51 protein-coding genes and 1 pseudogene (1 of these 52 running past the window's edge) are annotated in these 57,671 nt (G+C 61.3%); 22 read left to right on the forward strand and 30 right to left on the reverse strand.

All coding sequences use genetic code 11. The annotated features are described in order from the left end of the window. Positions 1-349: 349 nt before the first annotated feature. Entirely contained in the window at positions 350-2,419 is a 2,070-nt protein-coding gene (locus tag VGD45_RS27165; protein ID WP_331158531.1) for a hypothetical protein, read from the forward strand. Position 2,420: 1 nt separating this feature from the next. Here the strand turns inward: VGD45_RS27165 and VGD45_RS27170 are convergent, their stop codons facing one another. The 4 genes from VGD45_RS27170 to VGD45_RS27185 are packed head-to-tail and all read right to left on the reverse strand — an operon-like array spanning position 2,421 to position 6,424. Continuing rightward, positions 2,421-2,927, reverse strand: coding sequence for a carboxypeptidase-like regulatory domain-containing protein (locus VGD45_RS27170; protein ID WP_331158532.1), 507 nt, complete (start codon positions 2,925-2,927; stop codon positions 2,421-2,423). After that, positions 2,896-3,606, reverse strand: coding sequence for a DUF4198 domain-containing protein (locus VGD45_RS27175; protein ID WP_331158533.1), 711 nt, complete (start codon positions 3,604-3,606; stop codon positions 2,896-2,898). Before VGD45_RS27175 ends, VGD45_RS27170 begins: the two co-directional genes overlap by 32 nt. A 28-nt stretch (positions 3,607-3,634) precedes the next feature. Continuing rightward, positions 3,635-5,659 carry a TonB-dependent receptor gene (locus tag VGD45_RS27180; RefSeq protein ID WP_331158534.1) on the reverse strand — a complete coding sequence of 675 codons (2,025 nt, stop codon included), beginning with the start codon at positions 5,657-5,659 and terminating at the stop codon, positions 3,635-3,637. A gap of 27 nt (positions 5,660-5,686) precedes the next feature. After that, positions 5,687-6,424 (reverse strand): HupE/UreJ family protein, encoded by a 738-nt coding sequence (locus tag VGD45_RS27185; RefSeq protein ID WP_331158535.1) that lies wholly within the window; start codon positions 6,422-6,424, stop codon positions 5,687-5,689. 199 nt (positions 6,425-6,623) lie between these two features. Between VGD45_RS27185 and nikR the strand changes: the two genes are divergently transcribed. Together nikR and VGD45_RS27195 are read left to right on the forward strand one after the other, a co-directional pair. Next, on the forward strand, positions 6,624-7,082 hold the full coding sequence (nikR, locus tag VGD45_RS27190; RefSeq protein WP_331158536.1) for a nickel-responsive transcriptional regulator NikR: 459 nt from the start codon (positions 6,624-6,626) through the stop codon (positions 7,080-7,082). A gap of 75 nt (positions 7,083-7,157) precedes the next feature. After that, a complete protein-coding gene (locus VGD45_RS27195) occupies positions 7,158-8,270 on the forward strand; it encodes an NADH:flavin oxidoreductase/NADH oxidase (protein WP_331158537.1) in 1,113 nt (370 codons plus the stop codon). On the opposite strand, the gene VGD45_RS27200 is transcribed toward VGD45_RS27195, so the two are convergent. After that, complete coding sequence (locus VGD45_RS27200; protein ID WP_331158538.1) at positions 8,267-11,035, reverse strand: serine/threonine-protein kinase; 2,769 nt, start codon at positions 11,033-11,035, stop codon at positions 8,267-8,269. The two genes, VGD45_RS27195 and VGD45_RS27200, sit on opposite strands and share 4 nt — an antisense overlap. Positions 11,036-11,307: 272 nt before the next feature. On the opposite strand from VGD45_RS27200, the gene VGD45_RS27205 reads away from it, so the two are divergent. Further along, positions 11,308-11,775 (forward strand): hypothetical protein, encoded by a 468-nt coding sequence (locus tag VGD45_RS27205; protein ID WP_331158539.1) that lies wholly within the window; start codon positions 11,308-11,310, stop codon positions 11,773-11,775. Positions 11,776-11,799: 24 nt separating this feature from the next. Further along, on the forward strand, positions 11,800-11,979 hold the full coding sequence (locus VGD45_RS27210) for a hypothetical protein (RefSeq protein ID WP_331158540.1): 180 nt from the start codon (positions 11,800-11,802) through the stop codon (positions 11,977-11,979). 168 nt (positions 11,980-12,147) lie between these two features. Here VGD45_RS27210 and VGD45_RS27215 read toward each other — a convergent pair whose 3' ends face one another. From VGD45_RS27215 to VGD45_RS27230, 4 genes are all read right to left on the reverse strand, one after another. Beyond that, positions 12,148-12,585, reverse strand: coding sequence for a YciI family protein (locus VGD45_RS27215; RefSeq protein ID WP_331158541.1), 438 nt, complete (start codon positions 12,583-12,585; stop codon positions 12,148-12,150). A 90-nt stretch (positions 12,586-12,675) separates the two neighbouring features. After that, positions 12,676-14,337 (reverse strand): methyl-accepting chemotaxis protein, encoded by a 1,662-nt coding sequence (locus tag VGD45_RS27220; RefSeq protein WP_331158542.1) that lies wholly within the window; start codon positions 14,335-14,337, stop codon positions 12,676-12,678. 70 nt (positions 14,338-14,407) lie between these two features. Then, entirely contained in the window at positions 14,408-14,830 is a 423-nt protein-coding gene (locus tag VGD45_RS27225; protein WP_331158543.1) for a hypothetical protein, read from the reverse strand. Positions 14,831-14,842: 12 nt separating this feature from the next. Continuing rightward, on the reverse strand, positions 14,843-16,063 hold the full coding sequence (locus VGD45_RS27230) for a hypothetical protein (protein WP_331158544.1): 1,221 nt from the start codon (positions 16,061-16,063) through the stop codon (positions 14,843-14,845). A 324-nt stretch (positions 16,064-16,387) separates the two neighbouring features. Between VGD45_RS27230 and VGD45_RS27235 the strand changes: the two genes are divergently transcribed. Next, a complete protein-coding gene (locus VGD45_RS27235; RefSeq protein WP_331158545.1) occupies positions 16,388-17,935 on the forward strand; it encodes a catalase in 1,548 nt (515 codons plus the stop codon). 214 nt (positions 17,936-18,149) lie between these two features. After that, positions 18,150-18,959 carry a 3-oxoadipate enol-lactonase gene (gene pcaD / locus VGD45_RS27240; protein WP_331158546.1) on the forward strand — a complete coding sequence of 270 codons (810 nt, stop codon included), beginning with the start codon at positions 18,150-18,152 and terminating at the stop codon, positions 18,957-18,959. A 2-nt stretch (positions 18,960-18,961) separates the two neighbouring features. Here the strand turns inward: pcaD and VGD45_RS27245 are convergent, their stop codons facing one another. The 5 genes from VGD45_RS27245 to VGD45_RS27265 all read right to left on the reverse strand — a co-directional run bounded on the left by VGD45_RS27245 (position 18,962) and on the right by VGD45_RS27265 (position 25,629). Next, the gene (locus tag VGD45_RS27245; RefSeq protein WP_331158547.1) at positions 18,962-19,501 is read right to left on the reverse strand and encodes a TetR/AcrR family transcriptional regulator; all 540 of its coding nucleotides are present in this window, start codon (positions 19,499-19,501) and stop codon (positions 18,962-18,964) included. Positions 19,502-19,598: 97 nt separating this feature from the next. Next, a complete protein-coding gene (locus VGD45_RS27250; RefSeq protein ID WP_331158548.1) occupies positions 19,599-22,682 on the reverse strand; it encodes an efflux RND transporter permease subunit in 3,084 nt (1,027 codons plus the stop codon). A 57-nt stretch (positions 22,683-22,739) separates the two neighbouring features. After that, complete coding sequence (locus tag VGD45_RS27255; protein WP_331158549.1) at positions 22,740-23,870, reverse strand: efflux RND transporter periplasmic adaptor subunit; 1,131 nt, start codon at positions 23,868-23,870, stop codon at positions 22,740-22,742. Positions 23,871-24,072: 202 nt separating this feature from the next. Further along, positions 24,073-24,924, reverse strand: a complete 852-nt coding sequence (locus VGD45_RS27260; protein WP_331158862.1) for a CHAD domain-containing protein — start codon at positions 24,922-24,924, stop codon at positions 24,073-24,075. Between the two features lie 129 nt (positions 24,925-25,053). Beyond that, positions 25,054-25,629 carry an inorganic diphosphatase gene (locus VGD45_RS27265; RefSeq protein ID WP_331158550.1) on the reverse strand — a complete coding sequence of 192 codons (576 nt, stop codon included), beginning with the start codon at positions 25,627-25,629 and terminating at the stop codon, positions 25,054-25,056. A gap of 169 nt (positions 25,630-25,798) precedes the next feature. Here VGD45_RS27265 and VGD45_RS27270 point away from each other — a divergent pair. Continuing rightward, positions 25,799-26,455 (forward strand): annotated as a pseudogene (locus tag VGD45_RS27270) (MFS transporter); the annotation flags it as partial. Between the two features lie 53 nt (positions 26,456-26,508). Here VGD45_RS27270 and VGD45_RS27275 read toward each other — a convergent pair. The 3 genes from VGD45_RS27275 to VGD45_RS27285 all read right to left on the reverse strand — a co-directional run bounded on the left by VGD45_RS27275 (position 26,509) and on the right by VGD45_RS27285 (position 29,656). Next, complete coding sequence (locus tag VGD45_RS27275; RefSeq protein ID WP_331158552.1) at positions 26,509-27,402, reverse strand: LysR substrate-binding domain-containing protein; 894 nt, start codon at positions 27,400-27,402, stop codon at positions 26,509-26,511. A gap of 19 nt (positions 27,403-27,421) precedes the next feature. Further along, positions 27,422-28,378: a 5-dehydro-4-deoxyglucarate dehydratase gene (gene kdgD, locus VGD45_RS27280; RefSeq protein ID WP_331158553.1), complete on the reverse strand. Its 957-nt coding sequence runs from the start codon at positions 28,376-28,378 to the stop codon at positions 27,422-27,424. A 96-nt stretch (positions 28,379-28,474) separates the two neighbouring features. Next, a complete protein-coding gene (locus VGD45_RS27285) occupies positions 28,475-29,656 on the reverse strand; it encodes a hypothetical protein (RefSeq protein ID WP_331158554.1) in 1,182 nt (393 codons plus the stop codon). Between the two features lie 136 nt (positions 29,657-29,792). Between VGD45_RS27285 and VGD45_RS27290 the strand changes: the two genes are divergently transcribed. After that, the gene (locus VGD45_RS27290) at positions 29,793-30,389 is read left to right on the forward strand and encodes an outer membrane beta-barrel protein (RefSeq protein WP_331158555.1); all 597 of its coding nucleotides are present in this window, start codon (positions 29,793-29,795) and stop codon (positions 30,387-30,389) included. A 48-nt stretch (positions 30,390-30,437) separates the two neighbouring features. Here VGD45_RS27290 and VGD45_RS27295 read toward each other — a convergent pair whose 3' ends face one another. From VGD45_RS27295 to VGD45_RS27315, 5 genes are all read right to left on the reverse strand, one after another. Continuing rightward, positions 30,438-31,316 (reverse strand): hypothetical protein, encoded by an 879-nt coding sequence (locus tag VGD45_RS27295; RefSeq protein ID WP_331158556.1) that lies wholly within the window; start codon positions 31,314-31,316, stop codon positions 30,438-30,440. Between the two features lie 230 nt (positions 31,317-31,546). After that, a complete protein-coding gene (gene ychF, locus VGD45_RS27300; RefSeq protein ID WP_331158557.1) occupies positions 31,547-32,638 on the reverse strand; it encodes a redox-regulated ATPase YchF in 1,092 nt (363 codons plus the stop codon). A gap of 8 nt (positions 32,639-32,646) precedes the next feature. Further along, a complete protein-coding gene (gene pth / locus VGD45_RS27305; RefSeq protein ID WP_331158558.1) occupies positions 32,647-33,228 on the reverse strand; it encodes an aminoacyl-tRNA hydrolase in 582 nt (193 codons plus the stop codon). A gap of 102 nt (positions 33,229-33,330) precedes the next feature. Further along, positions 33,331-34,065: a 50S ribosomal protein L25/general stress protein Ctc gene (locus tag VGD45_RS27310; protein WP_331158559.1), complete on the reverse strand. Its 735-nt coding sequence runs from the start codon at positions 34,063-34,065 to the stop codon at positions 33,331-33,333. A gap of 212 nt (positions 34,066-34,277) precedes the next feature. Then, the gene (locus VGD45_RS27315; protein ID WP_331158863.1) at positions 34,278-35,216 is read right to left on the reverse strand and encodes a ribose-phosphate diphosphokinase; all 939 of its coding nucleotides are present in this window, start codon (positions 35,214-35,216) and stop codon (positions 34,278-34,280) included. A gap of 382 nt (positions 35,217-35,598) precedes the next feature. Here VGD45_RS27315 and VGD45_RS27320 point away from each other — a divergent pair, with 382 nt between their 5' ends. The 4 genes from VGD45_RS27320 to VGD45_RS27335 all read left to right on the forward strand — a co-directional run bounded on the left by VGD45_RS27320 (position 35,599) and on the right by VGD45_RS27335 (position 38,801). Beyond that, on the forward strand, positions 35,599-36,825 hold the full coding sequence (locus VGD45_RS27320; RefSeq protein WP_331158560.1) for a Fic family protein: 1,227 nt from the start codon (positions 35,599-35,601) through the stop codon (positions 36,823-36,825). A 324-nt stretch (positions 36,826-37,149) separates the two neighbouring features. Then, entirely contained in the window at positions 37,150-37,797 is a 648-nt protein-coding gene (locus VGD45_RS27325) for a hypothetical protein (RefSeq protein WP_331158561.1), read from the forward strand. Between the two features lie 59 nt (positions 37,798-37,856). After that, complete coding sequence (locus VGD45_RS27330) at positions 37,857-38,072, forward strand: hypothetical protein (RefSeq protein ID WP_331158562.1); 216 nt, start codon at positions 37,857-37,859, stop codon at positions 38,070-38,072. Between the two features lie 189 nt (positions 38,073-38,261). Continuing rightward, positions 38,262-38,801 (forward strand): hypothetical protein, encoded by a 540-nt coding sequence (locus VGD45_RS27335; RefSeq protein ID WP_331158563.1) that lies wholly within the window; start codon positions 38,262-38,264, stop codon positions 38,799-38,801. A gap of 31 nt (positions 38,802-38,832) precedes the next feature. Here the strand turns inward: VGD45_RS27335 and VGD45_RS27340 are convergent, their stop codons facing one another. The 4 genes from VGD45_RS27340 to VGD45_RS27355 all read right to left on the reverse strand — a co-directional run bounded on the left by VGD45_RS27340 (position 38,833) and on the right by VGD45_RS27355 (position 45,616). Next, positions 38,833-40,830 carry an amidohydrolase family protein gene (locus tag VGD45_RS27340; RefSeq protein WP_331158564.1) on the reverse strand — a complete coding sequence of 666 codons (1,998 nt, stop codon included), beginning with the start codon at positions 40,828-40,830 and terminating at the stop codon, positions 38,833-38,835. Further along, entirely contained in the window at positions 40,827-43,010 is a 2,184-nt protein-coding gene (locus VGD45_RS27345; RefSeq protein ID WP_331158565.1) for a hypothetical protein, read from the reverse strand. The genes VGD45_RS27340 and VGD45_RS27345 overlap by 4 nt, the downstream gene beginning before the upstream one ends. 504 nt (positions 43,011-43,514) lie before the next feature. Continuing rightward, positions 43,515-44,384: a mechanosensitive ion channel family protein gene (locus VGD45_RS27350; RefSeq protein ID WP_331158566.1), complete on the reverse strand. Its 870-nt coding sequence runs from the start codon at positions 44,382-44,384 to the stop codon at positions 43,515-43,517. Positions 44,385-45,199: 815 nt separating this feature from the next. Continuing rightward, a complete protein-coding gene (locus VGD45_RS27355) occupies positions 45,200-45,616 on the reverse strand; it encodes a helix-turn-helix domain-containing protein (RefSeq protein WP_331158567.1) in 417 nt (138 codons plus the stop codon). Between the two features lie 84 nt (positions 45,617-45,700). Here VGD45_RS27355 and VGD45_RS27360 point away from each other — a divergent pair, with 84 nt between their 5' ends. Both VGD45_RS27360 and VGD45_RS27365 read left to right on the forward strand, forming a co-directional pair. Beyond that, positions 45,701-45,967 (forward strand): nitroreductase family protein, encoded by a 267-nt coding sequence (locus VGD45_RS27360; RefSeq protein WP_331158568.1) that lies wholly within the window; start codon positions 45,701-45,703, stop codon positions 45,965-45,967. Continuing rightward, a complete protein-coding gene (locus VGD45_RS27365; RefSeq protein WP_331158569.1) occupies positions 45,934-46,290 on the forward strand; it encodes a malonic semialdehyde reductase in 357 nt (118 codons plus the stop codon). Before VGD45_RS27360 ends, VGD45_RS27365 begins: the two co-directional genes overlap by 34 nt. Positions 46,291-46,312: 22 nt before the next feature. Here the strand turns inward: VGD45_RS27365 and VGD45_RS27370 are convergent, their stop codons facing one another. From VGD45_RS27370 to VGD45_RS27385, 4 genes are all read right to left on the reverse strand, one after another. Beyond that, positions 46,313-47,287 carry a glutathione S-transferase family protein gene (locus tag VGD45_RS27370; protein ID WP_331158570.1) on the reverse strand — a complete coding sequence of 325 codons (975 nt, stop codon included), beginning with the start codon at positions 47,285-47,287 and terminating at the stop codon, positions 46,313-46,315. A gap of 3 nt (positions 47,288-47,290) precedes the next feature. After that, complete coding sequence (locus VGD45_RS27375) at positions 47,291-48,538, reverse strand: MFS transporter (protein WP_331158571.1); 1,248 nt, start codon at positions 48,536-48,538, stop codon at positions 47,291-47,293. Between the two features lie 7 nt (positions 48,539-48,545). Continuing rightward, positions 48,546-50,627, reverse strand: coding sequence for a TonB-dependent receptor (locus tag VGD45_RS27380; RefSeq protein ID WP_331158572.1), 2,082 nt, complete (start codon positions 50,625-50,627; stop codon positions 48,546-48,548). A 366-nt stretch (positions 50,628-50,993) separates the two neighbouring features. Continuing rightward, the gene (locus tag VGD45_RS27385; protein WP_331158573.1) at positions 50,994-52,211 is read right to left on the reverse strand and encodes an alpha-hydroxy acid oxidase; all 1,218 of its coding nucleotides are present in this window, start codon (positions 52,209-52,211) and stop codon (positions 50,994-50,996) included. A gap of 59 nt (positions 52,212-52,270) precedes the next feature. Between VGD45_RS27385 and VGD45_RS27390 the strand changes: the two genes are divergently transcribed. The 7 genes from VGD45_RS27390 to VGD45_RS27420 all read left to right on the forward strand — a co-directional run. Next, positions 52,271-52,903 carry a TetR/AcrR family transcriptional regulator gene (locus VGD45_RS27390; RefSeq protein WP_331158574.1) on the forward strand — a complete coding sequence of 211 codons (633 nt, stop codon included), beginning with the start codon at positions 52,271-52,273 and terminating at the stop codon, positions 52,901-52,903. An 84-nt stretch (positions 52,904-52,987) separates the two neighbouring features. After that, positions 52,988-54,079 (forward strand): hypothetical protein, encoded by a 1,092-nt coding sequence (locus VGD45_RS27395; protein WP_331158575.1) that lies wholly within the window; start codon positions 52,988-52,990, stop codon positions 54,077-54,079. Continuing rightward, complete coding sequence (locus tag VGD45_RS27400; RefSeq protein WP_331158576.1) at positions 54,076-54,483, forward strand: RidA family protein; 408 nt, start codon at positions 54,076-54,078, stop codon at positions 54,481-54,483. Before VGD45_RS27395 ends, VGD45_RS27400 begins: the two co-directional genes overlap by 4 nt. Before the next feature lie 3 nt (positions 54,484-54,486). Then, positions 54,487-55,329 (forward strand): alpha/beta hydrolase, encoded by an 843-nt coding sequence (locus tag VGD45_RS27405; protein ID WP_331158577.1) that lies wholly within the window; start codon positions 54,487-54,489, stop codon positions 55,327-55,329. A gap of 34 nt (positions 55,330-55,363) precedes the next feature. Continuing rightward, positions 55,364-55,789, forward strand: coding sequence for a GlcG/HbpS family heme-binding protein (locus tag VGD45_RS27410; RefSeq protein WP_331158578.1), 426 nt, complete (start codon positions 55,364-55,366; stop codon positions 55,787-55,789). Positions 55,790-55,803: 14 nt separating this feature from the next. After that, complete coding sequence (locus VGD45_RS27415; RefSeq protein WP_331158579.1) at positions 55,804-57,528, forward strand: GMC family oxidoreductase; 1,725 nt, start codon at positions 55,804-55,806, stop codon at positions 57,526-57,528. 23 nt (positions 57,529-57,551) lie between these two features. Next, on the forward strand, positions 57,552-57,671 hold the beginning of the coding sequence (locus VGD45_RS27420) for a CocE/NonD family hydrolase (RefSeq protein WP_331158580.1). Its footprint extends 1,626 nt past the window's final position; 120 of the gene's 1,746 nt are visible here — the first part of the coding sequence; it begins with the start codon at positions 57,552-57,554; its stop codon lies beyond the right edge, outside the window.

A 57,671-nucleotide genomic window follows, 5' to 3' on the forward strand; every position in this document is an offset into this window, starting at 1 on the left:
GCACGAACTTGCATCGTTGATCCATCGCATCGGTCTCGTTCCAGGCCATGGCAAAACCTCCTCGGTTCGCCAAGCGTGAACTACACCGGTGTAAACGATGAACCTGGACTGATGTGTAAAGGATGAACCTGGACCATACCGACCAGAAGACCCACCCCCTAACCCCCTCCCGTGAACGGGAGGGGGAACTAGATTTTTAATTTTTTCTATAACGGAGATTGAGAGAGAACACGCCGGCTTGTGTCCGCTGGCGAGGCTTTTGGCAACTCGGCTCTGAAAAAATTGCAGACTCAACGTTGCGACTCACGCGGCCTTGGAACGAGGCAATCGCGAGTGATACCTTGGAGCCATGGCTCGCATCGCATTCTTCATCGGCTGCCTGGCCGCCATCATCGCGTTGGCTGGCTGCGCGGGGATGAAACAAACGCCGGCGGCGCCGCCGGCCATGCGCTTTGAGATAGAAGAAGGTCTGAACATCAACAGCTTTGTGCGCGAAGGATCGGTCGCGGCACATCTGTTGTTGAGAGCGGGCACTGACCCGCGCATTCTCGTGGCGTTTCCTGCTGGCAACAGCGGCGTGGGCGTGTGGTTTAACAAGACTTCCGAGCCCGTCGCGTGGACATTTACTCGTGAGCCAACGCCGCTCAGCGAGAACGACGCGCAAGGGCGGCCTTTGCACGGCATCGAAACAGAAGTCGTCATCAACACGGACAGGCTCGACATCCGTGAAGCGGTGTTGTCGTCCGTGCGCGTGCTGCGCGATTATCAAGCGCTGGGCACCACGCCGGCGGATGTGAAGGTAGCGCCTACCGTCACCGGCAATCGCATCGTCTGGGCGCGATCACGACTGGATGGCGCTCCGGGTTATCGGCTCTCCATCGAAGCGCTCGATGGCGCCCGGGTTTCGAACCAGGCGATCACGGGCGACAAGAAAGGCCGTTTGCATCTGAAGATCGTGGCTCTGACCGGCGAAACACCGCTGACACCCATCGACGGCACCTCACTTTTGACAGCTGCCGCCGCACGCGACACGCGTGCGCGTGACATGCTCACATTCCTGAGCTATCGCGAGAAATACCTCGCTGGCTCCTGGCGCTTCGATACCTACTTCGGGCGCGACACGCTGATGTCACTCACATTGCTTGCGCCGGTGCTGCAGCACCTCGCGATCGAAAGCGGTATCGGCTCCGTGCTCTCGCGCCTCGCACCGAATGGGGAGGTCGCGCACGAAGAGGATATCGGCGAGTTCGCGGTGTTACGAAACGCCAAAGAGGGCCGTGGCTCGATCGACACGCCCATCTACGACTACGGGATGGTCGACGACGATTTCATGCTCGCGCCGGTCACCGCCAACTGGCTGCTCGACAACGAAGGACGCGTTCGCGCGCCAAAATTCCTGGACACTCCTAACGCAGCCGGGCAGCGAAATGGCGATGCACTCGTGCGTAACCTGCTTTGGGTCGTGGAACGCACGGCGGCGTTCGCGAACGATCCGCGACCGGCGAACCTCGTCGGCATCAAGGAAGGTCGCATGACGGGACAGTGGCGCGACAGCGAGGAAGGTCTAGGTCGCGGTCGATACGCCTATGATGTCAACGCGGTGTTCGTGCCCGCCGCGCTCGGCGCCGTCGACCGGTTGCTCGGGAGCGGCCTGCTCGATTCTTATCTCAACAACTCGCAGAAACGCACGTTGCAACAGGCCAGCACGCAGCGGCGCGTGTGGTCGAGCAAGGCGCCGCCGCTGTTCGTCGTCAAATTGCCGCCTGAGCAGGCTCGATCCAAAATCGCTGCGTATGCAGCCGCGATCGGCGTGGACGCCAGCAAACCTCTGTCAGCACTCGACGCGAGCTTGCGCGACGACTCACTAACGTTCAATGCGCTCTCGCTCGATGCCGCTGGCAAACCCACACCGGTCATGCATTCCGATGACGGCTTCGCGCTGCTGCTTACCTCGCCGACAGCAGCACAACTGGAGCGATCGATCGACGCCATCATTCGCCCGTTTCCCGCAGGCTTGTTGACCCCCATCGGTCTGCTGGTCGCCAACCCCGCCTTTGCAGATCGCGAAACCCAAGCGCGCTTCGGCAGAGACGCGTATCACGGCACGGTTGTTTGGTCGTGGCAGCAGGCAGTGCTCGCGGCCGGGCTCAGTCGGCAATTAGCGCGGAACGATCTGCCGGCGGATCTTCGGACGCGTTTACAAAGCGCACGCTCACAACTCTGGGCTTCCATAGAAGCGACCAACACACTGCGCACTTCGGAATTGTGGACGTGGTCATTCGAGAACGGCCGTTATCGGGCCGAGCCCTTCGGACAACACAACACCCACGCGGATGAGTCTAACGCCGCGCAACTCTGGAGCACGGTGTTCCTGTCCTTTCAACAGGCGGATTGGTCAGGCGCAGAACGCGCCGAATGATTCAGGAGTTGGCGGCATTGCGCCGGCGTGCGATCACGACCGGCACAATGGAAGCGAGGAGTAACAAGCCGATGACAGCCCAAGCTGGCGGCAACCACGATTGCTCTTCAGCCGCCGCTGCGTCGGTCTCGATGAGACGCGGGCGCGCGTCCGCGACAGCCTCGATCTCGATGTCCACACCATGACCTTCGGCTGCATACGCCGAGACGCGATAACGATGACCCGAGGCGACGGGAAAGCTGAACTTGCCGTTATCGTCGGTCTCACCAGCCACTGCCGTCGCATTTGGCGTCGAGAGATCCATCAGCTCGACGGATTCGCGCACCGCCAACTCGCCGTTGGAGTAATAAACGGTTCCTTCGATGCGATCGCCGACATGCTTGGCGTCGAGCAGCAGGCCGTGCGCGAACGCGAGACAAGGCAGCAGCAGGACCAGACAAGCGAGCCAGCGCGACGGGCCGATGTAGCGCATGCTGTTACTTCGCGTCGAAGCCAAAGGAATATTCATAGCTCAGCTCGGTATATTTCGGATTGTCCTTGACGGGAATGCGCTTGCCCGCCCACAGGCGGTTGAAACCAGCCTTGGGTACGAACGCCGCCACGCCGTCGGCATCGGTCACTGGATCGGCCGCCGTGCCCTCCTCGCCGTGCCCGAGTTTCACACCTGCCACCGGCTTGCCGTCCTGGAGCACGCGAATGCGAAACGGCTGACCGGCGGCCGGTTGTTTGGCAGTCAGCGGAACGACCTCGAAGGGCTGCCCGATGACTTTGGTGACCAGCGGCGACCAGGCCACCACCGTCTTGTGATATTTGACCGCATAGGTTGCACGCGTCGCGCCGGGCACTTCGTTCATGGGCTTCTCCACACTCGGCCCAGTCGCTGGTCTGCTGTGAATGCCGTTATCGAAATGCATGGCGATCATAGCTGGCGCGCCATCCACATGCAGACGCACGCCGTCGGCGACGACATTGCGGTTCACTGCCAGCGCCTTGCCTTGTTTATCCATCGCGTCGATCTGCTTCAGCTTCTCGGGCTGGTAGCTTTCGAGCTTGCCGGCGTGGCCACCGAATCGGACCTGAAAGTCCGTCCCGCTGACAGACTCCAGCCACACGGTATGAGCGAATACGGTGGTGCTGCCACAGGCAAGAACCGCAGCGAGGATCAGCCGTCGTGACTTTGCAAACATACTACACATCCATCAGGAAAGAGGCCTATCAAAAATCGAACTGAATACCAGCGCGCAGCGAGCGCGGCATGCCGGGAGCGAACAGCAATTGGCCGCCGATGACAGAAACGGAAGTCGCATACTTCTCATCGGTGACATTGTCGAGCCGGGCATACACGCGATAGCCACGCTCGCCTGGACGAGTGTATGAAACTCCGATATCGAGCAAATCGTAGCTGTCGGCTTGCAGCGTATTGAGCGCGTCCACCTCGTACTCACCCACGTAGCGCCAAGCCGCGTTGATGCTCCAGTCGGCGAACGGCCGGAACGTGACATCGACACTGCCGGAATTCTCGGGCACGCCAGCGACTGACAGACCCAACAACCTCGTATCGGCGTTCTGTTCTACTTCGGTATCCGTAAGGCCATACACAGCCGCGAGCTCGAAGCTCTCCATCGGGCGCCACCTCGCGCTCGCTTCCACTCCCTCGCGCAGCGTCGCACCGAAGTTCTCGTACACACCGGGCGAAACCGTACGGACCTCACCGGTCGACTTCAGCCGATAGCCGACGAGATCGAATTCGAACGCATCGTTCGCGACGAAGCGCGCGCCGATCTCCGTCTGACGGAATATGTTTTCATCCAGCGGCTGGCCGCCAATCGCGTACTTCACGAAGCCGTTGGGCAACGCAAAACCTTCCGCCCAGCTGGCGCGCAGCTGCAGCCAGTCGGTGACTTGCGAATGCAGCCCAACTTTCGGACTCACGTGCTCTGCCTGATTCAGCGCCCCGCAAGGATCCGTGCCCGTCTCAGAGCCCTGCAACTCACAACCGCCAGTGAACCGATCCGCGCGCAGCCCCACAGACAGCTGCGCCAGCGGATGTACGTTCGCCCGCACCTCGGTGAACGCCGAAATGCTGTTGAGATCGGTCTCGCGATCCGACTGCGCCGGCTGAATACGACGGCGACGATCCAAACCATCGAAGAACTTGTATTCGGTCGACTCGCGAAATGTCTCGATGCCCGCGATATAGCTGACCGGCACAGATGCGAGCGCGGTCACGCCATTGAGGCTCGTGCCCGCGCCGAACACGCTGCGATCGTAGGTCTCTTCGCGCTGACGCCAGGTTGTCGCGTTCACCGGGCGCGAGAACCAACGGGTGAAATCCTGCTGCGTGGTGTACGCGAACGTCAGCAACTTGAGATCGCCCGTGATCTCGTAGTTCACATCGCCCCGAACCGTCAGGAACTCCTTGTCCGCGCCATCGTTCTGAACTCTCGAATCGATCCCGCGGCGGTCGCTCTGAAACTGTTCCTGAGTCAAATACGAGGCGGAATCGCTTTCCGATTGCAGATAGCGCGACGACAACGCCACCTGCAACGCTGGCGTTACTTCCGCCGACCAGCGCCCGGAGAACGTGCCGCGTTGAGTCTCGCTTTGCGGCCGATAACTGTCCGTTCGAAATAACTGGCCCGCCAGATTGATCTGCTGAGTTTCGCCCAACGTCGTACCGTACGCGCCTTGCAGATCGACCGTGTCGTAAGAGCCCAACGACAAATCGGTCTGCGCGTACTCGCCGCTCTTGCGTGTTTGAATATCCACCAGGCCGCCGCGGTTGTAATTGCCATACAACGCCGACACCGGCCCTTTGAAAACCGTGAACGATTCGATCTCGAGTGGCACGACCGCGTTGAGATCGACGTAGCCATCGGCGTGTGACATCGCTTCGTTGAGCGGAATGCCGTCGATCACCGCGCCCAGGTCGCCGCCGTGTCCGCCGCTGCCGAAACCGCGAATGACGATGTTGCTCGCCACGGAACCGAGCTGCAGATCGCGCACGACCATGCCCGGCACGAGCCTGAACAACTCATCCACGTCGGCGTAGGCTTGCTCTCGAATTGCTTCCGTGCTCAGCACAGTGGCGCTGAACGCCGAATCTTCGGCGCGCAGTAGCTGCCCCTTAACGACGACTTCATCGATGGCGGCATCGGTCGACGCCGTCTCCGCCGAAGCGCCGAGCGACATCGATGCGAGCGCGACCGCTACAGCCCATCGCACTACGCTATTCGACATGTACACCGGCACGATAGGTCTCCGCTATCAAGAGATGGTTTGGACGCCGTGCATGGCAGCCTCGACATCCTCCCCGGATGTGAAATAGCCATGCACTTGCAGCGCCAGCAAAACGGCGCTCGCAGCGATCAGCGCGCCGTTGGTGACACGTGTGATCAATGGAAAACTGGTGCTCGTGCGCCACACTTTGACGACCGCGGTCATCGCGGTGAGCGCGGCGATCTGACCGAGCTCGACGCCGACATTGAAAGCAAAGATCTTCGTCACCAGCTCGGGGTCCTTCGCCAACGTCATCTGCTGCAGGCGGGTGGACAAACCGAAGCCGTGAATCAGGCCGAAAATGAACACCATGGCCAGCAGATTCGGCGCGGGCCTGCCAAACAAGCGGCGAAAGCCGTCGAGGTTCTCGATCGCCTTATAGGTCACCGTCAATGCAATGACTGCATCCACGAGATAAGGATTCGCGGTGATGCCCGTCAGGGTCGCAAACAGCAACGTGATGGTGTGGCCGGCCGTGAACGCCGTGATGAACACCACGATCTGGCTGAAGCGCGTGAGAAACAACATCACGCCGAGCAGGAACAGCAAGTGATCGTAGCCGGTGAGCATGTGCTCCGCGCCGATCCACGCGACATCGAAGAATCCGCCGATCAGCATGCGCTGCTGCGCCTGTTCGCTGACCGAATGAGCCATCGCGGCCGTGGCGAGCAGCAGGCTCGCCACGGCAAACACTGCTCCCAATATCGATGGAAATCGACGCTTCACCGTCGCCCACGCCCCTTCTAGTGTTATTCGCGTTCGAACCAGCCGAGGCGCGATCACGGTGTATGATGATTTCAGAATATTTCATACTTGTTTCAAAGCGACAACTTTTTCATCGCTTCCATGTCACTCGCGAATGACTGCATTCGTTTGAGTTATGCTGCGGCCTGCGTCATTCCAGGATATTCGACAAGAGTGCGCCATGCGACGACTGACCATTTCCATCGACGACGATCTCGCCGACACTTTCGACCGGTTCATGCAGGACAAGGGTTATCAGAACCGCTCGGAAGCGTTTCGCGATCTGCTGCGTGGTGAGCTGGATCGCGACAGTGTCGATCACGGCGGCGCGCGACATTGCGTGGCTGCGTTGAGCTACGTGTACAACCATCACGAGCGCCAGCTCGCAGGACGGCTCGCCCAGCTGCAGCACGATCATCACGACGTCACTGTCTCGACGATGCACGCACACCTGGATCACGACAATTGCATCGAGACCATGATCCTCCGCGGACACACACAGGAAGTCGTGCAATTCGCGCAAGCGCTGATCGCCGAGAAAGGCGTGCGTCATGGAAAGTGCAGCGTCATTCCGGTGGAGTCGGACACCAACGGACACGCCCATCACCACCGACACGTTCACCTACGACCGCACCGGTAAACACGCACTTATCCTCGATGCGTTGTCACCGGGGCTCTCCCGATGGAGAATCGGCAGCCAGATCCGGAGACGACCATGCGCACCAAACTGTTCACGCCCGCCCAAGTTGGGCCGATCACGCTCGCCAATCGCATCGTGATCGCGCCCATGTGCCAGTACTCGGCCAAGGACGGCTGCATGACGGACTGGCACCAGATGCATCTGGGACAACTGGCGCTCTCCGGCGCCGGGTTGCTCACTATCGAAGCGACCGCGGTCAAACCCGAAGGCCGGATCACCTATGCGGATGTAGGTTTGTATTCCGACGCATGCGAGCAGGCGATGCGTCGCGTGCTCGAATCGGTGCGGCGCTGGTCAGACATGCCCATTGCCATCCAGCTGGGGCATGCGGGCCGCAAGGCTTCTACCGAAGTGCCATGGAAAGGTAGCGCACACCTGCCGGTCGATCATGCGAATGGCTGGCGCACCGAAGCGCCGTCCGCCATGGGTTTCCACGACAGTGATGCCGCACCGATGGCTTTGGATCGCGAAGGTCTCGCTCGCGTGCGAGATGCATTCGTCGACGCCTCGCGGCGTTCGGTTCGCCTCGGGCTGGATGCGATTCAGCTGCACTCGGCGCATGGTTATCTGCTGCATCAGTTCCTGTCGCCGTTGTCGAATCGCCGCGACGATGAATACGGCGGCTCGCTGGAAAACCGCATGCGTTTCCCGCTGGAAGTATTCGAAGCCGTGCGCGCCGTCGTTCCTGCCAATGTGGCGGTGAGTATCAGAGTCTCCGGCACCGACTGGGCGCCGAACGGCTGGGACGTGGAGCAGACAGTCGAGTACGCCCGTGCGCTCGAAGCCCGTGGCTGCAATGCCATTCACGTTTCGAGCGGCGGGCTGACGCCCACACAGCAGATCCCGGTCGGCCCCGGCTACCAGGTTCCGCTCGCGCGAGCGGTGAAAGCCGCGGTGAAAATGCCGGTGGTCGCAGTGGGTCTGATCTCGGACTTCGAGCACGCCGAGTCCGTGCTCGTTGCAGGCGATGCGGACTTCATCGCGCTTGCCCGCGCCATGCTCTACAACCCTCGCTGGCCGTGGCATGCCGCCGCTCACTTCGGCGCGCGTGTGAAAGCGCCCTCTCAATATCTGCGTTCGCAGCCCGCACGTTTTCGCGGGTTGTTCGACTTGCGCGCAGACGACTAAATCTTAGGCTTGGAGTCGTCGGCCTGGGCCGGCTTGCCCTGATAGCCGGGCCGCGGGCCGATCACCATAGCGTCGAGCTTGTTGCGCTGATTGGTGTCGGTATAGAAACGTGACATGCGATCGCGAGCTCGCTCCACCGTTTCGCGATCGACGCCGTTGGCGGCCGTGATGATTTGCAAGCTGTTGAACAGATACCGCTCCGCTTCCTGATTGCGGCCTTCGCGATGGAGCACCTCGCCCAGCGCATTCGCGGAGCGCGCCGAACGCCATTCGGGCGCATCGGTGCGCTTCCAACGATTCATGGCAGCGGTGAACAGCGCCTCGGCGTCACCGAGCTTGCCCATACCGGCGAGCGCTTCACCCAAGTAGTGCTCCGCCGATGCAACGTACTCGTGATCGGGCGGCAGGCTCTTGGCGAACAAGTCGAGCGTGCTGCGAAGAATCTCCTCCGCCTCGCCAAACTTCGATTGCTTGAGCAGCACCGTGCCCAGCATGGTTTGCAGATAACCGATTTTGCCGTACGCCGTGCTGCCTGAATCGCGATGGGCGGCGAGCGCCTCCCGAACGAAACCTTCGGCGGCATTGGGATCGCCTTGCGCCGAGCGCACCTGCGCCAACGAAGCCAACGTATCCGCGACCTTGCTGTTCGATTTGTACAGCAGGCGCTGCGCAGTCAACGTGCGCTCGAAGATAGGCGCAGCTTCGGCGATGCGCCCCTGGTACAACAGAATCTCGGCGAGGTGATAGTCGGCCTTGATGCGGTCGGGATGCAGCTCCGCCACTTCGCGATAGATATCGACTGCTTCTCGCGCCGCCGCTTCGGCGCCCGCCAGATCGTCCGACCAGGCCAGGATGTTGGCGAGCTCGCTCAAGATGCTGCCGACTTCGGGATCGCGCGGGCCGCGCGCAATGCGCATCAGTTCCAGCGCCTTGGTGAAGGAGGCATGCGCCTGCGCGGTGTTACTGCGCAGGTTCTCGAGCCGGCCATTCTCCACCAGCAGCTTGGCCGTCACTTGCGGATCGCTCTCGCCGGACAGCTGGATCATGTGCTGGGCTTCGCTGAACAGCTGATCCGATTCCTTGAACTGCCCCGCCTCGCGCTTGGCAATCGCAAGCTCGATCATCAGAGAGGCGGTGCGCGGATTCTCGCCGGGCTGCAGCTGCCGTTGCAGGCGCAAGGCATTTTCCAGCTGCGGCAAGGCCCGATCGGGCAAGCCCATGCGGCGATAGGCGATGCCGATGGTTTCCAACAACGGCGCGCGCACTTCCGGCTGCACTTCCAGATCGGTCTCGATCGAACGGCTGGCTTGGTCCAGCACGTCGCGGGCGGTCTGCTCGCGGCCGAAATTCACGAACGGATCGGCGGCCGCGAACATGTTACGCATGAAGCCCGAAACCTTTTCGGCTCGCTCCTTCTCCTGCGTGGCCAGTTCGAGCGCGGCCTGAGTCTCCGAGCGCTGATACGACATCACCGCCGACACGCCGATGAGAAACATCACGAAGCTGGCGCTGGCGGCCACCGCCAGCCGGTTACGGCGGACGAACCGATTCGTGTAGTAGACCCAGTTGCCCTGCCGCGCCTGGACCGGCTCGCTGGTCAGATAGCGACGGATGTCGGCGATCAGCTGTTCGACCGAGCTGTAACGCAGCTCCGGCTCTTTGCGCAGGGCGCGCATGACGATGGCGTCGAGATCGCCGAGCAGGCTGCGTTCCAGCTTTTCCGGCGTCGAACCGCGAGCCGACGCCAAAGAGAAAATCGAAAGGTCGTCCTCTTTCGGCGTCGTGCCCAGAGCCCCGTGCACGGCGGCGCTCGGGCGCATGGGATCGGTGACGCAGATGGCGCGCTCCAGCTCCAGCTGGCTGGCCGCCGAATGGGACAACGTGTACGGACGCAATCCGGTCAGCAGCTGATAGAGCACGACGCCGAGCGAATAAACATCGCTCGCGGTGGTCACCGGCTTGCCAAGGATTTGTTCGGGGCTCGCATACTCGGGCGTGAGCAGGCGATCGTTCATGCGCGTCAGGTCGGACGGCTTGGTCAGGTCGCTCGCGTCCAGCAGCTTGGCGATGCCGAAGTCGAGCAGCTTGGGCTCGCCCTCGCCGGTCACCAGAATGTTGGCCGGCTTGATGTCACGATGGACGATCAGGTTCTGGTGCGCGTACTGCACCGCCCCGCACACTTCTAGAAACAATTCGAGCCGCGCTCGCAGGTCCAGCTGCTTCCGGTCGCAATACTGGTCCACGGTTTCGCCGTGGACGTATTCCATCACCAGATACGGCTGATGCTCTTCGGTTTCGCCGGCGTCGAGCAGTCGGGCGATGTTGGGATGGTTGAGGCTCGCGAGGATCTGCCGCTCGGCACGGAAGCGCGGGCCGAACGCGGCGGCGGCGCTCTCATCGATGATCTTGAGCGCGACCCGGCCGGAATATTGCTGGTCGGCTCGTTCGCCGAGATAGACGGTTCCGGAACCGCCGCGGCCGAGCACCGAAACGATCTGGTATTGGCCGATGACCCGGCCCAGCAACGAACGGCCGGCGGGCTGGGCCGAGCTGTGGAATGCATGACCGATGGCGCGGGAAATCGGCCCGGTGCCGTGCTGGGTCATGGCGAAGGTCACCAGGTCCAGCAGCTCCTGCAATTCCTCGGGATTCGAGGCGTGCTCGCGCACGAATGACTCTCGCTCGGCGCGCTGCAGTTTCGTCGCTTTGGCGAACAGATCTTCTATTCGCTTCCAGCGTTGTTCCGGCGCACTCGGGGGGGTCATGACTCCATCGGTGACTTCGTTCGTTTCAGGCCGCAGCGCAACGCTCGACACCCAGGCATTCCATCGAAAAACACGCGAACAAATGAGTTACGGGGCCTCATTTTTGAAACGACGAGATATGTGAAATCCACGTAGAGCGAGGCCCAGGTGAGATTCAGGGTTCCCCTGAATATCCATTTTGTGACGTATGTTCCACTATCTGTGTGACGGACGTCACATGACTTCCCGCCGAGATGTCGAGCGACCTACTTATGTTATCTGGAGAGTTTGTCATGCGTAGTGCCCCGATCGCCGCGTTGTTTGCAGCCGTGAGTTCGATTCTGGCCAATCCTGTTCTGGCCGATGACACCGGCGGCGCCAAGCGCCCCCTGTTCCAGCTCACCGACGATACCGGCGGTGGCAAGCGCCCCCTGTTTGCCGATGATACCGGCGGCGCCAAGCGTCCCCTGTTTGCCGATGACACCGGCGGCGCCAAGCGCCCCTTGTTCCAGCTCGCCGACGATACCGGCGGCGCGAAGCGTCCTCTGTTTGCCGATGACACTGGCGGCGCCAAGCGTCCCCTGTTCCAACTGACCGATGACACCGGCGGCGCCAAGCGGCCTCTGCTCGTCGATGACACTGGCGGCGCGAAGCGTCCGCTGTTCCAGCTCACCGACGACACCGGCGGCGCCAAGCGTCCCCTGCTCCAGCTCGCCGACGATACCGGCGGTGCGAAGCGTCCCCTGCTGGCGGCGGGTTAATCGGTCAAATCAAGGAGCACAGTCATGAAAAAGCTTTTCGTTCTTGCCCTCGGCATCCTGGCTCTGGTCCCGGTCGTCTCCGGCACGATGGTTCCGGCTGACGCGAGCGCCACTTCGATGGCCCAGACTACGGATCTCACCCCGGAACTGGCGCAGGCTCTGCAGGCTCAGGCTTCGTCCGGTTCTCTGTCCCGCCCGTTGTGATATGCGCACCGGGTGGACAAGCGGGCGGTCCAGCACGGTCTAGATAACAAAATCCAGCCCCACCGAAAAGGCGCGCGGCCCCACGAAAGTTTGGGCCGCGCGCCTTAAATACCCCGTCTTTCGACAGTCACTCTTATAGATGACCGCGACGGCCCCAGTGGCCCGCCGCTACTGCTTGCCCTGCTGCCGTTCGATCTCGACGCGCATGCGCTCTTCCCGCTCCTGCAGCTCCGGAGTGAATTCGGCGCCGAAGTCTTCCGCCTCGAAGAACGGACGGATTTCGATCTCCGTGTCTTCGCCGGGCATGGGATGCGGGCAGCGGTTGACCCATTCGATGGCCTCGTCCATGGACTTGACCTGCCAGATCCAGTAGCCGGCGATGACTTCCTTGGTCTCGGCGAAGGGCCCGTCGATCACCAGCCGCTTGTCCCCGACGAACCGCACCTTCTTACCCTGGCTGCTCGGCTTCAGCCCATCCCCGCCCAACATGACGCCGGCCTGCACCAGCGCCTCGTTGAACTTGGTCATGTCCGCCAGCAACTGCTCGCTCGGCATCACACCGGCTTCGGTGCTCTTGGTCGCCTTGATGATTACCATGACTCGCATGTCGGATCTCCTGGTTTAAGTGAGGAACTGGCTAAAAGACGCCGAGGCGCCCACCAGACCGACACTCTCCGACACGATTTTCCACCGGGATCAGAACTCCTGCCACTCAACGTCCGAACCGGCGGCCTTCTTCACGGGCTGGGGCGCTGGCGTCACCACCGGCTTGGTGCTTGCGACGCGAACCGGCTTGGGCGCAGGGGTTGCGGCCGGGGCGCGAGCGACCGTCTGATTTCCGCTCTCGCGGATCTTGAAGACCGTGATCAGGGCGGTGAGCTTGCGAGCCTGCTCGCTCATCGAGGCCGCCACCGCGGAAGTCTCCTCCGCCATGGCCGCGTTCTGCTGAGTCGATTCGTCCATCTGCGTGATGGCGCCGTTCACCTGGTCGAGGCCGGAGGCCTGCTGCTGACTGGCCGAGGAAATCTCGCCGATGATGTCGGCGACCTTCTTCGCCGCCGAGACGATGTCGGTCAGGTGCTGACCCGATTCGTCGACCAGCTTGGTGCCGTCCTGAACCTTGGACACCGAGTCCTGAATGAGCTCTTTGATTTCACGCGCCGCCGTCGCGCTACGCTGCGCGAGACTGCGCACTTCCGACGCGACAACCGCGAAACCACGACCTTGCTCGCCGGCACGCGCCGCTTCGACGGCCGCGTTCAACGCGAGCAGGTTGGTCTGGAATGCGATCTCGTCGATGACGCCGATGATGTCCGCGATCTTGCGGCTGGAGGCATTGATCTCCGCCATCGCAGTCACCGCACGAGCAGCGACAGCGCCGCCGCGCTCCGCCTGATCACGCGCTTCGCTCGCGAGCTGATTGGCGTGACGCGCATTGTCGGCGTTGCGCTTCACCGTGACGGTCATCTCTTCCATGCTCGACGCGGTTTCTTCCAGGCTGGCCGCCTGATCCGACGTGCGGGTGCTCAGACGCTCGATGCCCGAATTGATATCGCCAGCCGCGGAGTCCACCGCGCCGGAGGTGATACGCACATCCTGAATCAGCGTGCCGAGCTTCTGGCGCAGCGTCTCGATTCCATGCAACAGACTGGAATCATCGCCCTGGCGCAAGTTGACCACCGCCGTGAAGTCGCCGCCCGCGATCGTGCGCACGATCTGCACGGCCACTTCAGGCTCGCCGCCGAGGCTGCGGAAAACATTGCCGATCAACACCCACGAACCGACGCCCAACACCAGCAGCATGACGGCTGCCGTGACCAGACTGGCGATCAGGCTGCGATGCACGTTGTCCGTGCCGCTCGTGAGCAAGGAACGAAATTCGCCGATGGCCGCTTCCTGAGCCTGCGTCAGCCCGGCGGTCAACGCTTCATTGGACTTCTGCATGCGAGCGATGGCCGTAGTGGCGTCACCGGTCTCGCTGCCGAGCATGATCCGCGTCGCCGAGGTAGCGGCGGAATAGTATTCATCGAACGAGCTGCTCAGATCGCTCGCGAGAGTGCTCTCGGCGTCGACAGCGCCGAGTTGCTTGAGCGAATCGCGCAGCTTGATCGCGTGCTCGGCCGCGGCGCCAATCGCATTCTGATCGCCTTCCGCCACGGCGCGCTGCAGGGACTCCTGCACATCCACCAGCTCCGAGCGCACGACTCGCAGCGCTTCGACGGTCGGGTATTGGACCTTCTCCACTCGCACCAGCGCCGCCGAGGTCCTGGACGTCATTTGCGAGCTGACGGCGATGCCGATCATGATGATCACGGCCGTCATGATGGGAAGCATCCAGATGCGATGTTTGAATTTCATTGCTGTTACTTACAAACACACCAGAGAGAGCGGCTGACGGCGCAACGGCGCGCCGCCAGCCACTGGATCGTTACAGCTTCAGCACGGCTTTGACCGAGCCGTCCACCGCGCTCGAGTCGATATAGCCGATGGCCTTCGGATCCGAAGCCACGAACGCCTTCACATCGGCATCGCTCTTCAGTTCTTTCGGCGGCGTGCCCTTACCCGTGAAGGTCAAGCGCGCCCAGGTCGCTTTGGCCTGCGCGGCCGAGCGGCCCGTGGCCTTCTCGTAGAACGTGCCGCGAATGCCGGCGGATTCCGGCTGGTCGGCCAGCGCGGCCGCGCTGCCGTCGGGGAACGTGTTCGAATTGCCCAGATACAGCGCCGCCACCTGCTCCGCCGACAGATTCGCCGCCGGATTCTTCGGGTTGACGATCACGATCACCTCGGCGTTCGCGCCGGCCGCGGCCAGCGTCAACGCGCACACACTCAAAATCGTTTTCAAACTACGCATTGCGAATGGACCTTAGAAAATGAAGTCGAAGGAGGCGCTGATCATGTCCACCTTGCCATCGAAGCCCGGCTGCACGTTGTTCAGGTTGCCGCGGCCGTCGGCGTCGATGTGATCGAACTGCAGCTTCACCAGCGCGCCCTTGACGACGGAGAACGACGGGACTTCGTAGCGCACGCCGACGCTGTAGCTGTCCTGATCGGTGCCGCCAGCAGCGGCGATCACCGCGTTCACGGTCGCGTTGAGAGCGGCCAGCGGGCCGGTTGACGGAATGGCGTTGGTGGTGAAGCCCTGATCGCGACGCTGACCGGCCAGCGTGGCGTACGGCATGAAGCTGCCGAAGCGACGGCCGTAGGTGATGTACGCGGCGCTACGATCCGGCAACACGTAGTTGCCGTCGGCGCTGGTTTCGGCGTATTCGGTGGCGACGAAATTCGTGCCATCGTCGAACTGCACGCCGAGGCTCAGGTTTTCAACCTGCGCGCCGTCGATGCTGAGACGGCTGACTTCGCCCGCGCAGCCACCGCACATGCTGACCGGCACTGCGAGCAACGCATTCGTCAGCGCGGCGAGGGAATTCCTATCCGACTCGAGATCGACCTGCGAGTAACCGACGCGAGCCTGCCACGAGCCGAGGTTGACAGTGGTCGCGAGACCTTTCCATTCCGGCACATCGATGGTCTGGGAGCTGACGTCGACTTCGCTGTCGCCGAAGTAGGGGTTGAAGGTCACGGTGAACGCGCCCAGCTGCGTGCTCCACGTCACATCGACGCCGCGGATCTGATAAACAGGCGAGAGGTTATAAACTTCCAGCGGCGCACGCACCCACGTGTTGGCGTAGCCGATGAAGATCGAATCGGAATACATGAAGGTCGGCGCGCGCAGATAGCCGGCGCGGAAACTCAGGTTCTGGGTCGCCTTGGCGCGAACGTACGCCCAGTCCAGACGCGGTTCCCAATCGCCGGTGAGATCGGCATAGGCCACGCCCTGCACGGTGGCCGAGAACATCTCGTTGAACTTCGCGCTCACCTGCACGCCGAGCTTGGAGTCGGTTTCGAACGAACCATCCTTGTCGATGCCGTCGGGCTGCGATGTGTAACCAACGTCGGCCAGGTCGGTGTCGGACTGCGAATAAGCAGCGGTGGAGAAGCCGCTGTATGAGAAGTCCACCGCGGACGCCACCGTCGGCAACGCTGCCGCTACGGCCATCGCGATAAGAGAAAAACGTGAGGACATGCGTGAAAAACTCCGATAGTTGTATAGCCAGGAGCGCGCTGGCCCCATGACAGCCTCACTATCGGCGTCGCCTCGCGGCGACTTGATCTGACCTCTCCTGATGCCGCACTGCCGGAAACATGCAGCACCCCTACGGGGGTTTCCTTAGGCCAACGCCCTGGTTCACATTCTTGACCGGTCAACGCTGTCATTTGACCGAGCAACAAGCGATTCGACCGACAGAGCCGGCGTCTATCGGCCCCATCCGATCAATCGATTTCTATGATCGCCAGCGTCCGCGTACCTTGACGCCATCTCGGACGACCCGGAGCAGTCGCAGACACCATGAGCAAGCCAGACCTCGAGAGTGCGAAAGCCGTCACACTCACCACCAGCGCCGGCAATCCCATTGCCGACAATCAGAACTCGTTGAGCGCGGGTCCGCGTGGACCGTTGCTGCTGCAGGATTACCAGCTGATCGAGAAGTTGGCGCATCAGAACCGCGAGCGCATTCCCGAGCGCGTGGTGCACGCCAAGGGCTGGGGCGCGTATGGAACGCTGACCGTGACGGGCGATATCTCGGCGTACACCAAAGCGAAGGTGCTGCAGCCTGGCGCGAAGACGGATCTGATCCTGCGTTTCTCCACCGTGGCCGGCGAGCTCGGCGCGGCCGATGCAGAGCGCGACGTGCGTGGCTTCGCGCTGAAGTTCTATACGCCGGAAGGTAACTGGGACCTGGTCGGCAACAACACTCCGGTGTTTTTCATTCGCGATCCGCTCAAGTTCCCGGACTTCATCCGCACGCAGAAACGTCATCCGCGCACCAACCTACGCTCGCCCACGGCGCAGTGGGATTTCTGGTCGCTGTCGCCGGAAGCTCTGCATCAGATCACCATCCTGTTCTCGGATCGCGGCCTGCCGACCGACGTGCGCCATATGAATGGCTACGGCTCGCACACATACAGCCTGATCAACGCGGCTGGCGAGCGCTTCTGGGTGAAGTTCCACTTCAAGACCCAGCAGGGCCATCGCCACTGGACCAATGCTCAAGCCGCCGAAGTCGTCGGCCGCACTCGCGAGAGCACGCAGGAAGATTTGTTCAGCGCCATCGACAAAGGCGATTTCCCGCGCTGGACCATGCAGGTGCAGATCATGACCGAAGCGCAGGCCGCTGCGTGGTCGGAAGACACCGGCTGGAATCCGTTCGACCTCACCAAGGTGTGGCCGCATCGAGACTTTCCGCTGATCGATGTCGGCGTGCTGGAGCTGAATCGCAATCCGAGCAATTACTTCGCCGAGATCGAACAGGTGGCGATGTCACCTTCCAACATCGTGCCGGGCATCGGCTTCTCGCCCGATCGCGTGCTGCAGGGTCGTATCTTCGCTTACGCCGATGCGCATCGGTATCGTCTCGGCACGCACTACGAAGCGTTGCCGGTGAATGCGCCGAAGTGCCCGGTGCATCACTATCACAAGGATGGATCGATGCGTTTCTTTCAGAACGACACGGGTAACGCCGACGCGTACTACGAGCCGAACTCGTTGAACGGTCCGAAACAGGATCCGCGCTACGCCGAGCCGCCACTGACGCTGCATGGCGCGGCCGATCGTTTCGATCATCGCTCCGGTAACGATGACTTCACCCAGCCCGGCAATCTGTTCCGCCTGTTCGACGCGGCCCAGAAGCAGCGTTTGTTCGACAACATCGCCGCCGCCATGCAGGGCGTGCCCGAGTCCATCGTCCGCCGTCAGCTCGCGCTGTTCAGCAAGTGCGATCCGGCATACGGCGAAGGCGTGCGTCGCGCACTGAAGCTCGATCCTGTCGGCGACGATCGCCTCAAAGGCACCAGCGCCACGGACGAAGCTGCCGAAAGCGAAGCCATTCCCGCGTAGTTCTTTCTCCTCCTCCCTGCAACTGCCCCGCCTCGCGCGGGGCTTTTTTTGGGGATCGCAGACCCAACGCTGAATCGACACATCGCTCGAAGCTCTCCCTAGAGAGAAAAATTAAAATCTCAGTTCCGCCCCCCGCAACATGAACTCTCGGACCCAAGGGCCGTAAACAACTGTTGTAGGATAGGCGCTCTTCAAATCCACGGCCGGGGGCGGAATGAAGCAAGTCACCTCACAGGATGTACAACTTCGGGTCGAGCACACGCCGAGGCCCGGGGCGCCGGCGCTGTTATTGTTGAATTCGCTGGGGACGTCCATGGAAATGTGGGACCTCCAGTTCGAGCCCCTGAGTGAACGTTTCGAGCTCATCCGCTTCGACGCGCGGGGCCATGGCAAATCTACAATTGGCACGCACAAGGAAGCCACGATGGATCTGCTGGCCACCGACGCGCTGAACGTGCTGGACGCTTGTGGCGTTGCGCGCGCTCATCTTTGCGGCATTTCACTGGGTGGCATGATCGCCATGTACATCGCGACCAAGTGGCCGGACCGCGTGCTCAAAGCAGCACTGTGTAATACCTCCCCTCACATGCCTCCGCGCGAGAACTGGGAGACGAGGATACAAACGGTGATGAGCCAGGGCCCGGCGGCGCTGGCGGAAGGCACGTTGTCGCGATGGTTCACGCCGCAGTTCCATCAGGACCACCCCGAGAAGGTGGCGCGCATTCGTTCGTTACTTTTGCAAACGTCCCCACAGGGATACGCCGCCTGCTGCGCGGCCATTCGGGATATGGATCAAAGGGAATCGATTCGAGGCATCACTGCGAAGACATTGGTCATCGGCGGCACCGCGGACACCTCGACAACCCCGGAACACGCCAAGCTCATCGCGAGCAACATTCCCGAATCGAAGCTGGTGATGCTGGAAGCCGCGCACTTGTCGAACATCGAGCGCGCCGACGAATTCAACGCCACGTTGATCGAATTTCTGCAAGGCGAGCTCACTCAACCCGAGCCCACCGAGTAAGGTCAGGCAGCACCGAGCTTCTGCAACAGCGCGGCGCGCTGCTGGGGCGTGATCTCGTAACAGCTGAACAGGTCGGCCACCCACATCCCATCGGCGACCAGCCGCAGATGCAACTCCTCGAGCGCGACATCAGGCGAGGCATTCTGCTGGAATAAATGCAGACGCCCCCGCACGCGGCCCGCCAGCTCGGGCTGACCTGTGCAAATGAGCTTGAGCGCTTTGAACACCTGTTCGTCTTTGGGCAACTCGCCCATGCGCGCAACGACTTGCAAATAAGCCTTCGCAAGGCTGCCACCCGCGGCCTGCCTTTCAACTTCGATCTGCAACTGCTCGACCAGATGATCGGCCAGCGCCTCGAACAGCGACTGCTTGGAATCGAAGTAGTACAGCAGCCCGCCCTTGCTGACGTGCGCGGCTTCGCTGACCGCGTCGAGCGTCAAACTGGCTGCACCCTTCTGAAGCACGAGAGCAGCGGCCGCATCTAGAACCTGCTGACGCCGAGCGCCCGCGGCGCGAGCGCGAGGAGAGGGGATGGTGGACATGCGTCAGACGTGGTGCCGGGCAGCTTGATATCAAGCGCCCGGCCCACGCCGCGTCACAATCGTCCAAGTCGAGTCAGTCCGATACAAACAGTCCGCCTCAAACAGGCTGCGCCACCGGCGTACCGGCTACGCCCCCTTCCTGAACTTCCGAGCTGTGCTTGCGATGATCCGCGGCAATCAGCGTGTAGAACACCGGAACCACGAACAGCGTGAAGATGGTGCCAACGATCATTCCCGTCACCAGCACGATGCCGATGCTGTTACGCGCCTCGGCGCCCGGCCCAGACACCAACACCAGCGGGAAGTGACCGAACACCGTCGCCGCCGAAGTCATGAGCACCGGCCGCAAGCGCGTCAGCGACGCCTCACGCAAGGCGGCGATCTTCTCTACGCCACGTTCCTGCAGCGTGTTCGCGAACTCGACGATGAGAATGCCGTTCTTCGCGATCAAGCCGACCAGCGTGATCAATCCGACCTGCGAATAGATGTTGATGGTGGTCATATCGAGGAACGTGAACACCAGCGCGCCCGAAATCGCCAGCGGCACCGAGCCCAGCAACACGATCAACGGATCGCGGAAGCTCTGGAACTGCGCCGCGAGCACCAGATAAATCAGAATCACCGCGAAGCCGAGCGTCGCCGTCAAAGCCGCGCCCTCGTGCCGGATCTGACGCGACTCACCCGCGTAATCGATCAGCACATTCTTACCGCCCGCTTTCACGGCAGCGTCTTCGAGCACGCGCAAACCTTCTTCCTTGGTCACGCCCGGCTGCACGCCGCCGAAGATGCGCGCCGAGTTACGTTGCGCGAATCGATTCAGCGTACGCGGGCCTGTTTCCGATTCGATGTGCATGAAGGTCGAGACCGGGACCAGCGCGCCATCAGGCGTCTTGATCTTCAGATCCAGCAGCGGATCGAGCGTGGCGCGATCCTTGTCGCCGATCTGTGGAATGACCTTGTAGCTGCGATCGAAATAGTTGAAGCGATTCACGTACGCGCCGCCGAGCAGAGTGCCCAGCTCACGACCGACGCCCGCGAGATCCAATCCGAGATCGGCCAGACGCTCGCGATCGAGCACGACGCGGGCTTGCGGCAGATCGATCTTCAGATCGGTGTCGACGTACAGGAACTTGCCACTGGCCCAGCCCGCATCGAGCACCGCCTGCGTGGTCGCGAGCAACTCTTCGATGGAAGCTTCGTTCTGCACGATCATCTCGACGTCATATTGGCCCGGCGTCGGCAACGGCGGATCGAGGCGTGGATACACGCGCAGCCCCGGCACTTGGGACACAGCGCCATACACCGCGCCATACATTTCTTCGGTCGAACGCTCGCGCTCCTGCCAATTCTTCGCGACCAGGCCACCGAAACCGCCCCAGTTCGCCGTCAGCGACCACATGAAGTCCGCCTCGGGGAACGCAGTGAGTGCCTTCACGACCTGCTGCGAATCGCGATCGGTCGCGACCAGAGAGGAGTCCGGCGAAGCCTCGAAGAACAAGCTGATGTGACTTTGATCTTCGACCGGCGCCAGCTCCTGACGCGAGTACATATACAAAGGCCATGCTGCCAGCGTCACAAGCACAGCGACCGCGACGATGCCCCACCGCATGTTGAGCGCGCCGTCGAGCAAACGCTCATAGGTACGCCGGACGGCTTCGAAGCCGCGATTCACGAGAACAGTCAGTTTGGTTTCATGACCGTGCTCATGCACAAAGCGCGAGCTCATGACCGGCGACAGTGTCAAAGCGACCAGACCGGACACCACGACGGCTGCCGCCAGCGTGATCGCGAATTCCAGGAACAACGAGCCCGTGAGGCCGCCTTGGAAGGCGATCGGCGTATACACCGTCGCCAACGTAATCGTCATCGCAACGACGGGGCCGCCCAGCTCACGCGCACCCAACAACGCCGCCTCGATGCGCGACTTACCTTCCCGCACGTGTCGCTCGACGTTTTCGACGACCACGATGGCGTCGTCCACCACCAGACCCACCGACAACACGATGGCCAGAAGGGTCAGCAGGTTCAAACTGAAGCCCGCGGCGATCATCACGATGGCCGCGCCGACCAACGACACAGGCATCGCGACCAGCGGCACCAGTGCCGTACGGATCGAGCCCATGAACAGGAACACCACGATGGCCACGATCAGCACGGTCTCGCCCAGCGTCTTGGTGATTTCCTCCAGGGCGCTGCGCATGAACATGGTGCCGTCCCACACCAGCCGCATTTCGACGTCGGCCGGCAAGGTGGGCTTGATGCGTTCCATCTCGTCGCGCAGGTGTTGCGCCACTTCGATTTCATTCGAGCCCGGCAGCGGCCACACGCCCAGATACACGCTCTGCTGGCCGTTGTACTTAGCCACCATCGCGGCCTCTTCGGCGCCCAGCTCGACACGCGCCACATCGCTCAAGCGCACGATGGCGCCGTCGCGATCGGCGACGATCAACCGCTCGAACTCATCGACCGCGCGCAGATCCGTATTGGCTAGCAGGTTGACCTGCACCAGGTTGCCCTTGGTCTGGCCGACGGCCGCGAGATAGTTGTTCCGGCGCAGAGCGTCGTGCACGTCGCCCGGCGAGAGATTGCGAGCGGCCAGACGATCAGGATCGATCCACACGCGCATCGCCAAAGGCTGACTGCCTTCATAGCTCACGCGCTGCACGCCTTCGAGCGTCGACAACTGCGGCTGTAACGTACGCGACAGCCAGTCGGTCAGCTCGGGGACAGTGCGATCCGGAGAGGTGAAGCCGAGATAGAACGTTGCATACGGACGATCGGCGCGCTGCACTTCGACGACCGGCGGCTCCGCTTCGGCCGGCAATTCAGAGCGCACCTGCTGGAGGCGCGCAGTGACTTCCGCCAACGCATCGGTGCTGTTGTGATCGAGCTTGAGCCGGATCGTGACGGTGCTCATACCCGCGCGGCTGGTCGACTCCACGTAGTCGACGCCGCCGATCGCTGAAACGGCACGTTCGATGGGCGTCGTCAGGAATCCGCGAACCGTCTCGGCGCTGGCGCCGGTGTAGACCGTGGTGATGATCACCGACGAGCTCTCGACGCTCGGGAACTGCTGCACCGGGAGGTTGAACAACGCCCGCGCGCCGACCAGCACGATGACCAGGTTGACCACCACCGCCAGCACGGGGTGCTTGATGAATATGTCTGTGAATGAGCGCATTAGCGTGCTTCCTGAAGCGAGCCGCGCCGGATACCGCCGCGGCTCTTTCCTTAGTTGTTACATGCTGGCGGCGGCGGACTTCGACTCGTTCTTCGCCACCGATTCCGGCGGGTTGCCGACCGCGACCAGCGCGGCCTCGCGCAACTTGAACGAGCCAGACGCCGCAACCTGCTCACCCGGTTCCAGACCCTTGGTGATCACGACCTCGTCGCCAGCCATTGCATCGACCTGCACTTGACGCAGGCGAGCGCGTGTCTTGCCCTGCTCGTCCGCGACTACGACGAACACGTGATCACCGGCCGGGCCTTTGCGTACCGCACTCGCTGGGACGACGGTCGCCAACATCGGCGTGCCGACGGCCACTTGGACTCGCACTGACGCGCCCGGCGCCGGCGCATCACCCTTGATCTTCGCGCGGATGGTCGCGTTACGAGTCGACGGATCGACTCGCGCATCGATCGCAAGAATTTCGGCCTTCACTCCCGAGGTTGTGTCAGTGCCGGCGAACACGTCTACCTTGCTTCCGGGGCGCAGGTTCGCGGCGACTTGCTGAGCCACCGTGAAGTCGACATAAGCCTCGTCGTCCACGCCTTGCAAGGTGGTGAGCAGCGTGCCTTCGTTCAGATACTGACCGGGATGGACGTCCGAAATACCAATGCGGGCACGGAACGGCGCGCGAATGACTTTGCGATTGATGACGGCTTTGATGCGGGCCACTTGGGCCTGCACCACTTCCTGTTCGGCTCGCGCGGTATCCACTTCCATTTCAGAGGCGGCGCGATGTTCGCTCATGCGTTGCATGCGGGCGAACTGCGTGCGGGCAAGCTCGGCTTGCGCGAGCAGCGCCTGCAGATCCGCTTCTTCCACGGAAACATCGAGGGCGACGAGAACGGTGCCGGCCTCGACGATCTTTCCCGGCTCGAGCGAAACGTGGCGGACGGTGCCTGGCAATTCGTTGCGAACGGTGATGGAGCGTGTCGCGACGACGGTGCCGATCGACGTCGTTGTCCGAACGTGCTGGTGTTCACGAACCAGGGCGGTGACGATGGTTTCGGCCGGCTCGGGCTGGCTGGCCGCCGCTGCTTCCGATTCAGCAAGGCTCGATCGTTTCCAGGCGCTCAGCAGCAGGCCGGATACGATTACCGCGCCTACGAGCAACAATGAACCTATCCATTGACGCGATTTCATTACTGATCCCCAATCCTTCGATGCGAATACCGAGGGTGAGCAAGGTAGCCGCGTGCTGCCGGGGGACCAATCGGGGGCGGCGAAAGTCACTCGTGCCAGGGAAGCAGTAATCGACAGGGTGTCGTGTACCCGTCACGCCGAGATCCGACGTGTTTCGGCCTGAGTGGTCACATAAATGTAACCACCATTGTTTTGCTCTGCATTATTGCTCGCGCCACAGTTGCCAGTAACGGCCGAGGCGGCTGACGAAGCGGCGGGGTTTTTCTTCGAATATTCGCTCGCCGAGTTTGAATGCCTTGTTCTGCAGTTGCTTGCGGCGGCGGTCGAGCAGGGCTAGCAGGGCGTCACGGTCTTTGTCGTCGAAAGCTTCGGTGTGAGCCGCGATCTTTTCGCGCAGGACGGCCAGGTCGTGGTCGTCGCCGAGGTGGTCGGCCAGTTTGTGGGTCTGGTCGGCCAGTTCGCTCAGCATGTCTGGCCAGGCCGGTTCGAGTATCTGCAACTGATGCCACAGATACTTCACTTGTTTACGCCAGTCATGCAGATCCTCACTGGCCCGCGAGCGAGCTGCGGTCTGCATTCCCTTCTTGCCGCCACGATAAATTCGGCCCAGACCGCCGCCGATGATCTGCCAGTCCTCTCCTTGCAGCCGCCATCGCTTGCTATTCGAACTCACGTCGCGCAAGGCCTTGCGCTGTTTGTTGGCCAATGTGGGAGTGATGGCATGCCTCGCGGTGGATTGATCCTTCCGCAGCACACGTTTGAATTTTTCCAGCTGCAACGAGCGGGTCGCTGGCGCATACCGTTCGACGAGATCGTCCAGCGCACTGATCAACACCCTACTGTCGCGGGCCACGCCCAATGGACGCGCCGCGTCGCGCAGGGCGATGTTATCGCGGCGATACGCGACCTCCCCTATCGCGTCCCGCAACAACCGGAGTGCGGCCCGCGCTTTCTTCAGCTGCTTGCGAGCGTCGTGGATGCCAGTATCGGTAATTCGTTTCTTACGCAGCGCATCGCTGGCATCCTCAATCCAGCCCTGAAAAACGCGTCGCACGCCCTGCAAGCCCGCTTCGTCATTCCGCAACTCCTCCATCCAGCTCTCCAGAGGTATTCCAGGGAACGTTCCCCCGACGACGCCGCGATAGCGCGGTTGAGGGGGAGCACGGTGCCGGGAGGAGATAGGTCACTCCCGGCGACGCGAGCCACCGACGCCGTTCTTCGCTTGTTTCTCAAACTCTCTCATGGAATCGCGAAACATCCTCTCCGCATCCCGCGGTCCACCGCGACCTGAGATTTTGAACTCCCTTCCCTGCGCCTGATTGTATGACGCGAAGAAATGCTCGATGTCCCGCAGCTGCTGTTCCTCGACCTGGGCTAGCCGGGTGATGGCCGGCTTATTCACCGTCGTCTCTATGGTACCCACCAGCCGGTCGTTACGAATCATCTTCCGACCTTCCTTCTGCCGGGCGCGGATCACGCCGATGAGATGAACCTGCACGAGGCAGCCGACGAACAGCGGAGTGTCGTTTAACACGAGCACATCCAAGGCGTCGCCGTCCTCGGCCCGGGTGGACGGAATCGCACCGAAATCGAACGGAAAAGAGAGGCCCGCCGGCAGGATCCGGCTCAGCTTGAAGACGCCCAGCTCGGGATCGAATTTGTACTTGTTACGACTGCCCTTGGGCGTATCGATGACCACTCGCACCAGGCCGGTGTCCGGATCCTGAGCGGGCAAGTCCATCGGCGATGCATACGGCATGACGGCCTCCTCCGAAACCGAAGGAGCGAAATGCACAATGAGTTCCGGCAGGCCACCCCGGTCGATGCCGCGAGTGGATCGATCCATAGACGATTTGACTTAGACGCCGCCGTGGCCCCCGCCTAGCATCCAGCAACGCCTGACACCACGAGCGCGACGAAGGGGGAGCATGTCGATCGCTGCTATTGCCGAGCGGCGCACTCAGGTGCGCTTCTTCATCATCGGCTTCATTTTCCTCGTCACCTCGATCAACTACGCCGACCGGGCCACGTTCTCGATCGCGGGGACCGACGCCGCGCGCGAGCTCGGCCTGTCGCCCATCGCCACCGGCTATATCCTGTCCGCTTTCGCCTGGGCCTACGCATTGGCGCAAGTGCCAGGCGGCGCGCTGCTGGATCGTTTCGGCACTAAACGAATCTACGCGGGCGCGATCGCGCTGTGGTCAGTGTTCACGTTTTTACAGGGCTTCGCGGGGTTCATCGCCGGCTTCTCGGCCATCACCATGTTGTTCGCCCTGCGCTTCCTGGTGGGCCTGAGCGAAGCGCCCTCGTTTCCTGGCAACGCCCGCATCGTCGCGGCTTGGTTTCCAAGCAGCGAACGCGGCACCGCCTCGGCCATCTTCAATTCGGCGCAGTATTTCTCGTTGGTCGCGTTCGCGCCGCTCATGGGCTGGATCGTCCACAACCACGGCTGGCGCGCCGTATTCTACGTGATGGGCGCGCTGGGATTGCTCGCGGCGCTGGCCTTCGTCCGGTTCATCCATGATCCGGTGCGCCACCTGAGCATCAATTCCGCCGAACTCGCCTATATCGAAACCGGCGGCGGTCCGCTCAACTACGATCGCAAACATCCGCCGACGTTGGCCTTTCCCTGCATGCGTTAGGCGCTCTCGGAAAACTCGGCGCAGAGTTTCAACATCGGCTGAAGCGCGGGATTGCCATTGTCTCGACGCCAGGCCATGTGCAGCTCGACCGGCTTCTCCGGCTGCGTGGCGAACTTGCGAAACTGAATCGCGTCCATGTGCAGCTCGATGGCCGACGCCGGCACGATGGCCGCGGCGAGCCCGGCGCGCACCAGTCCCAACATCGAATGAATCTGCGTCACGTGCTGAACGTACTCGGGCAAAGCGCCAGACGCTTCGAATAGCCGCGTGAGCATGTTGTTGAAGTAGCCCGCGCCCATGCGCGAATACATGATGAGCGGCTGGTTATCGAAATCACGGGGTGTCAGCGAAGGTTGATCGGCGCGTGGATCCCCGGCAGGCAACGCCGCCATCAGCGGCTCTCTGAGAATGAGGCGGGACTCGAAGCTGGCCTGTTCCACTGGCGGGCGGACGAAGGCGATATCGATCTGTCCCGTCATCAGTCCCTCGAACTGATCCGAGGTCACCATCTCGAACAGTTCGAGCTCGAAGTGCGGCAACGACGCGCGGGCGCGAGCCACGATGCGCGGCAGAAAGCTATATCCAGAAACGGCAGTGAACCCGATCGCTACTCGGCCAGTATCGCCTTCGGCGACGCGACGTGCGGCGAGCGCCGAGGTCTCGGCGAGACGAATGATACGGCGGGCTTCGGGCAGAAAAGTGCTACCCGCGGGCGTGAGCTTGACCTGGCGGCTACTGCGCTCGAGCAGCTGGACGCCGAGCGCCCGCTCCAGCAATTGGATCTGACGGCTCAGCGGTGGCTGCGTCATGTTCAGTCGCACGGCGGCCCGGCCGAAGTGCAACTCCTCGGCGGTGACCACGAAACAGCGCAGCTGGCTCAGCTCGAACATTCGCCAACATATAGCGTGCTCAGGCGTTGCGTGCCAGTAGCTCTCCGAAAGTCGCGGGCGCGGCAGCCTCGGCCTTCACGATCAGGGCCCGCAATTCCTCCAGCTCGCGCTCGGTCAAATCGGTCAATGGCGAGCGCACCGGGCCCGCCGGCCGGCCGATCACGTTCATGCCGGCCTTGACGATGGACACCGCGTAGCCTCTGCCGCGATTGCGAAGCGCGATATAGGGCATGACGAAATCGCGCAGACCGGCGAGCACTTTCACCTGATCCTCGGCGCGCACCGCCCGATAGAAAGACAGGGCCCAGCGCGGCATGAAATTGAAAATCGCCGAGGAATACGTCGTCACGCCCATCTTGAGATAGGGCGCGGCGAATGTCTCGGCCGTGGGCAGGCCGCCGATGTAGGTCAGTCGGTCGCCCATGCGCGTGTAAATGCGCGTCATCAATTCGATGTCGCCCACGCCGTCCTTGAAGCCGACCAGATTGGGATGTTGCTCGCACAGGCGCGCCAATGTGACATCGTCGACGATGGCGTTGTCGCGGTTGTAGACGATCACGCCGATAGAGACGGCTTTACACACCGCCCCGATATGCACGGCGAGCCCTTCCTGCGAGCCGTTGATCAGATAGGGCGGTGACAGCAGCAAGCCGTCTGCGCCGGCGGCCTGAGCCTCGCGCGCCAGCTCCACCGCCATGGCTGTGCCATAACCGCAGCCTGCGATCACCGGCAGACGACCGCCGCATTCCGCGACAGCGGCCGAGACGACGGCGACCACTTCCTTGGAGGTGAGTGAAAAGAATTCACCCGTGCCGCCGGCAGCAAACAAGCCGGCGAGCTGGTGTTGCATCATCCAGGCGCAGTGCGCGCGATAGGTCGCGACGTCGAAGCGATTGTCCGCATCGAAGTGCGTGACCGGAAAAGACAATAATCCTTGGCCGATCGCTCGGGCCATTTCCGCGGGAGTGAACGGCATGGTTGCGACTCGTGTCCGGAGCGCATGCTCCACCTGACGCTAGCGTAGGCGCTGCTAGCCGTCGGGGTCCAAGCCAAAGGCGCTATCGATCAATGCTCAACCGCTCTTGATCGGCGCTCCCGTCTGACGACACTCCCGCAGCCTCGTGCCCCACGGACTGATCGCCACCTGCGCGGAATACTCGCCGCCCTTGGGCACCGAGAATTCGACCGTGACGTCGAACGACCAGCGATCCCTGCCAGAGGCCGGCGGCGCGACCGAGACTCGATACGCACCACCAGTGGCATGCATCAGGCCATGCGGGGTCAACCACGCAGGCACGTCGCACTCGGCAGCAAACCGGCGAACGAACAAGTCATGAACTCCCACCAGCTGTGTCGCGGCCAGCGACTCACCCATGACCCGCACGAACTGGCCTTCGCCATACTGCGTTCCGCATGCTTCGACGTTCGGCGCGAACACGGCGATCAGCATGTTTGCTTTTTGACGCACGCTTGAGCTTGACGGATCCAGCTGCAGCGACGGAATAAATATATCTTGCGTGGCGGCGATACAGACCGCCTCGCTGGCGGAAGTTTTGATCAGCTGCAGCGGAGCAACGATGCGGCCATACACCACGTCGCCCTCGCCGTACTCATAGAACTCGGCCTCCAGGTATTGTCCTCCGAACTGCTTCCCGAGCTCCTGCGAACGACCCGGCGGCACTTGCCTCCAACCTGGTCGAGGCATCTCTACCATCAAGCGATTCCTTTCGGCGTGTACCGACGGGAGCGTCGGCTGCGACAACAACGCCACGGACTGATCTCGACGAGCTTGCAACAAGCGAACGCGTAGCACGTCCTGCTTCAAGGCGATTGCTTCCAGATGCGAGCAAACATCTGCATCGCTGGGCTCCGAGGCGGAGGCGGTCAGGCAATCGACATCGTAGAGCAGGATGTGCAGTTCACGCGGATCGAAGTCTACCCGCGGGCTTTCGCCACCGAGATATTCGGGACGCTCCACCAACGAAAAAGATACAGAGGGCCGACCGAGCAGCTCGACCAATCTTTGTTGTGAGATTGCTTTGGCAGCGTCGTGATTGAAAGTCGCGGGAAACGATCGAGCTACGGTTTCGACTACCGCCGCACGCCCGCTCGCATCCGATTTGAACTGTTGAAATGCCTGCGTCTGCTCGGCTGTCCACGTTGTTTCGGTTGATTCGTCAGCGCCAGATTGGCGTGCTTGACCGCAAGCCGCCAGCAGCGCCGTGATCGAAGTCACAAAAATCCATCGCGCCACACCAATGCTCCCGAGGCGTCTCGTTTACGCAACTTAGCTGTCGCCAGCTGACGACGTCTCGCTTCGAATCCGAGCGCCGCTCGGGCGAGAACAGTAGAATACCTTCAGCGCACCGACGCGCTACGACTCAGAGTGCATGAACGTAACTATGAAGATGAACCTGAAAAACCTGTTCTGCGTGGCTGCCCTGGCACTGCCGCTCACGACCATGGCTGACGAGCTCAGCTATCGCTATGTCGACGTGGCGCATTTCCCCGAAGCGGAAATCGACGCCGACGGCGTGGACGTGGATGGCGACGGTCTGCAACTGCGCGGCTCGCTGCCGGTGTATCAAAACATTTTCGCGCTGGCCGAGTTCCAGGACCTGTCCCTGGACGGCGGCGTCGACGTCACGCGCATGATGGTGGGCGCCGGCGGCCACTGGGCGCTGGGCAACAACCTGGACCTGATCGCGCGCGGCGGCCTGGCTCACTTCGAAGTGGACGTCGGCCGTTTCGACGACGACGACACCGGCTTGTTCGCCGGCGTGCGCCTGCGCACGATCGTCGCGCCGAAGATCGAACTGGAAGGCGGCGTCGAGCACCTGGCCGTGGATGTGGCCGGCATCGATGGCGACACTTACCTGATCGGCGAGGGCCGCTACAACTTCACGTCGCAGTTCTCGGCGGGCTTGTTGATCACCGTGGGCGGCGACACGAGCGTGTTCGGCGCCCAGGGCCGCTTCAACTTCTGATCCAGCACGGTTGCCGGGCCTCCGCTGCAACGGAGGCCCGGCTTCGCATCACCTATGCCATGCCACCGGCATGAGCACACATTGCAAGACTCCGCTGCGTTGCTTGTCCGGAATGAACACCAGCAGCTCCGGCGCAGCGAAATCCTGAATCGGAGCGGCGACCGCGAGCACGGTCGCATCGATTTCGTACAGGCTCCAGTAAGCGCCCGTGGCGCTGCCGAGATTTCTACCCGCCTTGTTGCGATCGATGAAAATCAACCGCCGCGAGTCGCGGTCGTCCGTGGTCCGGCTCCATATGTTTTGTTTCGTGAACACCCATTCTTCGGCGAGACGTTCCGGCGCACGCGCAGTGAGCGCGTAGCGGATCATGGTGTTGATTGAATCGCAGCGGGCGGAAGGATCGATCAGGGCGCAACGCTTGGCGTGGCTGCTCAACAACTCGGGACGGCTTTGCAACTGCTCGCCGACGATCATCAGACGCTGATGTTCCTGGCTGCCGAGCATGCCAGTGAGTCGATAGACGTGCTCGTCGCTCCCGTCCGCATCCAGGTCGACATTGACATACTCGAGACCGGTGACGACGCTGACCGCGGCGCCTTCGGCCGTGGCCGCGCTCAAGCTGCGAAACTGGATCTGACGTGAGTTATCCAGCAACCAGCGCGCACTGTAGTCGCCCTCATATCGCCCCGGCTCATTGAACGCGCTCAGGACTTCGTCGCATAACTTCTCGTTGGCCGCGCCGGCCAGTTGAAAAAAGTTGGACGGACGTTGCGAGCTGCGCGGATCCTCCGCAAGCGGCTGCACCGTGACTTCCCTGCGGAGGGCAGCATAAGTGGGGAAGCCTTCCTGTGCGAAAGCAACCGGCGCGCCGAATCCCGCCGGCAAACCGAATGACGCGAGCAAAAGGCTGAAGTGCAACTTGCGCATCGTTATCTGACCCTGACGACGATGAATGAACGTCCTGCGACGTTCGGCGGCTTCGATCCCCTAGCCAATCCTTGGTTCTATTCGTGCCGGACAATTGCCGTCACATATATAGAGGAATCGTCGTGCGCTGTCCACGCAGGGAACGGCAGCGCCGATGCTGAATCCGCGGGCGCGAATGTTCGGTTCGACGAGCGGCGGCGCTCGTCACGTCCGCAGTGTGGGCGCGCGTCTCAAACGTTGAAACGGAAGTGCATGACGTCGCCTTCCTGGACGACGTATTCCTTGCCTTCCAGGCGCAGCTTGCCCGCTTCCTTCGCGCCCTGCTCGCCTTTGAAGTTCGTATAGTCGTCATACGCTATGACTTCGGCGCGAATGAATCCTTTCTCGAAGTCGGTGTGAATCACACCGGCCGCCTGCGGAGCGGTAGCGCCGACGCGCACGGTCCACGCGCGAGCTTCCTTCGGGCCGGCGGTGAAGTAGGTCTGCAGGCCGAGCAGTTTATAGCCGGCGCGGATGACGCGATTCAGACCAGGTTCGTCCAGGCCGATGTCTTTCAAGAAATCGGCGCGATCGGCTTCTTCGAGCTGCGCGATCTCGGCTTCGATGGCGGCGCAAACCGCGACCACTTCCGAGTTCTCACGGGCCGCGAGCTCGCGCACCGAGTCCAGGTGAGGATTGTCGGTGAAGCCGTTCTCCGCCACGTTGGCGACATACATCAACGGCTTGATGGTGATGAGGTGCAGCTCCTGAAGGAGCTTTTTCTCTTCCGGATCCTTGATGAGCGAGCGCGCCGGCTTGCCCGAGTCCAGATGCTCCTTGAGCTTCTTCATCAGGTCGCGTTGTTTGATCGCGTCCTTGTCGCCGGCCTTCGCGGCTTTCTCGGCGCGCTGCAGGCCGCGCTCGACGGTGTCGAGATCGGCGAGCGCCAGCTCGGTATTGATCACTTCGACGTCGTCCAGCGGCTTGATCTTGCCGGCGACGTGCACGATGTCGTCGTTCTCGAAACAGCGCACGACGTGCGCGATCGCGTCCGTCTCGCGAATGTGAGAAAGGAATTTGTTGCCGAGACCTTCGCCCTTGGACGCGCCAGCGACCAGGCCGGCGATGTCGACGAACTCGACCGTCGCGGGCAATCGCTTCTCGGACTTAGCGATGCCGGCGAGCACGTCGAGCCGCGGATCCGGCACCGGCACGATGCCGACGTTGGGATCGATGGTGCAGAACGGATAGTTTTCAGCCGCGATCTGCGCGCGCGTGAGCGCGTTGAACAGCGTCGACTTGCCGACGTTGGGAAGCCCAACGATGCCGCACTTGATGCCCATAAATTAAATCACTTCTTGGAATGCAGCCCGTTCATGGCGCGTTCCGCGCCCTGTTCGAGAAAGGTCGGCAGCGTCTGCAGCGACTGATCGATGGAAGCGAGGATTTTTTCTTCCTCCTCGCGAGGCGCCCGGCGCAGCACATAGTCGATCACCTGCGACTTGTCGCCAGGATGGCCGACGCCGATGCGCAGCCGCCAGAAATCCGGCCCCATGTGCGTGATGGTGTCGCGCAGGCCGTTGTGGCCGCCCGCGCCGCCCCCAAGCTTGAACCGCGCATCGCCCACCGGCAGGTCGAGCTCGTCATGAACCACGAGGATCTCGGCCGGCTCCACTTTGATGTAATCGGCGAGCGCGCGGATCGCGAGGCCGCTGCGATTCATGTACGTGGAAGGCTTGAGCAGGGTGATGTCCTGGCCGCAGTACTGCACGCGACAGATGTCGCCGTGAAATTTCGCATGACTGCGAAAACCGGCGCCCAGCTTGGATGCCAGCGCGTCCACGAACCAGAAGCCCGCGTTGTGACGCGTGAGCAGATGCTCCGGCCCGGGATTGCCGAGGCCGACGATGATTTTGAGAGGAGTGCCCGCCATAACAGTGCAACCGAAAATAACGCAACGATGGCGGACAAGAAATCCGCCCGCCATCGTTTGCACGCCACCCGCCGTGTTGCCACGGCGGGCTGCGTGTCAGCGTTACTTCTTCGGAGCGCCGCCCTTGGCAGCGGCCGGAGCAGCAGCCGCCTTCTTGGCGTCGCCAGCCGCAGCCGCAGGAGCCGCACCAGCCGCCGGAGCCGCGCCAGCAGCCGGAGCCGCAGCAGCGGCAGCCGCCACCGGAGCCTCGGCCTCTTCCGCACGCGGATGGTGGATGGACACGACAGCCTCGTCGCGACCGTGCGAAAGCGCGACCAGCTCGACGCCTTCAGGCAGCGGCAGGTCGGACAGACGACGGATCTGGTTGATCTCCATGGCGGACAGATCGATCTCCAGATATTCCGGCAGATCCTTCGGCAAGCACAGCACTTCGACTTCGTTCAACAGGTGCGACACCACGCCGCCCTGAGTCTTGACGCCCGGCGAGCCGGCTGCACCCTTGAAGTGCAGCGGAATGGTCATGCGGATCTTCTCGTTCTCCAGCACGCGCTGCAGATCCATGTGCAGGATCTGGTTCTTGGCCGGATGACGCTGCACGTCCTTCAAAATGGCAGCCTGAGGCTGGCCATCGATCTTGAGCTGCAGGATGGTGGAGAAGAACTTTTCGTTCACCAGCAGGGTGAGCAGGTTCTGGTGATCCAGAATGATCTGCTTCGGTTCCTGGTGGCCGCCATAAAGAATCGCCGGAACTTTCCCGGAACGACGCAGGCGGCGGCTCGCACCCTTCCCCTGCACGCCGTCGCGGGAATCGGCGACGAGGTCGAATGAATATTTCATGGTTACTCCAGTTGAGAACGAAGTAACGGCGTATCGCGACCAATAACGCCGCCACTGTGATTTTTCTTCTCGCGGCTTACGCCCCGAAAAGAAAAGAAACCTGAACTCTGCGCGCCGCAGGCCGCGCCATTCTGAAACTCGGCGCGGCGAAGCCGCGCCAATACTAATTTCTCAAAGTGCGCGCGGCGCCGATAGGCAGCCGCGAGCACCAATCAGTCGATGTACAGAGAGCTGACGCTCTCCTCATCCCGAATACGCCGCATGGTTTCGGCGAGCAATCCGGCGACCGTCAGCTGACGGATCTTCTTGCAGTTCCGCGCGTCCGGGCGCAACGGAATCGTGTCCGTCACCACCAGCTCGTCGAGCTGCGACTGCGAGATGCGATCGATCGCCGGCCCCGACAGCACCGCGTGCGTGATGTACGCCAGCACCTTCTTCGCCCCGTTCGCCTTCAACGCCTCAGCCGCGTGACACAACGTCCCGGCCGTATCGACCAGGTCGTCGATCAGCACGCACGTCTTACCTTCGACCTCGCCGATGATGTTCATCACCTCGGACTCGTTCGGCCGCGGACGGCGCTTGTCGATGATCGCCAGTTCGGCATCATCCAATCGCTTCGCCAGCGCTCGAGCACGCACCACGCCGCCGACGTCGGGCGACACCACCATCAGGTTGTCGTACTTCTGCTTCCAAACATCGCCGAGCAACACCGGCGAGGCGTACACGTTGTCGACCGGGATATCGAAGAATCCCTGGATCTGGTCAGCGTGCAGATCGACCGTGAGCACGCGGTTCACACCGGCGCTCGCAATCATGTTCGCCACCAGCTTGGCCGTAATGGGCACTCGCATCGCCCGAGGCCGCCGGTCCTGGCGGGCATAACCGAAATAAGGAATCACAGCGGTGATGCGCGCGGCCGAAGCACGTCGGCAGGCGTCGGTCATCACCAGCAATTCCATCAAGTGATCGTTGGCCGGAGGACAGGTCGGCTGCACGATGAATACATCGCGGCCACGCACGTTCTCCAGCAGTTCGACAGTGGACTCGCTGTCGCTGAAACGACTGACTGCGGCGCGACCGAGCGGCACGGTCAGGTGGCGCGCGATGTCCTGGGCGAGCTGCGGATTGGCGTTGCCCGCGAACACCGCCATCGTGGCACGATCCATTCAAACACTCCGATTGGCTGGGGCGGAAGGACTCGAACCTCCGAACGGCGGGCTCAAACCCGACAAGAGGGCTAACGGAATCAGTAACTTACCGATCCCATCCGGTTTTCGACCCCTTCCACTCCCATCGATTCCCCGTGGCTGGCACCGAAGCTGGCACCAGCGATACCGGTGAACCAGTTAAAAGCACACGGTCGAAAGCGGGGGCGCAATATACACGAATCCAGGCGGTCTTATCCTCTCCGCGTCAAGGATTTGTAGCGAGTGCACCTTGGAGGGCAGGAGACGGAAACCTTTACTGGCGTGGATCTTATTAAAGGTTTACATTGAAAACCTTTAACAACGGACTTCATATTTAAGGTTCTCCATGCGCAAGTCCGACCTGCATCCGTCATTGCGAGACTCAGCCGTGCCGGTCCCGGGACATTCCGGGTGCTATGCGGTCGTGCCGCCCCCGGTACCAACGACTTTGCCCGTCAGCCCACCGCTTCTCCCCCTCGCTCAGCGTGAAGTTCAAATTCTCTCCGATGCCGTCGAAGCGGCGCCGGACTATGCGCACCTGCTCATGCACATGCTCAATCGGCGTGAAGCGGTGGACAGCAGTCAGATCGAAGGCACCCACACTCAATTCGATGAGCTGCTCCTTCATGAAATCGAAAAGGGCACACCGGATGCAGTCAGCGATTCTGACGCCGAACAGACACTGAATTACGTTCGTGCGTACACGCTCGGCGTGGCTCAGGTGAGAAAGCACGGGCAACGTGCGCTCGACGGCGCACTGATCTGCGAGATGCACAGGCATCTCATGAGCGGAAACCCGCGCGCCTCACCTGGACAGCTTCGCGGCGTCCAGAATTTCATCGGCGGACTGAAGATGGAGCAGGCTCGATTCATTCCCCCTCCCCCGGAGGAGGTGCCCCGACTCATGACAGATCTCGACCGGCTCATTCGCCACCAACCGGACCCCGAGTCTCACTACGATGTTTCGGTCCTGCCACGAGCCGCGATCGTTCACGCGCAGTTCGAAACGATCCATCCTTTCGTCGATGGCAACGGCCGTATCGGACGCCTGCTGTTTCCCCTGATGCTGCTCGCCGACGGCGGACACCCAATCCACCTGGCGACGTTCCTGAAATGCCGCCAGCGCGAGTATTACGACGCGCTCCTCGATGTGCAGATGAAACTGCACTGGTCGCCGTGGGTCGACTTATTCCTCGAATGCGCGATCGCTTCGTGTCGCCACACCGTGCACCTGCTCCGAGAGCTTCGAAGCGTCGCCGAACGATGGCAAGAACGCCTGAAGACACGCGGCACGCGCAAGCACGCGACTGTGTGGAGCGTCGTCCATCTCCTGCTCGGTCAGCCCGTCGTTACCGTCTCCTCTTTAGTCGAACGCTTGAATGTCACATTTCCGTCTGCGAACGCAGCCGTTGCCACACTCGTCGACCTGGACATTCTGCGCCCCCAAGGACAGCAACGGCGCAACCGCGCCTTTCATGCTCACGAGATCATGAACCTTTTGTACACCGGGATCGATGCCGTGTTGGACGACGTAGCAACGCTGCGCAACTACCGGACTGGAAGCTGGATGTAGCATCCTCGCAAATTTAAAATCACGTGTTAAAAATGCAAGGATGTTGAGGATGAGGCCGCGGATCGAAACTTGCGGACCAGCAGAGAGATCCAGAATGCATATCGCTAAATCGCGACTCTATGTTGAAAGGCGGGGCGTCCCGCGCAAGGCCGTGCAAGTGGCAATTGGCATGCCGGCTCCCGATCGTCACGGTGACGTGAGCTGCGCTGTCCACATCCGTGGCATTGACCCCCCACGGAGAATTTTCGGAATCGACTCACTCCAGGCTGTCGCATTGAGCTTCGGTTTCCTGGAGGAAAGGTTGGCGTCGCTGCAGTCATCGGGATGGCGCTTCTATTTCGATCGGAAGGACGCAAAGCCATTCGATCCAAGAAGCATCTGGTTTCCGAAAACGGGGAGCGCTGCTCGCGGCTTGCGCGCGAAACGAATCGAGGAAACCTGATGAAACAGGCTGAATCGAACACCCATAGAAACCGCCAAGTGTGCGTTCTTGGAAGCGCAGAACCGGGATCGGCGGCGTACGAACTAGCCGGCGCCGCCGGTGAGTTACTGGCGCGATCGGGCATCACGCTCGTGAGCGGATGCGGAAGCCCGGCCACTCGAATAGCGGCGGAACGAGCGCTTGCGGCCGGCGGTCTCGTCGTCAGCATCGTGCCCTCTGACGACATCGACCTGCAGAACTGGCCCTGCAGTGTGTTGATTCCATGTGGAATGGGAGACGCCCGGAACTTATTGATGGCGCTGGCCGGCGACGCGTGCCTGGTGATCGGCGGTCGTGCCGGCACGATCTCGGAAGTATGCCTGGCATGGCTGCATCATCGACCACTCCTGCCCCTTACTGGATGCGGAGGATGGTCCGATCAATTGGAGCAAAACCCTCCCGATGAGCGGCGCAACTCGAAGATACTGTCGTGGAGCTCGATAGCCGAACTGAAAACCCGTCTCGAGGAATTAGGTCTTGCCACGACATGAGCCCGCAGGACTGCCGAAACAAATCCTTGAGATAGAAACGCGCCCAGCCGAGAAAGAACATGATGTCCCTGGACGATGAGCGTTGGCGGCAACTGAAAGGCGGCTATAGAGTCACCTATGATCCATCGGGAGCGCTGAAGCTGCTCGAATCCGGCGTCGACGTCTGGGGCGAACTGTGGGATGAGCTGCATCATCAAGGCGACGTCGATGTGGCGTCGTACGCGGCGGTTCCACACTTGGTTCGCATCGCCACATCCGCAACTCGTCGGGATTGAAACGTCTATGCGCTGGTGGGCTTGATCGAGGCCGAGCGGCATCCGCGGAAGCTCGGCACCGTGTTGCTCCACCTCGACTCATCCCAAGTCGACGAATTAGCCGAGGGCCATCTGTCTTGGTCACAGTTGTACGACTAACAATCGCTGCACGGGACGTGACATTGCGAGTGATCCGTGGTCGGCCCGGTTATGAAGACAGCTGAAATTGCAACAATCGTTCAATGCATCGCCACGGACTGGACCAAACAGTCTCGTGGCTTTCCAGGCGCTATCAAACGTAACGCCACTCCACAGGCGTTGAGATTACCGCTGGAGGAACGGCCGCAAGGATGCTCCTTCATTGAACACGAAGCAGGATTTTGGGAACGGCGCGACTTCGAAGATCCGCATCTGAGCATTTCATTCGAATCTCTCACGCCGGGGCGAACCCTGAGGTACGGCGGCGTGCACGTTGTTAAGGAAGACAACCGGCTGCGAGTCAGCTGGATCTACACTCCGGAAGACGTCGGGATGCCGCCCCGGCCACAGAAAAAGAAAGATGTGTTCGAGTTGGCTCTGAATCAGTGGGCGCGAGTTATATACAATGGCCGGTTCGACGGGGGCGAACATGCCTACTGGACGTACCGAAAAACAGTCCTCAACATAGGCTTGTTCGAGGAAGTGGCTGCGTCTGTATTCATCGAGACGATGCCTGACGTGATCATGGACAAAACCGCGATCGTGTACTGACGGAACGCACGCCTAACAAGGGCGCACACCGTCAGTCACCGCGTGGCTCGATTCCCAAGGCGCGCTCGATGTCCGCCGGATCGTAGATCCTGCCGCCCTTGATCACAGCCTTGATCCTGCGGATGTCCTCCATGTCTCGGGTGGGGTCTCCGTCTATGAGCAGCATGTCCGCGTATTTGCCAGCAGCAACGACGCCTTGGTCGCCTGAGATACCCATGACTTCTGCGGGCGTCAGCGTGGCAAGTCGAAGCACGTCGGCAGGCGCGATGCCGGCCCGTGCATACAGCTCCAACTCATGATGCAGCTGGTAGCCCGCCAGCGCGTCAGTGCCAGGGACGATGGTGACACCGGCATCGTGGAGAGCTTTCAAGAGCTTCAGCATGGATGGAACCGCTTCTCGATAAGCTCCCTCCGCGCCCGCCGGCGGCGCATAGGCGGGTGCGGCCAAGTTGCGGCGAACCTGCGCTGGAAATCTGCGTGCGACTTGCTCCAGGCCCGGCGTAATGTCGCTCAAGCTGCCTGCCAGACGCGCCTCGAGCAGACCCATGGTCGGATCGAGCACGGTGCGATGACGTTTCAGGAAATCGATGAAGTCGCGCACTTCCGTCTTGTCTGGCGTGAACTCACGCGCGTGCACGCCCACTTCGATGAACCGCTGGCTCATCTTCGTCGTCTCCTGCACGCGCGGATACAGAAAGTTCAGCTCCACGTAGTTGAAGTGCTGGAGCTCATCGGCGCCCGCTTCGATGAACTGATGCGCCGACATGAAGGCAGGTACGTGGCCGCTGAGCCGCAGCCCGCGCGCATGAGCACGGTCGGCAATGATCGGCACCAGCTCGGGTTTGAGCGACATGTAGGTCTTGATCTGTACGTACCCGTGATCCGCGTACCAGTCCACCAGCCTGATGGCTTCCTCGGCGCTCTCGACGAGCGTCTTGAACGGTCCGGCGTTCGGTCCCTTGCCGTCGATGATCCCCGCCCTGAACACACGCGGACCGATCTCCGTGCCGGCCTCGAACCGCCGGACGCGCTTCAAGAACAAGTCGGTGTCATTCCCAAGATCACGTGCGCTCGTCACGCCGTTGGCGATGTTGAGCATGCCGTCGACGCCATCGAAGTGCGCGTGGCAATCCCACAGGCCCGGCATCAGGAATCGACCGTTGGCGTCGATGACCGTCGCCTCGGGCTCGGAAACGATTTGTGTATCTTGGGCAACGCGTATGACACGCTCACCTCGCACCCGCACGGTCATTCCCGGAGTGACCGATAGATCGCGCGGATCGAACAGACGCGCATTGCGGACGATCAGATCGCCCTTGGGCGTCTGAGTCAGAACGCCCGCCAGACTTGCGAACCACGACTGGTTGGTCTCGTCCTGCTTTGCCAGCAGCTGAGTAACATCCGTCTCGTGCCCGGCGGCAACGGTGGAGAGCCACAACGATGCGACCGCTCTCGTTGCACCCTTTGCGTCGAGCCAGACGGACACAGGCATGAAGTCCAAGCCTACGATCCGGTACTGAAACCATTCGGTTCGAGAACTTCCCTCGCCAAGCACGATGCCGCCCGCCCGTTCGATACTCACCGAGCCGCTCGGCAGCAACGCAAGCCGCCCCTTCGGCGCCTTGAGGAGTGCGCGGGCCAGCACGCCATAAAACTCGGGCACCGGATTGGCAGGCATGTAGAACGCAGGCCCACGCAGCGCCCGCTCGCCACTCTCGCGCCGATTCTTCCAGCTCGCCTTGCCCCGCGTCAGCACGAAACGTTCTTCGACCGGCGCCTTGGAGTAGTCATGGCCGCGGCTCTCATAGGCGACGGGCATGCCGGCTGCGTCGAGCGTCCAGGTCGCCGTGATGCGATCGCCATGATCGCGATCGTTATAGGAATATTCAGCCCGCACAGTCCTTTCGTCATTGACGGCGACGGTTTGCTGGCCTGCGCGGTTACCCTGCATCAGCACTGCGTCGGTGCGCACATCGGCGAGGGCATGGCCGCCGAGGAGACCTGCTGCGATCAGAAGGAATGCACTCACGGCGTGTTGCGGATCTTGATCTGCCGCACATCGCTCGGCACCGTGAGAGCCACGATGAGCCGCATGTCATCGGCCGACAGCACCAGCCCGCGCCGATTCAGTCCTTGAGAGCCGAGCGTCATGCCGCCCACCTCTTGCTGATTGGCGTCGTAGATCCAGATGTCCTTGCCGGTTCCCCATTCGGGCCCGGCGCTGCCAAAGCAGTAGCCTCGCCAGCCGCAAGTGATAGCCGCCGGATACGCCGTCGCAGGGAGGTACAGGCGCGCCACCAGAGTCACTGGGTCGACCACGCCGAATCCATATGGATTGCCGGCTGCGCGATACAGGTTGGCGTCGTCCTCGGTCAGCGCGATATCGAGGCCGTTGCCCGGCGAATAAATACTGTCGAGCGCCCCACCGTACCGCAGCGTCCGCACGACGGAGAAGCCGGCCGAGTTCAGCGTCGAGTAGCGAACCTCGCTCAACATGATCGCAGTGGGACTATACGCTGCATCCTGAACATAAATGCGCCGGCCGTCTTTGCTGGCGACCACCTGGCCGCCGCCCAGAATCGTTTGCGAAGCAAGCTCGCCCGTTTGCACGTCGAAGACTTCGCCGGTGTGACCGCTGATGACGATTGGATGACCATCGGGGCGCGCATAGGCCACCGTCAGCGGATACGGCGGATAAGCATTCTTCGATGTTTGATACGAGCGCACGATGGCGCCGGTTTGCGAATCGACGCCGACGATCCGCATGGTGTTCTCATCGCCTACATACATGACGCTGCCATCCCCATTGAGCGTCAAGGGACCGACGCCCACATCGCTCAGCGTGCGTACCAACGCACCAGTGTAGACATTGCGCACCTCAACGTCGCCCGCAAGAGTGTTGCCGAAGAACAGCGGCTCTTGCGGATGAGGGGCCAGATACAGGATCGACGCGGGCACTGTCACATCCGCAGGGTCGGTCGAGCCGCGCCACAGTGCAACCTGGACCACCTCCTGATTCACGATCAGCGGATCGGTCGAAGCAATCGTCACGGTCGCGCGATGCAGCTGATCCGTGGCCAACGTTCCCGGCGTCGCGGTCAAGACCAGCGATGTTCCATCCGGCGCAGACGCCTGCAGCCAGCTTTGATTCGAGCTGACCTGCAACGGCACATCGGCGCGATCCAGCGAGTTGAAGACGCGCAACGTGCGCGTCAAGGCCTGACGGCTGGGGAAGCTGGACAGACCCACGCCGGTGCGCGAAGCCCAGATGCGCTGTGCGTCCACATTCAAGGAGACCGGCAGGGTTTTCGCGACTGGCGTGCCGTTCACGTTAGCGGTGAAAGTGACATTGCCGGTGTAAGTGCCTGCACTCAACCCAACGGGCGCCGGCGTGAACGCGACCTCGACACCGGCATCGCTCACCGTTCCCGTCGCGACCGGAATCTGCAGCCAGTTGCCGCCATTCGTCGGCGTGAATGTCGCAGTCCACGGATGTGCTCTCGCGCCCGTACCGAGCGCGAAGCGAGCGGTGCGCGTCTCCATCGCAAGACCGCTGACGCCGCCAAACAGCATCGGCGGATTGGTATTCACAAAGATGTTCGGCGCCGTGAGCGTCAGTGTCACCGGCAACGTCGCGCGATCCGTCGGATCGGAGGTACTGATGGCCGTGACGGTTCCCGACGCCGCTACTCCGCCCAACGCCGATGTATCGATCGTCAGCGCCACGCTCCTGGAGCCTTGCTGCACGGTGGACGGCACCGCGATCCAAGGAACATCGGCTGTCAACGACCACTGCCGCTCGGCAGAGGTCGCAACGGAAATATTGGCATTGAAGCTGGCGTTCGTGTGTCCCAGGGTCGCAGTCAGCGCCAACGGCGCGCCGATGATGGAAACACCCTCCACCAGCGAGTAACTCACTTGCACATCCTGGTACTTGAGGATGTTGCCGTTGGCGTCGGCGGTGCCGACAGAGATCGTTGTGCTGAGCGTTCCGGCGGGCGGCTGAGTGGTGAGCACGTGGAAGATTACAGCGTAGTTCGTGCCGCTTCCGGAGATGTCGACCCGCAGCCACGACGCCGGAGTTACGCCCTCGCGATAAGCCGCGCCGACCGAGGTTATATCGGTGCCAGTGAGCCGCATCCCCAGCGTGGCAATCGCCGGCACCGGCCCCATCCGCTTCGCGTTGAAGGAAACAGTAGTGGCGCTCAAGGTAAACGCGCCGCGACTGGAAGGCGCATCCCCTCCACCGCCACCTCCGCCGCCGCATCCAGCCAGCGCAACGATCAGCAGAACCCACGCGGCGAACCGTCGACCTACCGACGTCCCGAGCGTACCCCTGGAATGCAAGCCAAGATTCATGGCGCGCGCCAGGTCGCGAAATCCGTTTGCCGAGTGATTCATATTCGGGGCCGAGCGGCCTGGTTCGCTGATGTTATGGCGGCGAAGAATACACACGCCGTCGAACGCTGACTACAAGGCGCTTGCAGCCTTGAATCACGAGGGATTGCTCTCGGCCGCGCAACTCAACATTGCCTTTGTTTCCGACGTCTCCTGTGCTGTGAGCTCAGTGATATTGCTGGCCGCCCATGCGTTATGAACAAAAACTTTGGCGGCGATAGCGATTCCATGCCGCGGAATCGGCATGAGCAGGCCTATTGGCGGACGAGGGGGCGAGGGGGCCGGCCGTTTAGCCCCCGCAACAGAAACCCGCCGCTACGCAGTTCTTTGCTGATCTCGATGTTCGGTCAATGCATCCCGTAACAGAGCGTCGCCGACGAAGTGCACATCGCGCCGAGGGAACGGAATCACGACGCCCCGCTCGCGACACGCTTCTACGACGGCCCTGGTGAGCTCGCCACGAGCTGGAATGTAGTCAGCAACCGAGACGCTGCACTTCACCGCCATTTCCACGTATGAATCCGCGAGCCGGATTGCCTGCACGAGAGGCGCTGGGTCTTGCAGCACGCGGGCGTTGGCACGTAATACCTGCTCGATTGCTGCCACTGCCCGATCGAAGTCGGTGTCGTACGCAACTCCGACGGACAAGTTGAGCTCTCGGGTCGTGCCGAAGTTGTGATAAATCTCGCCGACGATCTTGCGGTTCGGGATCACCACTCGCGAACCATCCGGATGGGCGAGCCGGGTGCTGAATAAGGAGATGTCCTCGACGCTACCCTCCTCGCCCACCACGGAAATGTATTCGCCGACGCGAAATGGCCGGGAAAAGATGATGGATAATCCCGCGGCCACGTCGCTCAACAACCCCTGCATGGCCAGCGCAACGCCTGCGCCGAGCACGCCGAGGCCAGCGATCAGCGGCAGCAACTCGACGCCCAGATTCTGCAGGGCCATGACCATGAACAGGCCAAGCACGATCGTGCGGGCGATGCGAGAGAGCAGCGAGCGCACCGGCGGCTCCAACTCGATCCGCTCCAGCGCACGCATCAGCATGACGCCCACCCATCGACTGACCGTGAGGCCGATCGCGAAGATCAACACGGCCACAAGTAGTTTCGGGCCGAAGCGGACCGAGAGATCCACGGCCGTGCTCTTGAACTGATCGACTGCGTTCAATGTGTCCATGATCGACAACGTCCCTTCTTCTGACCAGAAAGCCGGCTGCATTCGCACCGGGCGTCCGGCAACGCCGTAACGCACGGCGTTTGACAGAGTAACTGGCCGGATTCTGTCAACGTGAGACGTCCGTCACGATCGCAGCGATGGCGGTCAGCTGCGGCTCTTCTGGCTGACGCCGCTGCTGGGCGCGACTCACGCAGTGTGCTCGAAGCGACCAGCGCCGACAGATCAGTGGATCATCACCATAGCGAATGCAGTTGAGCGTCAGTTGAGCTTGGACGACGTCTGTTCAGCGCGGAGCGTGGGCCTCGTACATTGTTCTCGCGTGTCCGGAACGCGCACTTCCATCCACGAGTGGGTGCAGAGGGACGACATCGACGCCGTCGAAGCCGACTCGTTTCTTGAAATGCCGGATGAATGGCTCCCACTGACACAGGCGACCTCGCCGCTGGACAGGCCGATCAGGAGGACGGCGTTGTTCAATTTCTGCCGACTGCTGTCACCCGGACCGACGGACACGCCGCTCGCCGTTTGTGATGCGCGCACGTTCACGAAGCAGTAGGCTACGGCGAGATATCCCGTGAACGTGGTGTGGTCAACGTCATATTGGATTGGGGCAATCGCCATGCTTGGTCACCTCGGATTACTGATCGCGTTCGCGCCCTAGTCCTCGAACCAGAACGACTCGCCGGGAGTGCAGAAAACCGGCATTCTGGTAGCGCATGAAGCGCCGGGCATGAGCGATCTTATCAAGCAGCGCACACAAGCCCTGGCTCGGCTCGAGTATGTGGCCTGGAGGCCGTCACGACCTACAATGTTGGTCACGGGCGCGAGGTGAGCGTCAGGTCGGGTCCCAGATTGATCTTCTGCCGTGGAAGTCCCACTGAGCTCGGCGCCTTGGCTTCGGCGTCGGCAAGAGCCCAGCCATAGTCGCGCATCCAGTCAGCCACGCCACCCAGCGCGCCGACGAGGTGCCGAGCTTCCTGCGTAGCGCTGTATTCCACTCGTAAGGGAGACTCATCAAATATCTCGCGACGGACCAGACCGCGTCTCTCGAGCAATCGCAAATGTTTGGTCAGCTCCTTTTGCGTGATCGGCTCAGCCCGGCGCTGCAGCTCGCGAAAACGAATCGCTCCATCGGTAAGGATCAAACGATAAAGAATGGGGATGGCCCACTTGCCCGACACGAGCCTGACGAAACTCGATAACGGACAGCCCCGCTGCAACTCGCTTTTCATATGAATGGTATCCAAAGGGTGCCTACTATCGTTTGAATGCCGCGTTCCTTAAGCTCAGCACGACACGCTACAGAAGGTTGTCCGATGCTGAATCCGCTCCCGAACGAGTCGCTCGATCGCGCTTTTTTCCAAGCCCGCACCGTCAACGGCTACACAGATAAAGAGGTCACAGATGAAGACCTGCGCGCACTCTACGATCTTATGAAGTGGGGACCGACGTCGACCAACCAACAACCGCTTCGCATCGTCTGGTGCCGCACACCTGAATCGAAACACGCCTGGCGGCGTTTTGCTATCCCGGCAATGCGGAGAAGGTGTTGGCAGCGCCGGTCGCTGCCATTCTGGGCATGAACAGAAACTTCGTTCCCGATCTCCCCCGCCTGTATCCGCACGTGGACGCCCGCGGTTGGTATGGCGACAATCAAAAGTTGATTGAAGAGTCCGCGTTCAGAAACTCCAGCTTGCAGGCGGGGTATCTTTTGATCGCGGCGAGAATGCTGGGATTGGATAGCAACCCCATGTCCGGCTTCGACGCTGAAAAGTTGGATGCCGACTTTTTCGCGGGAACGAGCGTCAGCGTCAACTTCATCACGACGCTGGGTCACGGCGACCGGAGCACTGCTTACCCGCGTGGGCCTCGCTTGTCCTTCGAGGAAGCTTGCAGGCTCGCCTAGTAGCGACGTGCCGAGACGCATCTCAAGCGGCCGAAAACCGCTCACGATCATGCGGTCTTGCCAGCCACTCCTGGTAGTCTCTCGGACCTAGCGGAATGATTCCCGAGGGATTCCAGGACTGACTGTAATAGCCGAGCACGATGTGGCGAACATTCACCGTCTCGGCCACGCCGGGACGCTGATAGATATCGCGCAGATAATTGGAGAGGTTGGGAAAGTCGGCGAGCCGCTGTCGATTGCATCGGAACAGCGAATAGTAGACCGGATCGAAACGAAACAGACTCGCGGCAAAGTGCCAATCCGTCTCCGTGATGCGATCGCCATTGAAAAATCGCGACCTGTCCAAAAGATCTTCCGCCCAGTCCAATGTATCGAAGATAGCCGTGTAGCCTTTTTCATAGGCCTCCTGCGTCTCCGCGGCGCCGGCGCGATAGACGGCGTTGTTGAGGCCGGTATAGATCCGGTGATTCTTCGCGTCGATGTCCGCTCGCAACTCACTAGGGTAATAATCTTCCTTGGCATCCGTGAACGCGTCGAATGCGCCATTCAGCATTCTTATGATGTTCGAGGACTCGTTGTTGACGATCTGCCGGGTTTGTTTGTCCCAGAGAACCGGCACGGACACCACGCCCGTATAGTCGGCCTGCGACGTCACATATGCCTGATACAGGTGCGTGAAGCCTTCGACATGATCGGCGGTGGCACCTTCTACCCAGTTCCCGAAGCGCCAGCCTTCGTGACGGCCGTCCGGAATGGCCACGCTCATGCTGATCGCCGATTGCAAACGCTTGATGCTTCTGTAGACGATCGTGCGCCAGGCCCACGGACATTGCAGAGAAACATACAAGTGGTAGCGGCCCGCCGCGGCGGGAAACCGGGCATCGGCACCTTGCTCGACCAGATGGCGAAACTGCGAAGGACGTCGAACGAACCGGCCCTTCTCCAGCTCGATGGCGGCTTTATCGGTGTGCCAACGACCGTCGATCAATTGCCCCATGGATCACCTGAAGCGAGGCAGGCGCAAGAAGGCGATCGAGGCCGCGATCAGCAGAGCAGTTGCTATTGCAAGCGCAGGTCGATAGCTGCCTTGTGTATCGATCACGACGCCGTACAGTCCTGGAGATATCGCGGTGCCGGTCAGGAAAACGGCGTAGAACACGCCGAACACGCGACCGAAACGTGCGGGTTCGTAATAGCGTCCGGTGAGATAGCCGATCAGATCCGCTTCAGCGCCGTACGCAAGTCCTACCGCCACCGCGCCGGCGAGCGCCCAATGCACTCCGCCCCAACACAACAACGCAAATCCTACGGCGCTCGAGGCCATGATGCAGGCAGCAACCTTGGGAGCGAAGAATCGGTCGACCAACACACCGGTAAACAGGCGCGCCACGATTTGAGTTCCGCCGATCAGGCTGACCATCCACGCCGCGGAGGTGGCATCCATACCCGAGGCGGTCAGCATCGGCAGGAAATGGATCAACAATCCGGGGCACGCAATCGCGACCATCGCAATGGCGGCAGCCAGCAGGAGAAACGTCCGATCACGAAACAAAGCGACATATCCATGATCAGCGTCGCTGGAAAGTCGCTCCTGATTGGACCGCACTGCGGAGCTGAGGTTATCGGCGCCTCTCAGCAAAACAAACATCAAAGGCACACCCGCCGCAATCACGGTGGCCAAAGCTACATAACCGGATCGCCACCCGTGAGCCGACATCAACTGCTGGAGAAACGGCGGCGCCAAAGCGCTGAGCGCCGCAGCCCCGGTGATCGTGATGGCAAGAGCGGTTCCCTTGCTCTTGTCGAAGTTCCGATTGACGATTCTCACGTAGGCAGGGGCGGCGCAGCCCGATCCGACCAAAGCCATGCCGGCCAGCACGGCGTAATGGCTGGTGAGGCTGTCCACTCTGCTCAGTAATAGCAGCGAGACCACCTGCGCGAGCAATCCGGGAAAAATGAAACATCGCTCGCCATAACGATCGAATGCATTGCCGAGGAATGGCGCGGCGATGGCCATCGATGCCACCAGCAGAGTCGGCCCGAGAGACAAGGCCGCCAGGCTCCAGCCGCGATCCACGTGGAGTGCGTTGATGAAGAGACCGGACGTATAGAAAGGCAGCGAGTTCACGCCGAGCGCGACGCCTATCACGGCCGCTAGCAGCAAGCGCCATCCCTGGACCAACTCAGCGAATCGCTGCCCATCGACTAACCGCGCGCGAGCGCGCGGTATGTTTCCAAAGGCGCTCATCAGGGCTTCAGAATCGGCCAGTCAACGTGACGCCGTACGTCCTGGGCGCCGAGTAAAACGTCTGGTTCACTGCCGTCGCACCCGTATTCGCGAAATACGTCAGAACGCGCTTGTCGGTGGCATTCTGCACAAACAGGAAGGCGCTGTAGCGACCGTCGGCATCGCGATAACCCAATTGTCCGTTGATCAGGTTGTAGGCCGGTTGGATATCCTCACCAAACCGGTCGACCGTGGTCTGAACACGTTGCTTGCCGGTGAACTGGAACTCGGGAGCAAAAAAGATCTCGCCAGCGGCGAGCGGATAGCGAAACTCCGGCTCCAGGCTCAGCTCATATTCGGGAGCGCGCCCCAACTCGTAGCCAGCAAAGTCCCGCGCGCCGGTCGGGCCATCCGGCTTGAACTCGAGATACTTGGTATCGAGCACCGTGCCCGAAAAATTCACGTCAAAATTCTCGGAGAAACGCGCCGCCCCCTCGACCTCCAAACCGTAGACGCGCGCCTTGCCCGCATTCACTAAGGAACAACAGAGGGAACCTACCCCCGGAGGCGTGACCGCGAGTTGCTGATCCTCGTACTCCATATAGAACGCCGCGGTGGACACGCGCAGATGGTTGTCGAAGGCGTTGGTTTTGAGGCCGACCTCGTAGTTGTCGACATATTCCGGATTCACCGGATCGGCAATCTGTGCCGGGTTGGTGATGAAGCCGACATCATAGGCCCCCGAACGATAGCCATGGTTATAGGAAGCGTAGAGCAGTGTTGCATCGGTCGGCTTGAAATTGACACCCGCGCGATAGCTGGGCTTGGTCCATTGCTCGCTATCGGAGGCGTCGTAGTCCGCGAGCGCAAAATTGCCGACGCCGATCTGATGAATTTCCTTCTTATCGGTGGTCGCGCGAACGCCCGAGAACAGCTCGAACCGATCGGACAATTTATAAGTGCCATCGACGAAGCCCGCAAAGCTCGTCGTCTTCTCCTCGAACGTTTGCAGCACCGGCACGGTCCGACCGAGGCCAGGAAAGCTCACCTGAACGCCGCCGTCCTGCTTCTGGTAGAAAAAAGCGCCGCCCACGATCCAGGTAAACGCCCCTTGCTCCGATGACGTGAGCCGCACTTCCTGAGTGAACTGCTCACCCTTGGAGAAATGCAGCGTGTGGACGATATCGAACGGGGATCCGTCGGCATCGAACCGGGTGTCGGCCTGAGAGTGGATATAGCCGGTCACGCTGGTCAGCGTCAGATCGCCGATGTAGAAATCGGTATTCAGCGACGCGCCGTCGTTCCGGATGTTCGAAGGCGAATGCTGCGCGGCCACGACGTCAATGTCCGAGGGCGGCACGTAACCCGTCAACACGTTGATGCCGTTTGGAGTGGGAGCACCCACCAAGGACGGGCTCGGCGCATTGTTCGCACGATAAACGCCCTGCGGGTAGTACGCGGTGCCGTTCGTGTCGGAACGGTCGAAGAACACCTTGAGATAGGAGTCCACCTTGTCATTCTGATACCGCAGACCAACGCGCCCGCCCCAATCGTCGACATCGTTCAAATGCCTACCGGTCAGGGTGTTGAAGCTGTAGCCGTCGCTGTAGTTGCGCCTCGCGGCGACGCGAACGGACAGCTCGTCAGTCAACGGCGCCTGCACGCCCAGATTGGCTTCATACGTTCCGAAACGCGCCGCCGTCAGCGAGCCCTCGGCTTCGGTGGCGCCATCGGGTCGCTTGGAAATGAAATTGATGGCGCCGCCGGTGGAGTTCTTTCCGTAGAGCGTGCCCTGCGGACCCCGCAAGACTTCGACGCGCTCCAGATCGAAGAGTTGACCGAGTTTCGCAGTCGAGAGGTTCAGAACGGTTTCGTCGAGATACGTCGCGACCGTGGACTCGGTGTTTTTATTGAACGACCCTCCACCGATGCCACGCATGGTGATTTCCGGACCGTTATTTCCGTAAGGCGTCGTCACATCGAGACTGGGCGCCACTTTGGGAACATCCAGCAGACTGGTGACGCCCTTTTGCTGGAGCGCTTGGCTATCCAGCGCCGTGGCGGCAACCGGGACGCGCTGCAGCGGTTGCGCACGTCTCTGCGCTGTCACAACGATATAGCCGAGCGTGGCATCGGCCTCCGTATCAGCCGACGTCTCTTGAGTTTGCGCTCTCAACGGGACCGAGGCCGACGAGCACATCAGTACTGTTGCCACCCCACGCAGAAAGGTCGATCTGTGCCGCGCCATGTGAGCCCCCGTCTGAATATGTTTTCTCAAGCACGCTGCGAGCGTTCAGCGATCACTCTCAGCGCGGCCGGAGGATACAGTCCCGCATTCGCACCCTCCTGTCAATAGCGTTCGCCATTCGTTATTGATCTTTTGGCGACCGGGTCGTATCGAACACTCTGGGACAAATCAGGAGAATGTTCTCGTGAGGACCTTCAGCCGACACACATGGGAGAATATTGATCGTGTTTATCGACGCCGTACTTGGCGAGTGTCGGACGACAGCCGACGTGCGTAGCGCTCGCCGGGGAGCACCACGTGATCGCGCGTCAGCTCGCTCAACTCGGAGCAACCCAGACTCGCCAGCGTGCGATCCATCTCGCCGCGCAGGAGCTCGAGCGCGCGAATCACGCCGATCTCGCCGAATGCCGCCAGCGCGAACAGCAGCGATCGACCCAAGAAGACTGCTTTCGCCCCCAATGCCACCGCCTTGATCACGTCTGAGCCGCGTCGGATCCCCCCATCCAGATAGACCTCGATGCGCTGGCCGACCGCGTCTGCGATTGCCGGCAGTGCCTCGATCGTCGCCATCGCGCCGTCCAGCACCAAACCGCCATGGTTCGAGACGATGATCGCGTCGACGCCTGCATCCGCACACGCCATCGCATCGCGCGGATCGAGCACGCCCTTCACGATGAGCTTACCGGGCCATCGCTTCCGGATCGTTCTCAACGTATCCCAGCTGATGCTATCGTCCTTGAGCGGAATACCGTGTTTTAGCGGGTCGCGTGGATCGGGCAACGGATAGTCGACCATCCTTGGCAGCCCTCCGGCCAACAAATATCGCCCGATGGTGCCCATGAGCCATCGCGGACTGGCTAGAGCTTCCATAGCGATACGCAGAGTGATTTTCGGCGGGACGGTGTAGCCACTTTTCGCCGCGAACTCGCGATTGGGCGAAACGATGGAGTCGACGGTCAACACCAGTGCTTCGAAACCAGCTCGGCTCGCCTTGTCGATCAGTGCCACGGACAACGCGCGATCGCCGCTCATGTAGAGTTGAAACCATTTGGCGCCCTCGCCCCCGGCCCGCATCAACTCAGCCATGGATATCGTCGACGCGCTCGACAGGATCATCGGAATGGCGAGATGAGCTGCGGCCCGAGCGAGCGCGAGCTCCCCTTGATACCACAAGAAGCCGGGCGGCCCCGTGGGAGCAACGCCAAGCGGAAGTCCCTGTTCCCGGCCGAGGATGCGCGTATGAAGACGCCGCCGACTGACATCCGCGAGCACGCGCGGCCGAAAGCGAATTTCCGCGAAAGCATCACGATTGGCGCGCACCGCCAGATCGTCTTCGGCGCCACGCGCGACGTACGCGAAAAGCCCACGAGGCAGCCGGCGTCTTGCGGCCGCTTCGAAGTCTGCAATGTTGTGCATGGCGCGGAGCGGCAGTGGTCGGCTACACATGAGATCAACAATTCTGTAGAGCAAGCGGCGCGTTGTTTTCTGGCATAGCTCGTTCACCCATGGCACTATGCCGCAACCACGAACAATACTCTCCTTTGGGTGCGATGGTGCAAGTAAAGAAGGACTCGGTCCGCGCTCGAATCCTGGAAACCGCCGATCGGCTGTTTCAGCAGAAGGGCTTCATCGCCGCGACCATCGGGCAGATCGCCAAGGAAGCGCAGATGGCCAGCTCGGCGATCTATGTCTATTTCCCCTCGAAACTGGATATCGCGCTGGCCATCTTCGAACCCAAGATGATCGCCGAGCTCGAGGTCACCCAAGCGAAAGCCAGTCGTATGAAAGACCCGAGAAAACGATTGGCGTATATCCTGAGCCGCTTGTGGCACGACATTCCGCTGCAAAACAATAACTATTTCAACAACCTGATCCAGGCGCTCGTAGTGTCGAGCCGCGATGACAATTATCGCCCCACCATTCTCATGGAATTGAAGACGCGCATCGCACAGATGGTCAGCACCTGTGTATCGGAGCAGCGCCTGGCGGAATTAGACCTGGATGCTTTCACCGACCTCGCGGTCATGGCCTTCGACGGCTTTGTGATCAATGGCCATCTCAATCCAAACATCGTGGGCGGCAAGCGCGTGATCGATATGGCATGCCAGATGATCCTCGGCCCGGAAGCCAGCCCCTGATGAATTCACAACCGAACGCAATTCGGTATTGACCAGAGTATCGGAGTCAGACACGATAGCTCCGGAGCTTCCGAGGAGCCTATCGTGTCGCAAGATTTAAACCCCGCCGAACTACCTGCGCTGTTCCGAGACGAACTACGACTGTGCCAGGTGAAACCTGGAACGCAGATCGTCCTCGTCACTGACCTGAATACCCGCCTCGACTACGTTCAAGCAGCGTTTGCAGCCGCGGATGAACTGGGCGCGCGCATCTTTGAAATTAAAATCTCCAAGCCATTCCACCCGGTGATGATCGCCAGTCAAGGTGGTGGCGATACGCTCTCCGCTTTGCCTGGCGCCATCAATGCAATCAACTCCGCAGACCTGGTGCTCGTGTTTCATACCGCGCTTGGATCTCCCTGGCTTCAGGAAGCACGCCGTCGCGGTGTGCGCTTCTTGCTCATTCTCGATGGCCCGGACGAGTTGAAGCGGCTGATGTCGCCGCCAGGCCTGAAAGAAGCACTGATTTATGCCCGCGATCTCACGCGCAACACCAAAGAGATGCACGTCACCAGCGACGCCGGTACTGATTTCAGAGTCAAACTGGGCGAGCTGGATACGCTGTGCCAGTACGGCTACGCCGACGAACCTGGCGTCGTCGATACATGGGGTGGCGCGCATTTCTCGACCTGGCCAAATCCGGACGGCAGTGATGGCATCGTCGTGCTCAAGCCCGGCGATGCGTGGATTCTCCCTTATGTTCGCTACTTCGAAAGCGAAGTGCGACTCACGGTCGAGAAGGGTTACATCCGAGAGGTCGCAGGCGCCGGGTCCGATGCTCGGCTGATGCGTCAATTCTTCAAGGCGCACCAACAATCCTCGGATGACATGCGTCCCTATGCGATCGCCCACTTGGGATGGGGCCTGAACCCCAACAGCTATCTCGATCAGATTGCGCTCCATGGCTCTTCGCCCACCCGGATCATCAGTCATACGCGTGCGTGGCCAGGCGTGTTTCTGTTCTCGACGGGGCCGAACGATCAAGGCGGCGGCGCGAACACCACGCCGGCGCATCTCGATCTGCCCATGTTCGATTGCTCCGTGGCCTATGACGGGAAGCTCGTGATCGAAAAAGGAACCGTTGTCGATCCACGGATGATCGTCCAACCGACCGATCACCTGCGGGTCGCGGCATGACTATCGGGCAGTCCTGGGTGATACCAGCGGGCCTTCCGACGCCAAGCGGCCCTTATTCCTTGGCATCGGTCACGCCGGACGGCCTGGTGCACACTGCCGGGCTCGTCGCCCTCGATGCGCACGGCGCGGTGGTTGGCTTAAACGATGCAGCCGCCCAGACCCGCGAAATATTCGCGCAGGCAAATGCGATCCTGGATGCGGCAGGCGTCTCGCTGCGCAACGTGGTGTTTGCCCATGTGTTTGTTTCCGACATGGCTCACTACTCAGCGATGAACGCAGCCTATCGTGAAGCGTTTCATAACAGCGGAGCACCGCTGCCCCCGCGATATTGCATCCGTGCCGATTTGGTGAAAGCCGAGCTCCTGGTCGAGATCGCTTTCGTTGCCAACAGACTGAGCTCGTAAGCCATGTTGATTCGCGACTATCCGCCGCAAGAACCGAAGTCAGAGGTTCTGCTGTTCCTGCACGACAAACTGATGGGATTGGCAGAGGGAATTGCCGGTCATGAGCACAGCTATGGTGACGATCCCAGCCAATCGCTGATCGTATATCCGGCCAGCGATCCCGGAAGCCCGGTGTTGATCTTTATGCACGGCGGCGGCTGGACCAATGGATACAAGGAGGAAATGGCTTTTCTTGCGCCGGTGTTGAACGCGGCGGGCTTCACCCTGGTGAGCAATAGCTATCGCCTGGCGCCCAAGCACGTCTTCCCCGCCAACTTCGACGATGCCGCGGACGCTGTGGCTGCAACATGGAGGCTCGCCCAACAGTATGGCTATGACCGTGATGCGATCTTTATCGGCGGGCACTCTGCCGGAGGGCATCTGTCGACGCTGCTCTCGGTGACCTCCGACTGGCAACCTGCGCGCGGGCTTCCGCTCGATGTGATCAAAGGGTGCTTGCCTATTTCCGGCACGTTCGATTTCACGCCGGGCTGCGGCCTTTCGATGCGTCCGCGCTTTCTCGGTCCCCAAGGCATTTTCAATGAAGTGAAGGCCAGTCCGATCTTCCGAGTGGGAGATCGCTCGCCGCCATTCTTCATCACCTATGGCGCAAAAGACTTCCCCCACCTCATGGTGCAGTCGGAAAAATTCGCGATGGTCTTGCGTGCCAAAGGCATTGCGGCCGAGACCTTCGAGGTCCCCGAGGCGACGCACGGCACAGTGCTGCTGATGGCCGCCGAAAAGGACAAGCCGTGGTTTGCAGCGGCCGTGCGCTGGATGCGAACGGTTTTGGCAAACGAGTCCTGAGGCGCACACCCCTTCCCGTTCGCGAAACGAAGTCATGTCAGTACTCAACCTCGCTACCGCTAATCGAATCATCGAAGGCGCCTTTGAGCACGCAGAAAAATTGCAGCTCAAACCGCTCACAGTCGCGGTCCTCGATGCGGGCGGACATGTGATCGCGCTCCAGCGCCAGGATGGTTCCTCGATCGCGCGCGCCCAGATCGCAATCGGCAAAGCGGCTGGCGCTCTCGCTCTTGGAGTGTCGAGCCGCAAGATCGCTGAAATGGCTGTCGAGCGTCCGACGTTCATCAACGCGCTGGCCCCGCTCGCGCCTGCCGGCATCATCCCGGCTGCCGGCGGTGTCGTCGTGGTCGGCGCCGAAGGTCGAACAGCTGGAGCGGTCGGCGTGACCGGCGACCTCTCCGACAATGACGAGAGTTGCGCTCTCGCCGGGCTCGCGGCTGTTAGACTCGCCGCGCTCTGAACAATGGTCGCTGAGTGAATCAATTCGATCACATTTCAAGCAGCGCCACTCAGGACGACGAGGGTCAGTACGACTACATCATCGTCGGAGGCGGCTCAGCCGGTTGTGTCCTCGCCGCGCGCCTCTCCGAAAACCCGTCGCTGCGCATCCTGCTGCTCGAGGCGGGTCAGGACGTGCGCCCGGGAGCCGAACCGAAAGACATACTTTCCATTCACGCGGACTCCGCGTTCAATCCAGCGTATCGATGGGCGCTGCCCGCCGCCCACACCAAACAGGACGCGCACACGAGCGCAGCTCACCAGGCACGCGTGCTTGGAGGTGGCTCCTCATTGATGGGCATGCTTTCCTTGCGAGGCGTCCCCGACGACTACGACGAATGGGCCCGATCTGGCGCACGCAATTGGTCGTGGCAGGATGTGCTGCCTTGGTTTCGCAAGCTCGAGGCGGATAGGCAATACGCCGGTGCGTTACATGGCAGCGATGGACCGGTGTCTATTCTTCGAAATCCACCTGAGCGCTGGCCGCCGCTTGCCCGAGCTTTTCAAGCCTACGCTGTGCGTCGCGGCTTCCCCTTCACGGGCGACATGAACGGAGAATTCAACGACGGCTTGTTTCCGCTCCCGCTCGCGCAAACTTTGGAGCACCGGCAGTCGAGCTCGATTTGTTATCTGACTGCACAGGTTCGCGCGCGCCCGAACCTTCGAATCGTCTGCGGGGCCGAGGTGGTGCGACTCATAGCAGAGGGGCGCAAGATTGTCGGTGTGCTCGCACTGCGTTCCGGCCAGCACGTTCGCTTCCGAGCTCGACGAGAATTAATTCTTTCAGCGGGCGCGTTGCTGTCACCGGTCTTGCTCATGAAATCGGGTATCGGGCATCCCACGGAGCTACGCAGTCTGGGGATTGAAGTTATTGCGGAGAGCCGTGGCGTCGGCAAGGCGCTGCAAAATCATCCGATGTTATTTCTCACTTCGTTCCTGCCGAAGACGGCGCGAGATGAGAATCTCGATGTATCTTCCGTGAACACCTGCATCCGCTACTCATCCGGGCCAGGCAATCCCGCGTCCGATCTGTACATCTTGTGCCTCAACCGCACCGCCAATCATCCATTGGGCCTGACGCTCGCGGCGCTCCAGAGTTATCTGCTGAAGCCGAGATCAGTGGGCTCTGTCGAACTTCGCCGTCATGGGAGCTCAGCCGCGCCCTTCGTCGATTTCAATCTGCTTTCCGACCCATCCGACTTGAAGCGCACTGTGCGTGTGCTTCGTGACATGGCGGCTCTAGCGCTGTCACCCGAGCTCAAGGCGCTGAATGCGCATTTCTTTGCCGTGAATTTTTCAGCGCGTCTGCGCCGGCTCAATCAGCCGACGGCTTTCAACATGGCAGCTAGCCGGATCGCTGCAGGGCTGCTCGATCTCTTTCCGCCAAGCCGAATCCTGCTAGAGAGGATTATGCCCGCCGGTCCTCGCGCGGAGGAGCTCTCTCGCGCAGACGATGACCGGCTGGCGGAGATTGCGATGAGATATGTCGGTGCTTCGGGCCATCACACCAGCACGTGTCGAATGGGCGCGGATGACGACCCGATGGCCGTTGTCGATGTCAGTGGACGAGTGAAAGGTGTCGATGGGCTGCGTGTCATCGACGCTTCGATCATGCCGCAGATCCCGCGGGGGAACACCAACCTGCCGACGCTGATGCTGGCGGAGAAGCTCGCATCAGCGATTGCGTCAGAGATTTCCTAATCGTTCTCTAAAGGACCACCCCAATGATCCCGACTCTACGCAAGAGCGAAATCCTCGAAGGCATGCGAATCGATTGGGACATGGAAATTCCGCTCTCCGATGGCAGCTTGTTGCGAGCCGACGTGTTCCGCCCGATCGACGAT

Origin of the sequence: Steroidobacter sp., from assembly GCF_036402275.1 — a bacterium.
In the GTDB taxonomy this organism is placed as follows: domain Bacteria; phylum Pseudomonadota; class Gammaproteobacteria; order Steroidobacterales; family Steroidobacteraceae; genus Steroidobacter.

What these genes read in the sequence shown, in the direction of transcription:
- VGD45_RS27165 (WP_331158531.1), top strand. Translation starts at nt 350, where the DNA reads ATGGCTCGCATCGCATTCTTCATCGGCTGCCTGGCCGCCATCATCGCG.
- VGD45_RS27170 (WP_331158532.1), bottom strand. Translation starts at nt 2,927, where the DNA reads ATGAATATTCCTTTGGCTTCGACGCGAAGTAACAGCATGCGCTACATC.
- VGD45_RS27175 (WP_331158533.1), bottom strand. Translation starts at nt 3,606, where the DNA reads ATGTTTGCAAAGTCACGACGGCTGATCCTCGCTGCGGTTCTTGCCTGT.
- VGD45_RS27180 (WP_331158534.1), bottom strand. Translation starts at nt 5,659, where the DNA reads ATGTCGAATAGCGTAGTGCGATGGGCTGTAGCGGTCGCGCTCGCATCG.
- nikR (WP_331158536.1), top strand. Translation starts at nt 6,624, where the DNA reads ATGCGACGACTGACCATTTCCATCGACGACGATCTCGCCGACACTTTC.
- VGD45_RS27195 (WP_331158537.1), top strand. Translation starts at nt 7,158, where the DNA reads ATGCGCACCAAACTGTTCACGCCCGCCCAAGTTGGGCCGATCACGCTC.
- VGD45_RS27200 (WP_331158538.1), bottom strand. Translation starts at nt 11,035, where the DNA reads ATGACCCCCCCGAGTGCGCCGGAACAACGCTGGAAGCGAATAGAAGAT.
- VGD45_RS27205 (WP_331158539.1), top strand. Translation starts at nt 11,308, where the DNA reads ATGCGTAGTGCCCCGATCGCCGCGTTGTTTGCAGCCGTGAGTTCGATT.
- VGD45_RS27210 (WP_331158540.1), top strand. Translation starts at nt 11,800, where the DNA reads ATGAAAAAGCTTTTCGTTCTTGCCCTCGGCATCCTGGCTCTGGTCCCG.
- VGD45_RS27215 (WP_331158541.1), bottom strand. Translation starts at nt 12,585, where the DNA reads ATGCGAGTCATGGTAATCATCAAGGCGACCAAGAGCACCGAAGCCGGT.
- VGD45_RS27220 (WP_331158542.1), bottom strand. Translation starts at nt 14,337, where the DNA reads ATGAAATTCAAACATCGCATCTGGATGCTTCCCATCATGACGGCCGTG.
- VGD45_RS27225 (WP_331158543.1), bottom strand. Translation starts at nt 14,830, where the DNA reads ATGCGTAGTTTGAAAACGATTTTGAGTGTGTGCGCGTTGACGCTGGCC.
- VGD45_RS27230 (WP_331158544.1), bottom strand. Translation starts at nt 16,063, where the DNA reads ATGTCCTCACGTTTTTCTCTTATCGCGATGGCCGTAGCGGCAGCGTTG.
- VGD45_RS27235 (WP_331158545.1), top strand. Translation starts at nt 16,388, where the DNA reads ATGAGCAAGCCAGACCTCGAGAGTGCGAAAGCCGTCACACTCACCACC.
- pcaD (WP_331158546.1), top strand. Translation starts at nt 18,150, where the DNA reads ATGAAGCAAGTCACCTCACAGGATGTACAACTTCGGGTCGAGCACACG.
- VGD45_RS27245 (WP_331158547.1), bottom strand. Translation starts at nt 19,501, where the DNA reads ATGTCCACCATCCCCTCTCCTCGCGCTCGCGCCGCGGGCGCTCGGCGT.
- VGD45_RS27250 (WP_331158548.1), bottom strand. Translation starts at nt 22,682, where the DNA reads ATGCGCTCATTCACAGACATATTCATCAAGCACCCCGTGCTGGCGGTG.
- VGD45_RS27255 (WP_331158549.1), bottom strand. Translation starts at nt 23,870, where the DNA reads ATGAAATCGCGTCAATGGATAGGTTCATTGTTGCTCGTAGGCGCGGTA.
- VGD45_RS27265 (WP_331158550.1), bottom strand. Translation starts at nt 25,629, where the DNA reads ATGCCGTATGCATCGCCGATGGACTTGCCCGCTCAGGATCCGGACACC.
- VGD45_RS27275 (WP_331158552.1), bottom strand. Translation starts at nt 27,402, where the DNA reads ATGTTCGAGCTGAGCCAGCTGCGCTGTTTCGTGGTCACCGCCGAGGAG.
- kdgD (WP_331158553.1), bottom strand. Translation starts at nt 28,378, where the DNA reads ATGCCGTTCACTCCCGCGGAAATGGCCCGAGCGATCGGCCAAGGATTA.
- VGD45_RS27290 (WP_331158555.1), top strand. Translation starts at nt 29,793, where the DNA reads ATGAACGTAACTATGAAGATGAACCTGAAAAACCTGTTCTGCGTGGCT.
- VGD45_RS27295 (WP_331158556.1), bottom strand. Translation starts at nt 31,316, where the DNA reads ATGCGCAAGTTGCACTTCAGCCTTTTGCTCGCGTCATTCGGTTTGCCG.
- ychF (WP_331158557.1), bottom strand. Translation starts at nt 32,638, where the DNA reads ATGGGCATCAAGTGCGGCATCGTTGGGCTTCCCAACGTCGGCAAGTCG.
- pth (WP_331158558.1), bottom strand. Translation starts at nt 33,228, where the DNA reads ATGGCGGGCACTCCTCTCAAAATCATCGTCGGCCTCGGCAATCCCGGG.
- VGD45_RS27310 (WP_331158559.1), bottom strand. Translation starts at nt 34,065, where the DNA reads ATGAAATATTCATTCGACCTCGTCGCCGATTCCCGCGACGGCGTGCAG.
- VGD45_RS27315 (WP_331158863.1), bottom strand. Translation starts at nt 35,216, where the DNA reads ATGGCGGTGTTCGCGGGCAACGCCAATCCGCAGCTCGCCCAGGACATC.
- VGD45_RS27320 (WP_331158560.1), top strand. Translation starts at nt 35,599, where the DNA reads ATGCGCAAGTCCGACCTGCATCCGTCATTGCGAGACTCAGCCGTGCCG.
- VGD45_RS27325 (WP_331158561.1), top strand. Translation starts at nt 37,150, where the DNA reads ATGGCGCTTCTATTTCGATCGGAAGGACGCAAAGCCATTCGATCCAAG.
- VGD45_RS27330 (WP_331158562.1), top strand. Translation starts at nt 37,857, where the DNA reads ATGATGTCCCTGGACGATGAGCGTTGGCGGCAACTGAAAGGCGGCTAT.
- VGD45_RS27335 (WP_331158563.1), top strand. Translation starts at nt 38,262, where the DNA reads ATGAAGACAGCTGAAATTGCAACAATCGTTCAATGCATCGCCACGGAC.
- VGD45_RS27350 (WP_331158566.1), bottom strand. Translation starts at nt 44,384, where the DNA reads ATGGACACATTGAACGCAGTCGATCAGTTCAAGAGCACGGCCGTGGAT.
- VGD45_RS27355 (WP_331158567.1), bottom strand. Translation starts at nt 45,616, where the DNA reads ATGAAAAGCGAGTTGCAGCGGGGCTGTCCGTTATCGAGTTTCGTCAGG.
- VGD45_RS27360 (WP_331158568.1), top strand. Translation starts at nt 45,701, where the DNA reads ATGCTGAATCCGCTCCCGAACGAGTCGCTCGATCGCGCTTTTTTCCAA.
- VGD45_RS27370 (WP_331158570.1), bottom strand. Translation starts at nt 47,287, where the DNA reads ATGGGGCAATTGATCGACGGTCGTTGGCACACCGATAAAGCCGCCATC.
- VGD45_RS27375 (WP_331158571.1), bottom strand. Translation starts at nt 48,538, where the DNA reads ATGAGCGCCTTTGGAAACATACCGCGCGCTCGCGCGCGGTTAGTCGAT.
- VGD45_RS27385 (WP_331158573.1), bottom strand. Translation starts at nt 52,211, where the DNA reads ATGTGTAGCCGACCACTGCCGCTCCGCGCCATGCACAACATTGCAGAC.
- VGD45_RS27390 (WP_331158574.1), top strand. Translation starts at nt 52,271, where the DNA reads ATGGCACTATGCCGCAACCACGAACAATACTCTCCTTTGGGTGCGATG.
- VGD45_RS27400 (WP_331158576.1), top strand. Translation starts at nt 54,076, where the DNA reads ATGACTATCGGGCAGTCCTGGGTGATACCAGCGGGCCTTCCGACGCCA.
- VGD45_RS27405 (WP_331158577.1), top strand. Translation starts at nt 54,487, where the DNA reads ATGTTGATTCGCGACTATCCGCCGCAAGAACCGAAGTCAGAGGTTCTG.
- VGD45_RS27410 (WP_331158578.1), top strand. Translation starts at nt 55,364, where the DNA reads ATGTCAGTACTCAACCTCGCTACCGCTAATCGAATCATCGAAGGCGCC.